Genomic DNA, 57,277 nt, shown 5'->3' on the forward strand with positions numbered 1-57,277 from the left:
CAGATCAACCTCGACGGCCAGGTCATCAGCGACTTCGAACGCGACCGCCTGCACCGCGAAGTGCTGCGCACCCAAGGGCAGATCAGCACCCGCAGCGAATACGACCGCAGCGGCCGCCTGCGCGCCCGGCAACGCCGCCACAGCAACCAACCCTCGCTGCTGCCGGCGGCGCTGCAAAAACACTTCGAGTACGACCCCGCCGACCACCTCATCGGCAAACTCGACCAACAACCCGCTACGCAGCACCGCCAGTTGCTGCACTACGACGCCACCGGCCGCATCATTGCCAGCCAGGACAGCCTGCACGGCCAGCGCGAAACCTTCGCCTACGACGCCGCCGCCAACTTGCTGGACGGTCCCCAAACCGGCGCCGGACGAGTCGTGCACAACAAACTGCTGACCTACCAGGACAAGCGCTACCGCTACGACGCCTTCGGCCGGATGATCGAAAAACGCAGCGCCAAGCGCGGCCTGCAACGCTTCGCCTACGATGCCGAAAGCCGCTTGATCGAAGTGCGCAACGACAACGGCAGCGTGGTCCGCATGACCTACGACCCGCTGGGCCGACGCATCGCCAAAACCGAACACGACAACAATGGTTACCCGCTGGGCGAAACCCGCTTCACCTGGGACGGCCTGCGCCTGCTACAGGAACATCGCCACCAGCAAACCAGCCTCTATCTCTACGAAGACAACGGCTACGAACCCCTCGCCCGCGTCGACGGCAGCGGCCCACTGCAAAAAATCCGCTACTACCACAACGACCTCAACGGCCTGCCGGAGCAACTCACCGAAGCCGACGGCCACCACGTCTGGCAGGCGACGTATCGAGTGTGGGGCAACACGCTGGAAGAAGTGCGCGAGGCGTACTACATCGAAGAGCAGAACCTGCGGTTCCAGGGGCAGTACCTGGACCGGGAGACGGGGCTGCATTTCAATACGTTCAGATTTTACGATCCGGATGTCGGAAGGTTTACGACGCCGGATCCGATTGGGTTGGCCGGTGGGTTCAATCTCTATCTCTACGCCCCTAACTCTTTCTCCTGGGTAGACCCACTGGGGCTATCCTGTGGCCCTGCTACCCGACAAAACTCAAAAGGAAGATGGATTGACGCCAGAGGCAGGTTTGCCAATAAGCCGAATGTGGCCAAGCTACCGTCGCTGAAAGGGAAGTCCGTGTCACAGGTGGAGAAAATCCTTCGGCAAAACGGCTACACCCGAACCAACCCCGCAAATACCAGGAACCAGCGCTGGGTACATGCCGATGGTTCAGAAGTACAAATTCATGCCTATGGGAATACAAACCCTACCCCCTTTAAAGGATCGAACAATGCCCACAGCCACAAATCCTTGGGTCGACACGGCAACCCAGGCACAACTGAACTAGCCAACGACGGAAAAACCGCTGTCAGCACTCATTCCGCGCCAGCACACATCGGGATGCGAAACCCACCCGACTACCCAACAGTATCGGGCAGACCGCACGGCAGTTAGAGGCCACGACTATGTCAGCAGAATTCATACTGTCTTTTGAAGACAAACACTGGTATGCGACTCACTTGGAAGAGGTCACGCAGACAATCACCGGTCTTGATACCTTTACCGGATCTTTCGAGCCGAACGAGCTCCGCTTGACCGGCACCGAGCCCAGAGGTCCAGACGATTGGAGCTTCGATGTACGCTTATTCTTGGAAAAGGAACGTATTTTTCTGGAGATCAGTGCTCATCCGAAAAGTATCGAACGAGACCTTTCCATCCTTTTTGAGTGGATCAGATCACACACCAGGATTTTGATAACGGATGAAGACGGCGAACTCTCAGACTGGTAAAGGACGCCCGGTACCTAAATGGCTGTTTTCAACGCAGCATCACCGAGTATCAAGGCTTTTCATACAGAGCCTATGCCCTGCTTCTGGTCTTTTCACGCCTTGGCTACCTACTCAAGATCGACAACCGCCGACGAACAACAAAGAACCACATGTTCAGGTTCCTGCTCTTCGAGTTGACGTCACCAAAGGGACCAGCAACGCCATGGACTGTCTATAGTCAATTGATCCAGATCATGAATTGTTACATCCGATACACCATTCTATGCATGCCCCCAACGCGACCAAAGGTCGCACCCTTGAGCTAGAGCGACAGGCGTATCATTGCGCCACTGCAACACCCCTTCTGACCGCGGTCGGCACGTACTGGCCTCGGCACTTTTCCACTGCCGTGGGATGCAATTGATGAGTAATCAGATTCCGGTACATGACGTTACCCCGCCTGCCAAAGACGCCAACAAAAGCGTCGACCTGTATGCCTCTCGGGAAAAAATCTACACCCGCGCCTTCACTGGGCTGTTTCGCAACCTGCGAATGCTCGGCGGTGCGTTCTTGTTCCTGTTGTATTTCGGTACGGTCTGGTTGAACTGGGGCGGTCATCAGGCCGTCTGGTGGAACCTGCCGGAACGCAAGTTCTTCATTTTCGGCGCGACCTTCTGGCCCCAGGACTTCATCCTGCTGTCCGGCATGCTGATCATTGCGGCGTTTGGCCTGTTTTTCATTACCGTCTATGCCGGACGAGTCTGGTGCGGTTACACCTGCCCGCAAAGCGTGTGGACCTGGATCTTCATGTGGTGCGAGAAGGTCACCGAAGGCGACCGCAACCAGCGCATCAAGCTCGACAAGGCGCCCATGAGCGCCAACAAATTCCTGCGCAAGTTCGCCAAGCACAGCCTATGGCTGCTGATCGGCTTCGTCACCGGCATGACCTTCGTCGGTTACTTCACGCCGATCCGCGAGCTGATATTCGAGTTCTTTACCGGCCAGGCCGATGGCTGGTCGTATTTCTGGATCGGTTTCTTCACCCTTGCCACTTACGGCAACGCCGGCTGGCTGCGTGAGCAAGTGTGCATCTACATGTGCCCTTACGCCCGCTTTCAAAGCGTGATGTTCGACAAGGACACGCTGATCGTTTCCTACGACCCACGTCGCGGCGAAAACCGGGGTCCGCGCAAAAAGGGCATCGATTACAAGGCCCAGGGCCTGGGGGATTGCATCGACTGCACCATGTGCGTCCAGGTCTGCCCCACCGGCATCGACATCCGCGATGGCTTGCAGATCGAATGCATCGGCTGCGCGGCCTGCATCGACGCCTGCGACAACATCATGGACAAGATGGATTACCCACGGGGCCTGATCAGCTACACCACCGAACATAACCTGTCGGGGCAGAAAACCCATAAACTGCGCCCACGCCTGATCGGCTACGCCCTGGTGCTGCTGACGATGATCAGCTTGCTGGTGACCGCGTTCTTCATGCGCTCACTGGTAGGGTTCGACGTCAGCAAGGACCGCGTGCTGTATCGCGAGAATGCCGAAGGCCGGATCGAGAACGTCTACAGCCTGAAGATCATGAACAAGGACCAGCGCGACCATACCTACCTGCTGGACGCCACTGGCTTGCCCGACCTCAAGCTGCAAGGCCGGCGGGAAATCAAGGTCGCGGCCGGAGACATCTTCAGCCAGCCGGTTGAACTGTCCATTGCACCGGACCAACTGCCGTCGAGCACCAACGAGGTGACGTTCGTCCTCAAGGATGCCGATGACAGCAGCGTCCATGTCGAAGCCAAGAGCCGGTTCATCGGCCCGCAAACGCGTTGAGAGAACAGAACATGCCTGCAGCAACCGCCACCAGCCCTTGGTACAAGCACCTCTGGCCATGGATCATCATCGGGATCCTGACCTGCTCGGTCGTGCTGAGCCTGTCGATGGTGACCATCGCGGTGAATAACCCGGACAATCTGGTCAACGACAATTACTACGAGGCCGGCAAGGGCATCAACCGCTCTTTGGAACGCGAGCTACTGGGCCAGAGCCTGCAACTGCATGCCAACGTGCAATTGGACGAGGTCACTGGCGAAGTGAACCTGCGCCTGAGCGGCAACAGCCGGCCGCAGACCCTGGAGTTGAACCTGATCTCGCCGACCCAGCCGGAGAAGGACCGCAAGATTGTCCTGGCTCGCAATGACAGCGAGCCGGGGCGGTACGTCGGGCAATTGGTGGACAAGATCGAAGGCCGGCGTTTCGTCGAGCTGCTGGGTGTGGAAAACGGCAAGACCTGGCGCCTGTTCGAAGAGGAACAGGTCAACCACGGCCAGGACATCCTGTTGGGCGATGAACCGCTGCAAGGTGCTGAGGACCTGAAAAAATAAGCGGCTTCCTCACCCTTATAGCAAGCTCCATAAGCCAAAAGCCTTCAAGCCACAACTATGACCACTCCCCAGCCCTGCTACCACTGCGCCCTGCCCGTCCCCCCGGGCAGTCGCTTCACCGCCGTTGTCCTGGGTGAAACCCGCGAGCTGTGCTGCCCGGGCTGCCAGGCGGTGGCAGAGGCCATTGTCGCGGGCGGCCTGGAAAGTTATTACCTGCATCGCAGTGAAGCGTCGGCCAACCCTGAAACCCTGCCTGTCCAATTGACGGATGAACTGGCCCTGTACGACCGTCCAGACGTGCAACAGTCGTTCGTACGCCACGAGGGCGAGCTGGCCGAAACCACCCTGCTGATGGAAGGCATCAGTTGCGCCGCCTGCGGCTGGTTGATCGAAAAACAGCTGCGCAGCCTGCCGGCCGTGGCCGAGGCGCGGTTGAACCTTTCCAACCATCGCCTGCAAGTGCGTTGGGCCGACGCCCAGTTGCCGCTGAGCACCCTGCTCGCCGAATTGCGCCAGATCGGCTACGTCGCCCACCCGTACCAGGCCGACCAGGCCTGCGAGCAACTGGCTGCGCAGAACCGCCTGGCCCTGCGTCAACTGGGCGTGGCCGGACTGTTGTGGTTCCAGGCGATGATGGCGACCATGGCCACCTGGCCGGAATTCAACATCGACCTGAGCCCGCAGATGCACACCATCCTGCGCTGGGTCGCCCTGTTCCTGACCACGCCAATCGTGTTCTACAGCTGCGCGCCATTCTTCAAGGGCGCCATGCGTGATCTGCGCACCCGCCACCTGACCATGGACGTTTCCGTGTCCCTGGCGATCGGCAGCGCTTACGTCGCCGGGATCTGGACATCGATCACCGGCGTCGGCGAGTTGTATTTCGATGCCGTAGGCATGTTCGCCCTGTTTCTGCTGACCGGTCGCTACCTGGAGCGCCGGGCCCGGGAGCGCACCGCGGCTGCCACAGCACAACTGGTCAACTTGTTGCCGGCCTCGTGCCTGCGCCTGGAGGACAACGGCCAGAGCGAACGCATCCTGCTCAGCGAGTTGCGTACTGGCGACCGGGTGCTGGTGCATCCCGGAGCGGTCCTGCCGGCGGATGGCAAGATCCTCGATGGGCAGTCCAGCATCGACGAATCATTGCTGACCGGCGAATACCTGCCACAACCGCGCCAAGTGGGCGACGCAGTCACGGCGGGCACCCTGAACGTCGAAGGGGCCTTGACGGTCGAGGTGCTGGCCCTCGGCCAAGACACCCGCCTGTCGGCCATCGTGCGACTGTTGGAGCGGGCCCAGGCCGAGAAGCCGCGACTGGCGGAAATCGCCGACCGGGCCGCGCAATGGTTCCTGCTGTTCTCTTTGGTCGCGGCGGCGGCCATCGGCCTGTTGTGGTGGCAACTGGATGCCTCCCGGGCGTTTTGGATCGTATTGTCGATGCTGGTCGCCACCTGCCCTTGTGCGCTGTCCCTGGCAACGCCGACCGCCCTCACCGCCGCCACTGGCACCCTGCACAAGCTCGGCCTGCTGCTGACCCGAGGCCATGTACTGGAAGGCCTGAACCAGATTGACACGGTGATTTTCGACAAGACCGGCACCCTCACCGAAGGCCGCCTGGCGCTGCGCAGCATTCGGTCACTGGCAGCACTGGACAGCGAGCAATGCCTGGGCTTGGCCGCCGCTTTGGAAAACCGCTCCGAACACCCCATCGCCCGCGCCTTTGGCCGCGCGCCATTGGCCGCCGAGCAAGTGCAGAGCAGCCCTGGGCTGGGGCTCGAAGGCTTGGTGGGCGAGCAGCCCCTGCGCATCGGCCAGCCTGGCTTCGTTTGTGCACTCAGTGGTGCCGCGGTACCAGCGATGCCGGACGAACCCGGGCAGTGGCTGTTGCTGGGTGATGATCGCGGGCCGTTGGCCTGGTTCGTCCTCGACGACCGTTTGCGCAGCGATGCGCCAATGCTGTTGGCGGCCTGCAAGGCACGGGGCTGGAAAACGCTGTTGCTGTCAGGTGACAGCTCGCCGATGGTCGCCAGTGTTGCCGCCGAGCTGGGCATCGACGAAGCCCGGGGTGGCTTGCGCCCGGACGACAAGCTGGCCGTGCTCCAGGCGTTGCACCAGCAAGGCCGCAAAGTGCTGATGCTCGGTGACGGCGTGAACGACGTGCCGGTGTTGGCGGCGGCGGACATCAGCGTCGCCATGGGCTCGGCCACCGACCTGGCCAAAACCAGCGCCGACGCGGTGCTGCTGTCCAACCGACTCGACGCCTTGATCCACGCCTTCAAGCTCGCTCGCCGCACGCGTCGGGTGATCATTGAGAACCTGGTGTGGGCGGGGCTGTACAATGGCCTCATGTTGCCGTTCGCCGCCCTCGGCTGGATCACACCCGTATGGGCGGCGGTCGGCATGTCCATCAGTTCGTTGACCGTGGTGTTGAATGCCCTGAGGCTGACTCGCCAGCCCAAGACACAGGCGCTCGACGCCACGCCCGATACCCGTCCGCTGCCGGCCTGAGCCGCGCGGGCATGGAGTTACGACATGCCAGCTCTTTACGTGATGATCCCGGCTGCCCTGCTGATCGTAGGCATCGCCGTCTACATTTTCTTCTGGGCCGTGGACAGCGGCCAGTACGACGACCTCGACGGCCCGGCCCACAGCATCCTGTTCGACGATCAAGACCCCAACCACAAGGCGGCCGTGGACGAAGCCAGTGGCGAAGCCCGTGGCCCGGACGACAAGGCGCCGCCCCATGCTTGATCTGGCGCCTCTGTTGGTTTCGGCGCTCATCCTCGGTCTGTTGGGTGGCGGCCATTGCCTTGGCATGTGCGGCGGCCTGATGGGCGCCCTGACCCTGGCGATTCCCAAGGAACAGCGCAACCGGCGCTTGCGACTGCTGCTGGCGTACAACCTGGGGCGGATCCTGAGCTACGCCACCGCCGGCTTGCTGATCGGCCTGGCGGGCTGGGCCGTCGCCAACAGCCCGGCGGCGATGATCATGCGGGTGCTGGCCGGCTTGCTGTTGATCGCCATGGGCTTGTACCTGGCGGGTTGGTGGAGCGGCCTGACCCGCATCGAAGGTGTCGGTCGCGGCTTGTGGCGGCATATCCAGCCAGTCGCCAACCGCTTGCTGCCGGTGTCGAGCCTGCCCCGGGCCTTGCTGCTCGGCGGCCTGTGGGGCTGGTTGCCGTGCGGGTTGGTCTACAGCACCCTGCTGTGGTCCGCCAGCCAGGGTAATGCGCTGGACAGCGCGCTGCTGATGCTCGCCTTCGGCCTCGGCACCTGGCCCGTGCTGCTCGCCACCGGCCTGGCCGCCGAACGCATCACCGCCCTGTTGCGCAAGCGCAGCGTGCGCATGGCCGGTGGGTTGTTGGTGATCGTTTTCGGGATCTGGACCCTGCCGGGACCGCATCAGCACTGGCTCATGGGGCATTGACCCAGTAGCCCTCAATCAACTGTGGGGGCCAAGCTTGCTCGCGACAGCGGTGGGTCAGTTGACATCCTTGTTGAATATGCCGCCGTCATCGCGCGCAAGCGTTGCTCCCACAGCGGACCTGGGTGGACTCCGGATCTGGGAGCACCCGGAAAACCTGTGGGAGCAAAGCTTGCTCGCGATGGCGGTGGGTCTTCTGGCATCGAGGTCGGCTGTGCTGCCGTCATCGCGTGCAAGCTTTGCTCCCACAGGCCAGACTGGCCCTGGCCTTGTCCCCACCCCCGTTGACACAAATCAAAACCACCCCGCGCCTACGCCCCTAGACTCGCGCTCATGCCAGCCTATCCGGGGAATGCCCGCATGCTCGACGCCATTCGTTGGGACCCAGACCTGATCCGCCGCTACGACCTGGCGGGACCACGCTACACCTCGTACCCAACTGCAGCGCAATTCGGCAGCCAAGTGGGCGCCTTCGACCTGCTCCACGCCCTGCGCGAAAGCCGCAAGGCCGGGCGACCGCTGTCGTTGTACGTACACATCCCTTTCTGCGCGAACATTTGCTACTACTGTGCCTGCAACAAGGTCATCACCAAGGACCGCGGCCGTGCCCACGCCTACCTGCAACGCCTGGAGCAGGAAATCCAACTGATCGGCTGCCACCTGGACCCGACCCAACGCGTCGAACAATTGCACCTGGGCGGCGGCACCCCGACCTTCCTCAGCCACGACGAACTGCGTCAGTTGATGGCCAGGTTGCGCAAGGACCTGAACCTGCGCGATGACGACTCCGGCGACTACAGCATAGAAATCGACCCGCGCGAAGCCGACTGGTCGACCATGGGCCTGTTGCGCGAACTGGGCTTCAATCGGGTCAGCATCGGCCTGCAAGACCTGGATTCGGCCGTCCAGCGCGCGGTCAACCGCCTGCAAAGCCTGGACGAGACACGCGCCGTGATCGACGCCGCCCGGACCCTGCAGTTCCGCTCGATCAACATCGACCTGATCCATGGCTTGCCCAGGCAGACCCCGGAAAGCTTTGCCCGCACCATCGAGGAGGTCATCCAGCTGCAGCCGGACCGCCTTTCGGTGTTCAACTACGCTCACTTGCCAGAACGCTTCCAGCCCCAGCGGCGCATCAACAGCCAGGAACTGCCGAACCCCGAACAGAAACTGGCGATGCTTCAAGGCACCCTCGAACAACTGACCGCCGCTGGTTATCGCTACATTGGCATGGATCACTTCGCCCTGCCCGACGACGACCTGGCGATCGCCCAGGAAGAAGGCGTCCTGCAACGCAACTTCCAGGGCTATACCACCCACGGCCACTGTAACCTGATCGGCCTCGGCGTATCCGCCATCAGCCAGATCGGTGATGTGTACTGCCAGAACAGCAGCGACCTGGCCCATTACCAGAACACCTTGGCCGATGGGCAACTGGCGACCAGCTGTGGGTGGCTGTGCAATGCCGACGACCGCGTGCGGCGCGCGGTGATCCAGCAGTTGATCTGTCACTTCCACTTGCCTTTTGGCGATATCGAGCGAGCCTTTAATATCGATTTTCGTGGTTATTTCGCCGCCCTGTGGCCGCAGCTACAGGTCATGGCCGAAGACGGATTGATCGAACTCCAGGATACCCACATCACGGTACGGCCTGCCGGACGCCTGCTGGTGCGTTCGGTCTGCAGGGTCTTCGATGCCTATCTGGACCAGCATGACCGACAGCGCTTCTTCCACGCGGTCTAAGCGCGACAATTTGACGATCAAACCGTACTGGCCGGACTCCCTGCGCTGGGTTACCCTTACGCCCCATGCGTGTTTTTTCCCACAAGGATTAAAGAAATGTCCGAGCCCGCCAAATTGCGCTCCCACAGTCAGGCTCACTGCAAGGATTGCAGTCTGGCGCCCCTTTGCCTGCCACTTTCGTTGAATCTGGAAGACATGGATGCGCTGGATGAAATCGTCAAACGAGGCCGCCCGCTGAAAAAAGGTGAGTTCCTGTTCCGTCAGGGCGACGCCTTCGATTCGGTGTATGCCGTGCGCTCGGGCGCCTTGAAGACCTTCAACCTGAGCGACAGCGGCGAGGAGCAGCTCACAGGCTTCCATTTGCCCAGCGAACTGGTCGGCCTGTCGGGCATGGACACCGAGAGTCATCCAGTCTCGGCACAGGCGCTGGAAACCACATCAGTGTGCGAAATTCCCTTCGAACGCCTCGATGAACTGGCACTGCAGTTGCCACAGTTGCGCCGTCAGTTGATGCGTGTGATGAGCCGGGAAATCCGCGATGACCAGCAGATGATGCTGTTGCTCTCGAAAAAAACCGCCGACGAACGCATCGCCACCTTCCTGGTCAACCTTTCGGCACGCTTCCGCGCCCGTGGCTTCTCGGCCAACCAGTTCCGCCTGAGCATGTCGCGCAACGAGATCGGCAACTATCTGGGCCTGGCGGTAGAAACCGTGTCCCGAGTGTTCACCCGCTTCCAGCAAAACGAACTGATCGCCGCCGAAGGCAAGGAAATCCGCATCATCGACCCGATCCAGCTCTGCGCCCTGGCCGGCGGTTCGCTCGAAGGCTGATTACACCTGCGCGGTCGAGGGACGACTCCGTCCTGGCCGCGCTATACTGCCGCGTTTGCAGCCCTGCCAGGACACCTCCACGATGGTCTTCGACTCCTTCGACATCAAATCCCTGATCCGCCCCGTGATCGATTTCCCCAAGCCTGGCGTGATCTTTCGCGACATTACCCCACTGTTCCAATCGCCAACGGCCCTGCGCCTGGTGATGGACAGTTTCGCCCACCGCTACGTCGAGGCCGAGTTCACGCACATCGGCGCGATGGACGCGCGGGGGTTCCTGATCGGTTCGATCCTGGCCTACCAGCTGAACAAGCCGTTGGTGCTGTTCCGCAAGCAAGGCAAGCTGCCTGCGGACGTACTGGCCGAGGGTTACCAGACCGAATACGGCGAAGCCTTCCTTGAAGTGCACGCCGACAGCCTGTGCGAGGGCGATTCGGTGGTGATGTTCGATGACCTGATCGCCACTGGCGGCACGCTGATCGCCGCCGCCAACCTGATCCGCCGCATGGGCGCCAAGGTCCATGAAGCGGCAGCGATCATCGACTTGCCGGAACTGCTGGGCTCGCAGCGCCTGGAAGACATGGGCATTCCCACGTTCTGCCTGACACAGTTCTCTCTCAGCGAACGATAACGCTCACCCATGAACACAACCCCTTGTGGAAGCGAACCGGCTCGCTCCCACAAGGGGTTGGTTTTTTGGGGAGCGTGGATTACAAAGTGATCGGCTTGCGCCCGGCAAACGAATGCGCCAGCGTCCCGCCATCCACCAGTTCAAGCTCTCCACCCAGCGGCACGCCATGGGCGATGCGGGAGACGATCAGGCCCTTGTCGCTCAGCAACTGGGCGATGTAGTGGGCAGTGGCTTCGCCTTCGACCGTCGGGTTGGTGGCCAAGATGACTTCCGAGAAGGTGCCCGCCTCCTCGATCCGCGTCATCAGCTGAGGAATGCCGATGGCCTCCGGCCCCAGGCCGTCGAGCGGCGACAGATGCCCCTTGAGCACGAAGTAACGACCCCGAAAACCGGTCTGCTCCACGGCATACACATCCATCGGCCCTTCCACGACGCACAAGAGGCTGTCGTCGCGACGCGCGTCGGCGCATTGCGGGCAGAGGTCCTCTTCGGTGAGGGTGCGGCACAAACGGCAATGGCCTACCCCTTCCATGGCCTGGCTCAAGGCCTGGGCCAGGCGCGAACCGCCACTGCGATCCCGCTCGAGCAATTGCAACGCCATGCGCTGGGCTGTTTTCTGACCCACACCCGGCAACGTTCGCAGGGCATCGATCAGTTGGCGAATCAAAGGGCTGAAGCTCATCGAGGAAATGTCCGACATGACAACGAGACGCGGTTTATACCCGCGCCTCCGGGCAGCGTCAAATATTCGGGCCTGCTCCCGAGGCATAAACAAAAATGCCAGGCGCGATGCCTGGCATTGTATATAGCCCTCCCGAACGGGATGGCGAATCAGAACGGCAGCTTCATGCCCGGAGGCAACTGCATGCCGGCGGTCATGCCGGACATCTTGTCCTGGCTGTTGGCTTCGATCTTGCGCACCGCGTCGTTGACGGCAGCGGCGAACAGCGCCTCGAGCATTTCCTTGTCGTCTTCGCTCAGGCCTTCGACCACGCTTGGATCGATGCTGACACGCTTGATGTCGTGGCGACCGGTCATGACCACGGTCACCATGTCGCCGCCGGACTTGCCGGTGACTTCGGCGTTGGCCAGCTCTTCCTGCATCTTGGCCATTTTTTCCTGCATTTGCTGCGCCTGCTTCATCAGGCCGGCCATGCCACCTTTCATCATGGGAATCACCTCGAAAGTACTTGGATAAACAACGCGCCGGCCTGCTCGGCCCGACGCCTTCAATTATGAGCCGTGGCTCACCGGGGCCTCGACAGGTTCGATAGTATCGTGACGGACCACGGCGCCGAACTGTTGCATCATCTGCTGGATGAACGGATCACTGTGAATCGACTCCTCGGCCTCGCGCTGACGGTCGGCACGACGACGGGACGCGGCCTGGGCCGGGGTCTCCTGCTCAGGCTTGATCAGCTCGATGTTCAAGGTCAGGGTGCGCTGATGGTACTGGTTCAACGCTTCGTTGAGGCGTCGCTGCTGGGTCGAGTTGAACAGTGCGCTGTGGGCCGGGTCCAGGTGCAGCAACCAGTGATCGCCCTCCACGGCGATCAACGTGCAGTTGGCGGCAATACTGCCGGTCATGCCGCTGATCGGCAGTTTCGGAAACAGTTCCAGCCATTGCAACGCCAGCCCGGTGGCGGGCATCGCCGCGGGCTCCGGCTCAGGCTCCGCAGCCGGCTCGACAGCGTGCTCGCTGGCCAGGTCGTCCAGATAGCTGTAGGCCGAATCCATGTCTGGCTCGATGTAATCCTCGTCCAGCGGTGGCTCATCGTCCAGGTCCATGCCCGGCGTGGCAGCATCGACGTCGGCCACGGTCGGCTCGGGCATCGGCGCGGCGACCCACTCAGGCGCATCGGGTACCACGCTGTCAGGGGTCGGCAGAGGCATTGGCGGCAGGTCGGGCTGCTCGGCGGCCGTTTCCAACACAGGTTCGACGCGCGGCTGCTGGACGACCTCGGGCTCGACCGGGTCGTTCCAGGGCAGATCAATGACTTCTTCGGCCGCAGGCTCGGGAAGCGGCTCGGGCTCAGGGACTGCGACAATAGGCGCCGGAGCCGGCTGCGCCACAGGCATCGGCGCGATGGGCGCTGGAGCCACTGCCGGCGCAACGACGGGCGCGGCAGCCACTGGCTTGGCGGAATCAGCTGTGGCCTGGCTGATCCCCACTGGCTTTAGCGTTTGCCTCGGGGCGTCCGCCGTGTCGGCTGGCCGGAACGCCAGCATCCGCAGCAGCACCATTTCAAAACCACCACGCGGATCCGGTGCCAAAGGCAGGTCGCGACGGCCGATCAGGCCCATCTGGTAATAGAACTGCACATCCTCGGCCGGCAGCGCCTGGGCCAGGGCCAGCACGCGCTCACGGTCGCCATGACCGTTGTCGACACCCTCCGGCAACGCCTGGGCGATGGCGACACGGTGCAACACGTTGAGCATCTCCGAAAGCACGCCATTCCAGTCCGGCCCCTGTTCGGCCAGGCGACGCACGGCCTCGAGCAGCGCCTTGGCGTCGCCTTCGATCAACGCATGCAGCACGTCGTAGACCTGGCCGTGATCGAGAGTCCCGAGCATGGCCCGCACATCGGCCGCCAGGACCCTGCCCTCACCGAAGGCAATGGCCTGGTCGGTCAGGCTCATGGCGTCGCGCATCGAACCGTCGGCAGCCCGGCCCAGCAGCCACAGCGCGTCATCTTCGAACGGCACGTTCTCGACACTCAACACATGGGTCAAATGCTCGACGACCCGCTCCGGCGTCATGTTCTTCAAGGAGAACTGCAGGCAGCGGGAGAGAATCGTTGCAGGAAGCTTCTGCGGATCGGTGGTCGCCAGGATGAACTTGACGTAGGGCGGCGGCTCTTCGAGGGTCTTGAGCAGCGCATTGAAGGAATGGCTGGAGAGCATGTGCACTTCGTCGATCAGGTAGACCTTGAAGCGCCCACGGCTCGGGGCGTACTGCACGTTATCGAGCAGTTCGCGGGTGTCTTCGACCTTGGTGCGACTGGCGGCGTCGATCTCGATCAGGTCGACGAAACGCCCCTCGTCGATCTCCCGGCAGACCGAACATTCACCGCACGGCGCCGAGGTAATGCCGGTTTCGCAGTTCAGGCACTTGGCGATGATCCGCGCAATGGTAGTCTTGCCCACGCCGCGGGTGCCGGTGAACAGATAGGCGTGGTGCAGCCTCTGGCTGTCCAAGGCATTGATCAGAGCCTTGAGCACATGGGTCTGGCCGACCATTTCGCGGAACGAGCGCGGACGCCATTTACGTGCAAGAACCTGATAACTCATCGAAAACCGTCGCAACGAAGGAACAGAAGCGGCTAATGCTAGCGGAGCAAGGCCGAAATTGCATCCGGTGTGCTCGTCTAATCTGACTAAGCTTGGATCCTGGGGCTCGTTGTCGACACTTTTTGCATCGTCAGGAGAGTTTATGCGCTCAGCCATGGGGGCACTGCTGTTGCTGGGTAGCGGTTGTTTCGCCGAGGAAGTGCCGTTGCGTTTCGCCATTACCGACGGCTGGGCCATGCCCATGGTGCAGATCGAACGAGGCCGTCCGACCCAGGGCATCATGCCCGACATCATGACCAGCCTGGCCACGCAGGTGGGCATGCCAGCTCAATTCCATGTACTGTCTCGTGCCCGATTGGATGGAGCCATGCAACAGGGTGAAATCGACATCCGTTGCTATGTCTCCCCCGATTGGGTCGCCAACCGTGGCGACTACCTGTGGAGCGTGCCGCTGTTCTTCCAACGCGACCTGCTGGTCGGCACGTCAAGCGCGCCCTCGACGGTTTCACTCAAGGCGCTGGAGCCACAACCCATCGGCACCATGCTCGGCTATGTCTATCCAACCCTGCAGCCGTTGTTCGACAGTGGCCGCTTGCGGCGCGACGATGCCCGCAGCCAGGAACAAGTGCTGGCCAAGCTCCTGGCCGGGCGCTATCGCTACGGGATGAGCAATCAGTGGGCGCTGGACTGGTTCAACCAACGGCACACTGCCGACCGGCAATTGCACGGCGTGGCCGTGCTCCAGGAACAGGAACTGAGTTGCTACCTACGCAACGACCCCAGGTTGGCGACCCAACGCATTTTGCGCACCTTGCAGCAGATGAAGGCATCAGGAGAAATCGACGCAATCATCCAGCTCTATACCGGGCGCAACGCGGCGTCGGATGTCGAGGCCGCCTCCCCCTGAACACCTGCGCGTTGTCGCCATTGCGGCGGCAACACGAACCCCCTCACCCAGCCCGGAATCCGCTCGGGCGGCATGGGCCGGGCGATAAAATAGCCTTGGGCGACTTCGCAGCCCAGGCGTAGCAGCAGTTGTCCATGCTCGAGGCTGTCCAATCCCTCGGCAACGACCTCGCGGCCAAACGCCCGGGCCAGGCCGATGATCGCTTCGGTCAGCGCCAGATCGTCGCGGTCATTGAGGATATCGCGGATAAAGGTCTTGTCGATCTTGATGGTCTGCGTGCGCAGGTGCTTGAGGTCCTTGAGGGAACAGTAGCCCGTGCCGAAACCACCCAGCGAGAACCCTACCCCCAACGCCTGGCATGCCTTGAGGCAGGCGCTCACATGCGCCAGGTTTTCTACGGCGACAGACTCGACGATCTGCAAATCCAACAAGTGCGGCGACACGACCGAATGCCGCTCCAGCACACGCCGCAGACGCTCAACGAAGTCCGCGCGCTGAAAATGCCGCGCCGAAATATTGATACTCACCGGCCAGCCCTGCCCCACCCGCTGCCATTGCTGCAATTGGCCCAGCACCTGCTCCATGACCCACTCGCCGATGTCGACAATCAGGTCGGTCCCCTCCACCAGTGGCAAGAACTCCCGGGGCGGTATCAGGCCTCGTTGCGGATGCTTCCAACGCAACAGCGCCTCGAGGCCCACCACGGCGCCGTTGCGCATGTTGACCTTGGGCTGGAAATGCAGCCGCAGCTCGTCTTCCAGCAACGCCTGACGGACCCGCTCCACAGACTGATAGGTGGCCCGCACTTCCTTGTCCCGGGACACGTCGAACAAATGATAGCGATTGCGGCCGCTCTGCTTGGCCACGTACATCGCCTGGTCGGCGTGGCGTAACAAGGTGTCGGCGTCTTCATTGTCGGCGGGGAACAACGTGACGCCGACACTGGCGAACACCTTGATGCCCTTACCGTTGATGGCATAGGGCATGGAAACACCTGTCAGTACGCGGTTCAACGCGGCATGCAACTCCTCCTGTCCCCGCACGTGACGCAACACCAGGACGAACTCGTCCCCCGCCAGCCGTGCCACCACGTCTTCGCCACGCACGATGCTACGCAGGCGCCGGGCGACCTCCACCAGCAACTGATCCCCACTGGCGTGGCCATGACCATCGTTAACGGCCTTGAAACCGTCCAGGTCGAGCATGCACACGGCCAAGGGGAACCTTTCCTCGCGGGAAAACGCCAAGGCCTGGTCCAGCAGATCGGACAGATAAGTGCGATTGGGCAAGCCGGTCAAAACATCATGCCCGACCCGCCACTGCAGCGAATGCAGCAGTTGACGCTTTTCACTGACATCGAAGCGAATCGCCAGGTAGCGTTCGATCTGTCCGGACGCGTCATCGATCACCGGTACCAGGGTGGTATCGACCCAGTGCAACGTACCGTCCTTGGCCCGGTTACAGATTTCCCCTTTCCAGACCTGCCCCAATGCGATTGTGCGCCACATGGCGCCGAAGAACTCTTCGGGATGATGACCGGAGTTGAGCAGGCGATGATTGGCCCCCAGCAATTCATCGCGCCGATAGCCGAAAAGGTGACAGAACTGGTCATTGACGTAGGTGATGCAGCCGTCAAGATCGGTTTCGGAAAAAATCGCGGCGGCATCAACGGCTCTTCGGTACTTCTTATCCATCGAAGCATTCATCCATGAGTCAGGCTCATTTATCGCGCGCGGTTGCACCGCCTCCAGAAAAGGCGAAAATCAACTAGGCTCTGCACGAAAAGCCTCGATACTCGTTCATGCCGCGTTGAAAACAGCCTCGGAATGCTCATGTACTCCAGTACACTGCGCTTGCTCGGCTGTTTTCGCCTTGCCTGACCTTCGTCTCAAGACTTTTCGTACAGAGCTTAGGCTCAAACACCTTGGAAAAAGCTGGGCACGGCTTTCGCGGAGTAACAGGTCGACGCGACAAGGACGCCAAGTCCGATCTTTTTGCATAGAAGCAAGCCGCTGAACGCCCGTGCCAGAGGCCGATTCTACGAAACACATCACACTTTGCAAAGCAAGGTGATGGAACACGTGGTTGCCTAATGCAAAAATCTATCGTTAAGTTCTTGATTCTAAATGGGAATTAAGCGATGCAAATTTCAAGTTTGGGTCCAGCCATCAGACGCTACCGTAAAGTAGCAGGGCTTACTCAGGCTGAACTTGGCGAAAAAACCGGTTTTGACCCCAAAACCATTAGCCGCTTCGAAACCGGTACTTACATCCCCAGCGTGGAAGCCTTGTCCTTGTTCGCTGGCGCGCTGGACGTACAACTCAAAGCATTCTTTGCCGACATGACCGATGAAGATGAACAGCGGGCATACCTGTTCGGCGTCATACACAAAGCCACCCCGACGGACCTGGGGAAGCTGATCGCAGCGGTTGACCAGGTGTTGTCCAAGCCTTGATGCAGGCATGAAAAAGCGGGATGGGGTTGTCCGTGCCGTACAGATCGGGCTCCCGCCAAAGTCTGGACAGCAGAAAGCCTCGATCGAGGATCGACCGGCAAACAACAAAGAAGTAAGGACATCGGGAAGACCTTGCGAACGAAGGTCTGGGGCGTTATGGAGGCGACCCCACCAGCCACACCCCGGCACACAATGTTCCCGCTGTGGCTGCTTCCTTCCGGATCTGACCAGGTTCACGGGTAATCGTTGCGGGGGGACCGATGGGGTCACCATAACGACGCTCACCAGTCGGCGAGCCGCGCCATTGTACCTATCTGGCGAGAAGTTACAACCGTCCGTGCCGGATAAAAAAACTGAAGATGTTCAAGCACTTGCTGTGGGAGGAGCATTTGCTCGCGATGGTGGTGGCACATGTGACGCAAGTGCAAGCTGCCCCACCGCTTTCGCGAGCAAACTCGCCCCCACAGAAAATCCGGATGAAAGCCAGTCCCGTGAGCCCGCACTCCATTCACGAGCGAGCCTGCTCGCGATGCTGTAAAAAGCCGAGCATGTAATGACTTGCAATCAATTACGACTTTGAAGCGCGTCCGATATCAAACCATCGATCACGACGAAGTATTGCAAACCACCGCCGGGCAGAACGGCCCATATTCCCCATTGAGGGCCTGGGCTCGAACTTGAACATTGAAATAGACAGGCTGCGCAGCCCCGCTGACGCCTATTTCATGTCGGTACCAGCCACGATGGTCCGGCCGCACGGTGGTTGCAGGGACGAACTGCCCCTGCCCAGTTGCCACGGCCGTCACCCTGAACGTGTGCGCAGCCACCTGGTCGGGCCGGACATTATCCGGAATCTGCCACGCCAATATGATGGTGTACCGGCTTTGCCCAGCCTGGGAAAGCCGCCGAGGCGCATTAGGTATTTTCGCTACCGCATTAATTTCATGATCTTTCATTGCATCTTCCATAATAAGTAGGCCATCTTCCATGGCGGGCTTTTATGGTAAGGGAAAGTTCAGGCGCGCAGGCACAATCAAAACAAATGGAATTAATTGAGGCGCCCAGTCTTTTGATAAGCAGGCTGTCCATTTACTGAGTTCAATTTCCCAATTGAATATTCCATCACCCGCAGCATGGATATAACTACAACAACACCTCATCCGCCCGACCACCCTCTTCCTGGATCACCAGGTGGATGAAATGCAGCTTGGTGATCACCGTCGCCGGTACGACGAACGGGTAGAAATCTGCCTGGCCTATGCTGCGGGACAGTTCGTTGAGCATGCCAGCCAGTTCGATCCAGGCGTTGACGAACGACAGGAACGCCTCGCCGCCCGGGTGCGCAGGGTCAAACAGAGTGTCGGGTGGGAATGGCTGGTAGTCGAAATCCATGTCCCGGGCGCTCATGCCAAAACCCAACGCCGTGTCCACCGCGTCCGTCATGTGCAGATAATGGGCCCAAGTCTCGGCCCAGTCCTCCCAAGGGTGCATAGTGGCATAGGCACTGACATGGCAAGTTTCCCAGCCCGGGGGCGCGCCGTGCTGATAGTGCCGCTCCAACGCCTGGGAATAGCTGGCGCGCTCGTCGCCGAACAACTGACGAAAGGCTTCAAGCCAATGACTATTGGCAATCAGGTGATCCCAATAGTAATGCCCCACCTCATGCCGAAAATGCCCGAGCAAGGTGCGATAAGGTTCGTGCAACTGCTGGCGCATTTGCTCGCGATGGGCATCGTCGGCTTCCTTGATGTCGAGGGTGATCAGGCCGCTGGCATGACCGGTGGTCGGCGGTGTGCCGTCGGGCTCGATACCGATGAAATCGAACGCCAGGCCCTGGGTTTCATCGACGGTTTTTGGAGTGATCGGCAAACCGAGGGTAATCAGTTGCGCTACCAGCCGGCGCTTGGCGGTTTCGACCTTGCGCCAGCGCTCCGGATTCTCCGGGATCGACAGGTCGGGGATGGTGCGGTTCAGGCGGCAGGCGATGCACAGGGTGTCGTGTCCGTCGGCCGGCAACAGCCAATTGCAGGCCGCCGGCGAATCGAGGTTGACGCAGCGGCGAAAAAGCCCGGCCTGCGGATCGGCATCCAGGGTCCAGGTATCGGGATGCTCGCCAGGTTGCAGGGACGACAGGCGGCTCTGCTCCGGCTGATAGCCCAGCGCCGCGAGACAAGCCAGGCACTGGCTATTGCGAAAGAACAGCGACTGGCCGCAGCGACACGGCCAGACCTTGCTGTTGCGCGAACGGTCGCCCAGGAATGGCGCGGCGATGCGCGAGCTCAATTGTTCGAAGAAGCGGTACATGGCGATCTCTCCCTGGAACCTCCAAGACTAGATCACCCGACTTCCACGATCGTTCCCATGTCCTGCGCTACAGGCCCCAGGCATCCACTCAGAGCGGGATGCCATGCTCCATCAGGAAACCGACAAACGCTTGCTCGTCGAGCACCTTGAGCCCCAGCTCATTGGCCTTGGTCAATTTCGAACCGGCGCCCGGCCCGGCCACGACGCAGTAGGTTTTAGCCGACACGGAACCGGCGACCTTGGCTCCCAGGCTCTCGAGTTTTTCCTTGGCGACGTCGCGGCTCATCAGCTCCAGCGTCCCAGTCAGCACCCAGGTATGACCGGTTTCGGGCAAGCCTTCGACAACCTTTTTCTCGCTCCGCCAGTGCATACCGAAATCCCGCAATTGCTGTTCCGCGGCCTCGGCCTGCTGGCGATTGGCGGCGATGGCGAAAAACTCACGCACGGCATTGGCCTGCTTCTCCGGCAACGCCTGGCGCATGTCCAGCCAGTCGGCGTTCATCACTGCCTCGAGTGTGCCGAACTTGTCCGCCAGTTTCTGCGCCCCGCCAGGGCCAACCGAAGGGATGTTCAACTTGTCGAGAAAACCGCCCAGGGTAGTACTGGCGGCGAATTCGGCACCCAATTCACCTTGGTCCTGGATATCAAGACCGTGGCGTAGCAGGTCTTCGATCACCTGGCGGTTGTGCGAATCCTCGAAGAAGCTGTGGATCTCATGGGCGACTTCCAGGCCCACGTCCGGCAGATAGGTCAATACCTGCGGCAGCGCCGCTTGCACGCGCGCAAGGGAACCGAGGGAGCGAGCCAGGACCTTGGCGGTCTCTTCACCCACGTCGGGAATGCCAAGGGCATAGATGAAGCGCGCCAGCCCAGGCTGCTTGCTGTCGGCGATGGCCGCCAACAGGTTCTTGCTCGACAGTTCGGCGAAGCCTTCCAGGTCGACCACTTGTTCAAAGGTCAGGGCATACAGATCGGCCGGTGAGCCCACCAGCCCTTCATCCACCAACTGCTCGACACTCTTTTCCCCCAGGCCTTCGATGTCCATGGCCCGGCGCGACACGAAGTGGATGATCGCCTGCTTGAGCTGCGCGCCACAGGCCAGGCGACCGACGCAGCGGTACACGGCCCCCTCGCTGATGGTTTCGCGGCCCTTGCTGCGCTTGATCAGTTGTGTGCGCTCCACATGGGAGCCGCACACCGGGCACTGCTGTGGGATTGCGACCGGACGAGCATGCTCCGGCCGACGCTCGGTGACCACCTGCACCACTTGCGGAATCACGTCCCCGGCGCGGCGGATGATCACCGTGTCACCGATCATCAGCCCCAAACGCGCCACTTCGTCCATGTTGTGCAGCGTGGCATTGGCCACCGTCACACCCGCGACCCTGACCGGCTTGAGCCGCGCCACGGGCGTTACGGCACCGGTGCGGCCAACCTGGAACTCCACGTCCAGCAACTCGGTGAGTTCTTCGCTCGCCGGGAATTTATGGGCGATGGCCCAACGCGGCTCTCGGGCACGGAAACCGAGCTCACGCTGGGAAGCGATGCTGTTGACCTTGAACACCACGCCGTCGATTTCATAAGGCAACGCATTGCGGCGCTCGCCAATGTCGCGGTAGTAATCCAGGCACTCATCCAGGCCGCGGGCCAACTTCAGCTCGCGGCTGATGGGCAGACCCCAGGCCTTGAGCTGCTTGAGGTTGCCAATGTGGCTGTCGGCGATGTCGGCGCTCACCTGGCCGATACCATAGCAGCAGAATTCCAGGGGGCGGCTGGCGGTGATTTTCGAATCCAACTGGCGCAGACTGCCGGCTGCCGCGTTACGCGGGTTGGCGAAGGTCTTGCCACCCGATTCCAATTGCGTGGCGTTGAGACGCTCGAAGCCGGCCTTGGACATGTACACCTCGCCGCGCACTTCCAGCACCGGCGGCCAACCACTGCCCTGCAACTTGAGGGGAATGTTGCGCACGGTGCGCACGTTGACACTGATATCTTCACCGGTGGTGCCGTCGCCACGGGTGGCCCCGCGCACCAGCATGCCGTCCTGATACAACAAGCTGACCGCCAGGCCATCGAGCTTCGGCTCGCAACTGTATTCAACCGCGGCGCCACCGCCCAGCAGATCGCCCAAGGGCAGGTCCAGGCCTTCGGTCACCCGGCGATCGAACTCACGCATGGTGGTTTCGTCGAAGGCGTTGCCCAGGCTGAGCATCGGGATCTCGTGACGCACCTGGCTGAACGCCGACAGCGCCACGCTGCCGACCCGTTGCGTCGGGGAATCGCTGGTCACCAGCTCCGGATGCTGTTCTTCCAAGGCCTTGAGTTCGTGGAACAGACGATCGTATTCGGCGTCCGGGATACTGGGTTCATCCAGGACGTGGTAGCGATAGTTGTGCTGATCCAGCTCGGTACGCAGTGCCAGGATGCGGGTTTCGACGGCATTCATTAGGTGTTCTCTCATAAAGCAAAAGAGCAGCCGAGGCTGCTCAATTTTCTAATCTCCTCGGCAAGTCGAACTTGGACCGGCCGAATGCAGAACCTGTGGCGAGGGGATTTATCTCCTCGCCACAAAAAGCTCCTCGCTCCTGTTGGCAGCCTCAGCGCTTCTGGGTCAATGCCCGGCGCTCGAATTCGACGATGCGCTGGCGGTAATGCTCGATGGTCTGGGCAGTCAGCACGCTGCGCTGGTCGTCCTTGAGCTCACCGTTAAGCTCCTGGGACAGCTTGCGCGCCGCCGCCACCATGACGTCGAAGGCCTGCTTGGGATGACGTGGGCCTGGCAAACCGAGGAAGAAGCTCACCGCCGGAGTGCTGAAGTGGTCGATGTCGTCCAGGTCGAACACGCCAGGCTTGACCGCGTTGGCCATGGAGAACAGCACCTCGCCGTTGCCGGCCATGCTCTCGTGACGGTGGAAAATGTCCATCTCGCCGAAACGCAAGCCGCTTTCCAGGATGTTCTGCAGCAGCGCAGGCCCCTTGAAGCCGGCCGGGTCGCGGCAGATCACACTGATCACCAGCACTTCTTCAGCCTGGGCCTGGTCCTTGTCGGAACTCGAGGCCTTGCTCTCGTCCGGGTAGTCACTGTCGCGACTGCTGAGGCTCGGGCCACCATCCAGGTCGAGGTTCAGGTTCAAATCACCCTGGGACGGCTCGTTGTTGCGCTTGCCACGCTTGGAACCCGATTCCCGAGGCTCGCGCACCGGTGCGCTGACCGAAGGCAGGTCATGTTCATCCAGCTGCGGCTCCTTGTGGGTTTCCAGCACCCGGGGTGGGCCCAGCAGCTCGGTATTGTCATCGTCGTCCGGCAGGTTCGACAGGCTGCGATCCAGGCGGAACTTGAGCTTGCCCTTGCCGCCACGCATGCGGCGCCAGCCGTCGAAAAGAATACCGGCAATGACAATGATGCCGATGACGATCAGCCACTCGCGCAGACCGATTTCCATGTAATCCCGTGCCTCTATAAAAATGCTGAAAAATAAGGGGCTTAGCTATTTGCAAACCGCTTTAAAACGTGGAGCCAACTCTATGTTCTGAATGGCGTTTTGCCCACGCATACGAAAAATTGACATTAAACTAGCATGACGAACAGCTACAAGCTACAAGCTGCATGCCACAAGCTGGAACCACCCCCGCTTGCAGCTTACGCTTGAAGCTCGCCACTAAGCGTCCACCATCGCCATGGCCTCCTCTACATCCACCGCCACCAGTCGCGAGCAACCGGGCTCGTGCATGGTCACCCCCATCAGCTGATCGGCCATTTCCATGGCGATCTTGTTGTGCGTGATATAGATGAACTGCACCGTTTCGGACATTTCCTTCACCAGCCGTGCGTAACGGCCCACGTTAGCGTCGTCCAGCGGTGCATCGACCTCGTCGAGCATGCAGAACGGCGCCGGGTTCAATTTGAAAATGGCAAAGACCAGGGCCAGTGCCGTCAACGCCTTCTCACCGCCGGAGAGCAAGTGAATGGTGCTGTTTTTCTTGCCAGGAGGACGCGCCATGATCGTCACTCCTGTATCGAGTAGATCTTCGCCCGTCAGTTCCAAGTAGGCACTGCCTCCACCGAAAACTTTTGGGAAAAGTGCCTGTAAACCGCTGTTGATCTGATCAAAGGTATCCTTGAAGCGGTTGCGGGTTTCCTTGTCGATCTTGCGGATGACGTTTTCCAGGGTTTCCAGCGCCTCCACCAGGTCGGCATCCTGGGCATCCAGGTAACGCTTGCGCTCGGACTGCTGCTGGTACTCGTCGATGGCGGCCAGGTTGATGGCTCCCAGCCGCTGGATACGCGCGGCGATGCGTTCCAGTTCCTCTTCGGCGTCCTTCTCGCTAGCCCCGGCCACCAGGGTAGCGAGCACACCGTTGAGGTCGTAGCCGTCTTCGAGCAACTGGTCCTGCAAGGTTTTACGGCGCACGGTGAGGGCTTGCCACTCCATGCGCTGCTGCTCCATCTGGCCGCGGATCAACTGGGCTTGCTGCTCGGCCTGGCTGCGACGCTTCTCGGCGTCGCGCAATTCCCGGTCGGCGTCTTCCAGAGTCAATTGCGCCGTCTTGAGTTCTTCGTCGACGCTCATGCGCTTGTCGAGCAGTTCTTCGAGCTTGAGGCGCAGCTCCTCCAGCGGGGCGGCGCCCTCTTCCAGGTTCAGGCTCAGTTGCTCGCGCTTTTCGGTCAGGCGTTCAGACTGCATTTCCAGCCGTTCCAGCGCCTGGCGCGTGGAATCGTACTGAGCCTTGAGCGACCCCAGGCGCACCGCCAACTGGTGGGCATGGTCCTTGTGCTGGCGGGCTTCCTGGCGCACCCGGTCGAGGCGCTCGCGCAGGCTGTCGCGCTGGGCCAGCAGCAGCTCGCGCTGTTCGGTGTCCACCGCCATCGTATCGAGGGCTTCCTGCAAGTGCAGGCGTGCTTCACCGATCTGTTCGTGTTCCAGCTCCCGCTGCTCGCCGAGCTCGGCCATTTCTTCTTCGAGGCGGGTGCGGCGCAACGCCAGCTGCTCGGCCTTGGCCTTGCCGGCCGACAGCTGGGCCTTGAGCTCGCCCTGCTGGCGCGCTTCGTCCTGCAATAGCCGGCGCAGGTGTTCGCGGCCGTTCTCCTGTTGACGCTGCTGCGCCCGCAGGTTCTGCAATTCGGTTTCCAGGGCTTCGACGCTGGCCTCGCGCTCCTCGCGCTCGGCGCTCAACTGTTGGATTTCCTGGCCACGGGCGAGCATGCCGCTCTCGGCTTCGCTGGCCCGGCGTACCCGCAGGAAATGCCGGCCAACCCAATAGCCGTCTCGACTGATCAGGCTTTCGCCAGCCGCCAGTTGCCCGCGCAGGGCCAGTGCCTGTTCCAGGCTGTCCACCGGTTTGACCTGGCCCAGCCAGGGCGACAGATCGACCTGGGCCTCGACCTTATCCAGCAAGCTGCCCGGAATCCGCACGCCATCCACCGTCGGGCTGAGCAAGCGCAGATCGCCTTGGCTGAAGCCCGACAGGTCGAAGCCGCCAAAGTCCTCCACCAGGACCGCTTGCAGGTCAGCACCCAACACGGTTTCCACCGCCAGTTCCCAACCGGCGTCGACCTTCAGCCCTTCGGCCAACCGCGGGCGTTCACTCAGTTGCTGATCCCGAAGCCATTCGGCCGTGCCGGTGCCCGGATCCAGCGCGGCTTGCTGCAAGGCTTCCAGCGAAGCCAGGCGACCATTGAGCCGCTGCAACTCGCCCTGGGCCTGCTGCTGGTTGTGCAAGGCCAGTTGCAGGGCCTGGCGCAGTTGCTCGAGCCGTTCGACCTGGGCGTCTTCGCTGGCTTGCAAGTCTTCGAGGGTGGCTTCGCTGGCGGCCAGTTGCTCGCTCAGGTCCAGAATCGCCGCGTCTTCGGGGTCCGCCGCTAGCAAGGCGCGCTCTTCGGCCAGCCGGCGTTGACGCTCGGCCAGGCGCTCCATGCTGGTTTCCAATTGCTGGATGCGCGCCTGCTGGACCTCGGCCTGGCGCCGCGGCTCAGCCGAGGTCAGGTTGAAACGGTCCCACTGCTCCTGCCAGCCGTGCATGGTCAGCTCGGCCTCCTCCAGCGCAGCGGCGGCCTCTTCGGCGGCGACGCTGGTCATTTCCTGCTCCGGCGTGAGCCTTTCCAACTCTTCGCCGAGGGTGAGCAGCAAGGTGCGGTCGTGGCCCAGGTGGGACTCGGTTTCCAGACGCGCACGCTCGGCTTCTTTCAAGTCGTCCTGCAACTGACGCAGCCGTTGCTGGCCATGCTGGATGCTCTGCTCGACCCGGGCGATATCGCCCCCGACCGAATAGAAGCGCCCCTGCACCAGATTGAAGCGTTCGGACAACTCATGATGCCCGTCGCGCAAGCGTTCGATAGCCGCATCGGCGTTGCGTTGCTCGGCCACCAGGGCTTCGAAACTGACTTCCTGGTTGCCGATGATCGCCTCGCGCTGGCCGACCTGCTCGTTCAGCGCCTGCCAGCGCAAGGCCGACAGTTGCGCCTTGAGCTGACGTTCCTCGGCCTTGTATTCCTGATACCTTTTCGCGGCCTCGGCCTGGCGATGCAGCCGCTCGAGCTGACGATCGAGCTCTTCGCGCAGGTCGGTCAGGCGCGCGAGGTTTTCGTGGGTGCGGCGAATGCGGTTTTCGGTTTCGCGACGCCGTTCCTTGTATTTGGAAATACCGGCGGCTTCTTCGATGAAATTGCGCAGGTCTTCGGGCTTGGCTTCGATCAGCTTGGAGATCATGCCCTGTTCGATGATCGAGTAACTGCGCGGCCCCAGGCCGGTGCCGAGGAAAATATCGGTGATGTCCCGGCGCCGGCATTTGGCGCCGTTGAGGTAATAGCTGTTCTGGCTGTCGCGGGTCACTTTGCGACGGATGGAAATTTCGGCATAGGCCGCGTATTCGCCGACCAGGGTGCTGTCGGAGTTATCGAACACCAGCTCGATGCTGGCCTGGCTGACCGGCTTGCGGCTGGTGGAGCCGTTGAAGATGACGTCGGTCATCGACTCGCCCCGCAGGTTCTTGGCCGAACTCTCGCCCATCACCCAGCGCACGGCGTCGATGATGTTCGACTTGCCGCAGCCATTGGGCCCGACCACGGCCGCCATGTTGCTGGGGAAATTCACCGTGGTCGGATCGACGAAGGATTTGAACCCCGCCAGCTTGATGCACTTGAGCCGCACGTCAGGCCGCCGTCAGGGCAGAAACCACCAGATCGCAACTGCGCTGGGCGTAGGCCGTCAGCACGAGGCGAATCTGCGGCAAATCACGGGCCAGCACGGCGGTGAGCAGGCGCTGGAACAAATCGAGAAATTCGCCCATTTCGGCCTTGCGCTGTTCCAGGGCCAGGAAATAGGCACGGCTCATGGCCGGCTGCAGATTCTCGACGGTTTCCTGCAAGTACGGGTTGTTGGCGAACGGGTAAGCCGCGCGCATCACGCTGAAGCTTTCATCGACGAAAGTACGGATGTCCTGGCGTGCGAAGGCGTCCTGGAGACGCTGCTGGATCGCGACGAACGGCGTCATGTCCGCCTGTTCCTTCCAACCGTCGGCCACGGCATTGCCCAGCAGGATGTAGAGCTCGCTCATCAGCGCGCAAAGGCTGCGCACCTTATGTTCGGTGAGCACAGTGACGTGGGCGCCCCGACGCGCCAGGATCGCGACCAGGTGACGCCGCTCGAGGATCAGCAGGGCCTCGCGAACCGAGCCGCGGCTGACATTGAGGGCCTGCGTGACCTTCTGCTCCTGGATGCGCTCTCCCGGCTTCATCTCGCCGCGAATGATGCGCTCGGCCAGATGATGGGCGATTTGTTCGGCGAGGCTGTCCGGGGCCTTGAACGTCATGGTTGTCCTTCAAACTCTTCGATTCACACAAGCGGCGAAGTGTAGCGCACTCGGCAGATCATGGCGCGGGGCCTGTATCGGGTTTTGGCACGATATAAGCAAAAAAGCGCCCTGCCGCACCCTGTGGGAGCCAAGCTTGCTCGCGATAGCGGTATGTCAGCTTGCATCCATACTGAATGTATCGCCGCCATCGCGAGCAAGCTTGGCTCCCACAGGGTTTTGCAGTGTCCCCCCATCTGGAGCCGCTTCACAAAATCTATTTTCCTGACCCTTAAGTCAGAATTTTATTGACCGAAAAGTCAGACCTGATAAATTCACTCCACGTCGAGTACAACAATAATGAATCTGCGAGGCCTTCCGTGATCCAGTTTTTACTCAACCAGGAGCTCCGTCGCGAGCATGCCCTGGACCCGAACCTGACAGTGCTCAATTACCTGCGCGAGCATGTGGGCAAACCCGGCACCAAAGAAGGCTGCGCCAGCGGCGACTGTGGCGCGTGCACCGTCGTGGTGGGCGAGCTGGATACGGATGAAAACGGTCGCGAGCACATTCGCTACCGCAGCCTCAACGCGTGCCTGACCTTCGTCTCGTCCCTGCACGGCAAGCAACTGATCAGCGTTGAAGACCTCAAGCACCAGGGCCAGTTGCACAGTGTCCAGCAGGCGATGGTCGACTGCCACGGCTCGCAGTGCGGTTTCTGCACGCCTGGGTTCGTCATGTCGTTGTTCGCCCTGCAAAAGAACAGCACGCAACCTGATGCCCACAAGACCCACGAAGCCCTGGCCGGCAACCTGTGCCGCTGCACGGGCTACCGACCGATCCTGGCCGCCGCCGAGCAAGCCTGCCGGGGCAAGCAACCGGATCAGTTCGACGCCCGCGAAGCCGAGACCATCGCGCGCCTCAAGGCCATCGCGCCAACGGACACCGGCGAACTCAACAGCGGCGACAAGCGTTGCCTGGTGCCGCTGACCCTCGCCGACCTGGCTGACCTCTACGACGCCTATCCCCAGGCACGGCTGCTGGCCGGCGGTACCGACCTGGCCTTGGAAGTCACCCAGCTTCACCGCACCCTGCCCGTGATGATCTACGTGGGCAACGTTGCTGAACTCAAGGGTATCGAGCGCTTCGACGATCGCCTGGAGATCGGCGCGGCCACCGCGCTGTCCGATTGCTATGAAGCCTTGAACGCCGAATACCCGGATTTTGGCGAACTGTTGCAGCGCTTCGCCTCGCTGCAGATCCGCAACCAGGGCACCCTGGGTGGCAACATCGGCAACGCCTCGCCCATTGGCGACTCGCCACCCCTGCTGATCGCCCTCGGCGCGCAGATCGTGCTGTGCAAGGGCCAGTCCCGCCGCACTCTGGCCCTGGAAGACTATTTCATCGATTACCGGGTCACCGCCCGCCAGGACAGCGAGTTCATCGAAAAGATCATCGTGCCCCGCGCCAGCGCCGAGCAGGCGTTTCGTGCCTACAAGGTTTCCAAGCGCCTGGACGATGACATCAGCGCCGTGTGCGCCGCATTCAACCTGCGCATCGACAACGGCGTGGTTCGTGATGCGCGCGTGGCCTTCGGTGGCATGGCGGCAACGCCCAAGCGCGCCAAGCACTGTGAAGCCATCCTGGTCGGCGCGCCGTGGACCGAAAGCACCGTCGAGCGCGCCTGCGCCGCCCTGGCCGAGGATTTCACACCGCTGTCGGACCTGCGCGCAAGCAAGGAATACCGCCTGCTCAGCGCCCGCAACCTGCTGCGCAAATACTACATCGAACTGCAAACGCCGCACATCGAGACCCGGGTGACCGCTTATGTCTAACCATCACGCCCCTGAGAAGACTCAAGACGAGCTGGCCGAGCTGTTCGCCCGCGACCTGACCACCGGGGTGGGCCGCAGCGTCAAGCACGACAGCGCCGCCAAACACGTGTCCGGCGAAGCGCAGTACATCGATGATCGCCTGGAATTCCCCAACCAATTGCACGTTTATGCGCGGCTCTCGGACCGCGCCCACGCGCGGGTCCTGCGGATCGACACCACGCCCTGCTACGCCTTCGACGGCGTGCGCATCGCCATCACCCACCGTGACATCCCCGGCCTGAAGGACATCGGCCCGCTGTTGCCCGGTGATCCGTTGCTGGCCATCGATGACGTGCAGTTCGTCGGTCAACCGGTGCTGGCTGTCGCCGCCAAAGACCTCGACACGGCCCGCCAGGCGGCGATGGCGGCGATCATTGAATACGAAGACCTGGAACCGGTGCTGGACGTGGTCGAAGCCCTGCGCAAGCGGCACTTCGTGCTGGACAGCCACACCCACCAGCGCGGCGATTCGGCCGCTGCCTTGGCGAGTGCCGAACATCGCATCCAGGGCTCGCTGCACATCGGCGGCCAGGAACACTTTTACCTCGAAACCCAAGTGTCGTCGGTGATGCCCACCGAAGACGGCGGCATGCTCGTCTACTGCTCCACCCAGAACCCCACCGAGGTGCAGAAACTGGTGGCCGAAGTACTGGGCGTGTCGATGAACAAAATCGTCGTCGACATGCGCCGCATGGGCGGCGGCTTCGGTGGCAAGGAAACCCAGGCCGCCAGCCCGGCGTGCCTGTGCGCGGTGATCGCCCACCTCACCGGCCAGCCAACCAAGATGCGCCTGCCGCGGGTCGAAGACATGCTGATGACCGGCAAGCGCCACCCGTTCTACATCGAATACGACGTAGGTTTCGACAGCACCGGACGCCTGCACGGCATCGCCCTGGAACTGGCCGGCAATTGCGGTTGCTCGCCGGACCTGTCGGCGTCGATTGTCGACCGGGCGATGTTCCATGCCGACAATGCCTATTACCTGGGCGATGCGACCATCAATGGCCACCGCTGCAAGACCAACATCGCCTCGAACACCGCCTACCGGGGTTTCGGCGGGCCGCAGGGCATGGTCGCCATCGAAGAAGTCATGGACGCCATCGCCCGGCACCTGGGGCTCGACCCGCTGGCCGTGCGCAAGGCCAATTACTACGGCAAGACCGAGCGCAACGTCACCCACTACTACCAGACCGTCGAGCACAACATGCTCGAGGAAATGACCGCCGAACTGGAAGCAAGCAGCCAGTACGCCGAGCGCCGCGAAGCGATCCGGCGTTTCAATGCCAACAGCCCGGTCCTGAAGAAGGGGTTGGCGCTGACGCCGGTCAAGTTCGGCATCTCGTTCACTGCCAGCTTTCTCAACCAGGCAGGTGCTTTGGTCCATGTCTACACCGACGGCAGCATCCACCTGAACCATGGCGGTACCGAAATGGGCCAGGGCTTGAACACCAAGGTCGCGCAAGTGGTGGCCGAGGTGTTCCAGGTGGAAATGGACCGGGTGCAGATCACCGCGACCAACACCGATAAAGTGCCAAACACCTCGCCCACCGCGGCCTCCAGCGGTGCCGACCTGAACGGCAAGGCCGCGCAGAATGCCGCCGAAACCATCAAGCGACGCCTGGTGGAGTTTGCCGCGCGGCAGTACAAGGTCAGCGAAGAAGACGTGCAGTTCCACAATGGCCATGTGCGGGTGCGCGATCACATCCTGACGTTCGAGGCGCTGGTGCAGCAGGCGTATTTCGCCCAGGTCTCGCTGTCGAGCACTGGCTTCTACAAGACCCCGAAAATCTACTACGACCGCAGCCAGGCCCGTGGTCGGCCATTCTACTACTACGCCTTTGGCGCGGCCTGTGCCGAGGTGATCGTCGACACCCTGACCGGCGAGTACAAGATGCTGCGCACCGACATCCTCCACGACGTCGGCGCCTCGCTGAACCCGGCCATCGACATGGGCCAGGTCGAGGGCGGCTTCATCCAGGGCATGGGCTGGCTGACCATGGAAGAGTTGGTGTGGAACGACAAGGGCAAGCTGCTGACCAATGGCCCGGCCAGCTACAAGATCCCGACCGTGGCCGACATGCCACTGGATTTGCGGGTGAAGCTGGTGGAAAACCGCAAGAACCCGGAAGACACGGTGTTCCACTCCAAAGCCGTGGGCGAACCGCCGTTCATGCTCGGCATCGCCGTGTGGTGCGCCATCAAGGACGCCGTGGCGAGCCTGGGGGATTACCGGCATCAACCCGGCATCGATGCGCCGGCGACACCCGAGCGGGTGTTGTGGGGGTGTGAACGGATGCGGAGCTTGAAGGTGGTTACGGAAACTGAAGCCGAGGTGCTCGAGCTTTAGACCGCGGTGCGGCCATCGCGAGCAAGCTTGGCTCCCACAAGGGATAGGGTTAACAAAGTCCCTGTGGGAGCCAAGCTTGCTCGCGATGGCGGCTGAAGAGACAACAGCAATGTCGAGGTGAACATGTACAACTGGATCAGCGCCCTAGCCGACCTGCAAACCCGCGGCGAACCCTGCGTGCTGGTGACGATCATCGAAGAGCTCGGCTCCACGCCGCGCAACGCCGGTTCGAAGATGGTCATCAGCGCCAGCCAGGCGTTCGACACCATCGGTGGCGGGCACCTGGAATACAAGGCCATGGAGCTCGCCCGGCAAATGCTCGCCAGCGGCCAGCAAACCACCCATCTGGAGCGTTTCAGCCTCGGCGCCAGCCTGGGTCAGTGCTGCGGCGGCGTGACCGTGCTGCTGTTCGAACCCATGGGCCAGGTGCAGGCGCAGATTGCGGTGTTCGGCGCCGGCCATGTCGGCCGCGCCCTGGTGCCGCTGCTGGCGAGCCTGCCATGTCGCGTGCGCTGGATTGACTCGCGGGAAGCCGAGTTTCCCGCACAACTGCCCCACGGCGTCCTGAAAATCGTCAGCGAAGATCCGCTGGATGAAGTCGATGACTTGCCCGCCGGCAGCTACTGCATCGTCATGACCCACAACCATCAGCTCGACCTGGAACTGAGCGCCGCAATCCTCAAGCGCAACGACTTCGCCTACTTCGGCCTGATCGGTTCGAAGACCAAGCGGGTCAAGTTCGAACATCGCCTACGCGATCGCGGCTTCGACAGCAGCGCCCTGCAACGCATGCGTTGCCCGATGGGCATCGGCGAGGTCAAGGGCAAGTTGCCCGTGGAAATCGCCATCTCCATCGCCGGCGAAATCATCGCCACCTATAACGCGGATTTCGGCCAGCACACCGCACGCGCCGAACCGATTGCCAAGCTGCTGCCGGCCTCGCGCCGCAGCCAGGCGAACCGTTGAACAATCATTGAGAACCCCCATGCCCCTGTCACGCAAAGCCTACCGCGCCGCCCTGCTCCACAGCCTCGCCGACCCGGCCGAAGTCGGTATCCCGGCCTCCTATGAATATTTCGAGGACGGTGTGCTGGTGGTGGAGAACGGCCAGATCAGTGCCATCGGCCATGCCCATGACCTGCTGCCAACCCTGGCGGCGGATGTCGAGATCACTCATTACCCGGACGCGCTGATCACCCCCGGCTTCATCGACACCCACATCCACCTGCCGCAGACCGGCATGGTCGGCGCCTACGGCGAGCAATTGCTGGACTGGCTCAACACTTACACCTTCCCCTGCGAACGCCAGTTCGCCGACAAGGCCCATGCCGACGCCGTAGCCGATATCTTCGTCAAGGAACTGCTGCGCAACGGCACCACCACCGCGCTGGTCTTCGGCAGCGTGCACCCGCAGTCGGTGGACGCGTTCTTTGAAGTGGCCCAGAAACTCGACCTGCGGATGATCGCCGGCAAGGTGATGATGGACCGCAACGCCCCGGACTACCTGGTCGACACCGCAGAATCCAGCTACACCCAGAGCAAGGCGCTGATCGAGCGTTGGCACGGCAAGGGCCGCCTGCACTACGCCGTGACCCCACGCTTCGCCCCGACCAGCACGCCGGAACAATTGGCCCTGGCCGGCCAGTTGCTCGGTGAGTACCCCGACCTGTACATGCAGACCCACATCAGCGAAAACCTGCAGGAAGTGCAGTGGGTCAAGGAACTGTTCCCCGAGCGCAAGGGCTACCTGGACGTCTACGACCACTACCAACTGCTCGGCGAGCGCTCGGTGCTTGCCCACGGCGTACACCTGTGCGACGACGAATGCGCACGGCTGGCCGAGACCGGTTCGGCCATCGCTTTCTGCCCGACCTCGAACTTTTTCCTCGGCAGCGGCCTGTTCAACCTGCCGATGGCCGAGAAACACAAGGTGAACGTGGGAGTGGGCACGGACGTCGGCGGCGGCACCAGTTTTTCACTGCTGCAAACCCTCAACGAAGCCTACAAGGTGATGCAATTGCAAGGCGCACGGTTGAGTCCGTTCAAGTCGCTGTACCTGGCCACTCTAGGCGGGGCCCGGGCCCTGCGGCTGGAAGACAGGATCGGCACTTTGCAACCGGGTACCGAGGCGGACTTCCTGGTGCTGGACTACAACGCCACGCCGCTGCTGGGTTATCGCCTGAAGCAGGCAAAAGACATTGCCGAGAAGTTGTTTGTGCTGATGACGCTGGGGGATGACCGAACGGTGATGCAGACCTATGCGGCGGGTCGGTTGGTGCATCGGCGCTAACTGTTTAAATCAAAAGATCGCCGCCTCCGGCAGCGCCTGCAGGGGATCACATTTATCCCGTGGGAGCTGCCGGAAGCGGCGATCTTTTCAAGCTTGCGACAGGTCAGAGCTTGGCCGGCGAACGCCCAGGCTTCTTGCTCTGCAACAAATGCGAGAACACCGCATGCAAGTCATCCGACGCACTTTCTTCGTCGAGGTTGAGCTTGCTGTCGATGTGGTCCATGTGGTGCATCATCAGGTCCACCGCCAGGGTGGCGTCGCGGGCCTCGATGGCGTCGATCAACTGGGTGTGTTCGTCGTAGGAACAGTGGGAACGGTTGCCGCTTTCGTACTGGGCGATGATCAGCGATGTCTGGGACACAAGGCTGCGCTGGAAGCTGATCAGTGGAGCATTCTTCGCCGCTTCGGCCAGCTTGAGGTGGAACTCGCCCGACAAGCGGATGCCGGCACCACGGTCGCCCCGGGAGAAACTGTCGCGCTCGTCGCTGACCATCTGGCGCAGCTCGGCCAATTGCTCGGCCGTGGCATGTTGCACGGCCAGTTCGGTGATCGCCCGCTCCACCAGGCGCCGGGCCATGAATACCTGGCGCGCCTCTTCGACGCTCGGGCTGGCCACCACGGCGCCGCGATTGGGCCGCAGCAGCACCACGCCTTCGTGGGCCAGGCGTGACAGCGCGCGACGAATGATCGTGCGGCTGACCCCGAAAATCTCCCCCAAGGCCTCTTCGCTCAACTTCGTACCGGGCGCCAGGCGTTGTTCCAGGATCGCCTCGAAGATATGCGCGTAGACGATATCGTCCTGGGTTCCACTGCGGCCGGCTTTACCTGCTCGCGGTTGTTTCTTGAGGGGTTGCAACTGTTCGTTCATGGGCACTCGAGTCGGAAGAGCGGCGGCGAATTGACCGTGACTGTAATACGGCACAGCGGGTCGCTGGCAAGTATCGCGTAAAAAACAGCCCGATTGTACACAACCTCTGATGGCAACACGACTGTACGGCCGTTTGCGGACACGGCTGTATAGCAATTGCCAACTGCGTTGAGTTTAGGCTTTGTACGAACCCTAGGCTTGAGAACCTGAACCTATGGCAGCTTCAGGCCCTGCCAATTTATAACAAGGATCACCGCCCACCATGACCGAAGTCACGACCATGCCACTTCGTCCGCTCGCCGACACTTCGCCCTCGGCCATTGTCGCCGGGTTCATCGCCATGATGACCGGCTACACCAGCTCCCTGGTACTGATGTTCCAGGCCGGACAAGCGGCCGGGCTGACCAGCGGGCAGATTTCCTCGTGGATCTGGGCCATTTCCATTGGCATGGCGGTGTGCTCCATCGGCCTGTCGCTGCGCTATCGCACGCCGATCACCATCGCCTGGTCGACGCCAGGCGCGGCGTTGCTGATCACCAGCCTGGGCGGGGTGAGTTATGGCGAAGCCATCGGCGCCTACATCACCTGCGCGGTGCTGGTGACGATCTGCGGCCTGACCGGCAGTTTCGAGCGCCTGGTCAAGCGTATTCCGGCCTCGTTGGCGGCGGCGTTGCTGGCGGGCATCCTGTTCAAGATCGGCAGCGAGATCTTCGTCGCCACCCAGCACCGCACCGGCCTGGTGCTCGGGATGTTCTTCACTTACCTGATCGTCAAGCGCCTGTCGCCCCGTTACGCGGTGCTGGCGGCGCTGCTGATCGGCACCGCACTCTCCGGTCTGCTGGGCCTGCTGGATTTCAGCCACTTTTCCCTCGAAGTCGCCACGCCGGTCTGGACCACGCCACACTTCTCGCTGGCTGCGACCATCAGCATCGGCATCCCGCTGTTTGTAGTGGCGATGACTTCGCAAAACATGCCCGGCATCGCCGTGCTGCGGGCCGACGGCTACCACGTACCGGCCTCGCCGCTGATCACCAGCACCGGCATCGCCTCGCTGCTGCTGGCACCGTTCGGCTCCCACGGCATCAACCTGTCAGCCATCAGCGCGGCCATCTGCACCGGACCCCATGCCCATGAAGATCGTAACAAGCGTTACACGGCGGCGGTCTGGTGCGGGATTTTCTACGGGATCGCCGGGGTGTTCGGCGCGACGCTGGCAGCCTTGTTCGCGGCGCTGCCCAAGGAACTGGTGCTGTCCATCGCGGCGCTGGCGCTGTTCGGGTCGATCATCAATGGCTTGACCATCGCCATGAGCCAGGCCCGGGAACGGGAAGCGGCGCTGGTCACCTTCATGGTCACGGCGTCGGGGCTGACGCTGTTTTCCATCGGTTCGGCGTTCTGGGGGATTGTGGCGGGGGTGTTGACGCTGTTGATTCTGAATTGGGAAAAATAAGCTGCAAGCTACAAGCTCTTAACTTGCATCTTGCAGCTCGAAGCTCGTAGCTTACTTCTGATTGATCGGCTTTTCCGGGTACCAGACGTCGATCAGCGGGCTGACTTCCACGTTGGTCAGCTCAGGACGGGCCTTGAGCCAGGCCTCGACGGCAGCGCGCTGCTCCTCGGACACCGAGCCACGCTTTTGCAGGCAAACCAGACCGTAGTCGTCGCCGCCAACATAGCCCAGACCGTTGGCTTCCATGGCTTGCTTCAGGAAATCGTCGAGGAAAGTGTCAATAGCCTCATCGGCCAGATCTTCTTTGAAATCCAGGTTCAGTTCGAAACCCAGCTCTTGAAATTCATCCACGCACAGCTTCTTGCGCAGACGCTGGGAACGGTTAGTCGCCATTGGAACAATCCTCATAAGTAATAACGGCCGGCACTTTACCAGTTTGGTGCATCGTTTGCCCGACTGATCGCCGGTCTCGGCCTACCGTCGGTAAAAAATAGCGCATCGAAAGGCTCAAGCACGGCCCAAGGCGTTTCAGCTTGGGGCATAATGCCGACACTTTCATGACCATTGAGGACGTTCATTTTCATGTCCTCGCCTTTTTCCCCTCGCCCGTAGGGTTTTATTTACATGATCAAATCTTTGCGTCCACTGCTTCTGGCCAGCCTTCTTCTTCCCCTGGCCCTTCCTGTCTCCAGCCACGCCGCCACGATCAACACTGCCCTGTCGCCCAACGTGCAGAAGGCCCTCAAGGCCAGCAAGCTGCAAGACGATGCCCTGTCCCTGGTGATGGTGCCGCTCAACGGCCCCGGCACCCCGACCCTGTACAACGCCGACGTGTCGGTGAACCCGGCGTCCACCATGAAATTGGTGACCACCTACGCGGCGCTGGAAATGCTCGGCCCCAATCACCAGTGGAAAACCGAGTTCTACACCGACGGTACCCTCAGTGGCGGGATCCTCAACGGCAACCTGTACCTCAAGGGCGGCGGCGACCCCAAGCTGAACATGGAAAAACTCTGGTTGCTGATGCGCGACCTGCGGGCCAACGGCGTGCAGCAGGTCACTGGCGACCTGGTGCTGGACCGCGGTTTCTTCATCCAGCCGCAACTGCCCGAGTTCAATGACGACGGCAACGACGAGAACAAGCCGTTCCTGGTCAAGCCCGACTCGTTGCTGGTCAACCTCAAGGCCCTGCGCTTCGTCGCCCGCAATGACGGCGGTCGGGTGCTGGTGTCGGTGGAACCGCCGATTGCCAGCATTCGCATCGACAACCAGGTCAAGGCGGTGAACGCCAAGCAATGCGCCGGCGGCGTGCGCTACAACCCAGTGCCCCAGGCGGACGGCAGCGTGACCGTGACCGTGGGTGGCCAGTTGGGGGACGGTTGCAGTTCCCAGACCTACCTGTCGCTGCTCGATCACGCCACCTACACCGCCGGCGCCGTGCGGGCGATCTGGAAGGAACTGGGCGGCAGCATCCAGGGCGCGGACCGCCTGGCACCGACCCCGAGCAACGCGAAGGTGCTGGCCCGGGCCTTCTCGCCGGACCTGGCGGAGATCATCCGCGACATCAACAAATACAGTAACAACACCATGGCCCAGCAGCTGTTCCTGAGCCTGGGCGCGCAGTTCCGCAATGAAGCCGACGGCGACGACGCCAAGGCTGCACAGCGGGTGGTGCGCCAGTGGCTGGCCAAGAAAGGCATCACCGCGCCACACCTGGTGATGGAGAACGGCTCCGGTCTGTCCCGCGCCGAACGGGTCAGCGCCCGGGAAATGGCCGCAATGCTGCAAGCCGCCTGGCGCAGCCCGTATGCGGCGGAGTACATCAGCTCGATGCCGATCGCCGGTACCGACGGCACCATGCGCAAACGCCTGAAGACCACGGCCATGGCCGGTGAGGCCCACGTCAAGACCGGCACCCTGAACACTGTCCGCGCCATCGCCGGCTTCAGCCGCGACATCAACGGCAACACCTGGGCCGTGGTGGCGATCCTCAATGATCCGAAGCCTTGGGGCGCGTCGTCGGTGCTGGACCAGGTGCTGCTGGACCTGTATCGCCAACCGAAACTGCCGCAGACGGCGTCGGTGCTCTGAGTCCCGGATTCACTGCATAGCCCTGTAGGAGCAAAGCTTGCTCGCGATGGCGGTGGCTCAGCTGACATCAGTGCTGAATGCGCCACCGTTTCGCGAGCAAGCTTTACTCCCACAGGCCTTGAGTGGTCATCCAAAAAAAATGGCATTCACCGCAATTGACTGTGGGAGCGAGCTTGCTCCCACAGTCAGCCCAGCTGCACCTCAACCTGATCCCGCCCGGCCTGCTTGGCCGCGTACACCCCGGAGTCGGCGCGTAGCAACAAGGCATCCGCGCCCTCGCCGGTGCGCCAACTGGCAATGCCGAAGCTGGCGGTGACAACGCCCACGCCGTCGATAGGCGCGCTGCGCAAGCCTTCCCACAACTCCAACGCCAGGGAATGGGCGGCATCGCCGTCGGTCTCCGGGCACAGCACCACGAACTCTTCCCCACCCAACCGGCAGAACACATCGGTGCGCCGCAAGCGTTGGGCAATGCGTTGGCAGACTGCCTGTAGCACCCGGTCGCCCACCGCATGACCGTGCTGGTCATTGATACGTTTGAAGTGGTCGATGTCGAGCATGATCACCGACAGGTCCCCGGAGCCACGCTCGACCCGGGACATTTCCGACGTCAGGCGCTCCTGGAAGTAGCGTCGGTTGCGAATTCCCGTCAAGGCATCGGTCACCGACAACGCGCGCAACTCCTCTTCCACACGCTTGAGATCGGAAATATCGGAAATATAACCGTGCCACAACACCCCGCCACCCGGCAGTTCCTCCGGCGTGGCCTCGCCCCGCACCCAGCGCAGGCCACGTTGCGGCAGCAGTACCCGATACTCTTCCCGCCAAGGACTCAAGCGGTCGGCCGAGGTGCGGATCGACGCCCGAACCCGCGCGCTGTCCTGGGGGTGAATGCGCGAGAAAACCGCCTCGGCGTTCTGGAACAGCACGTCGGGCTCCAACTCGTAGATATCGCGAATGCCGTCGCTCGCATAGATCACGCTGAAACGGCCATTGAAATCCATCTTGAACTGGTAGATGCCTCCAGGCAGGTGGGCGCTGAGCTTCTTCAACAACAGGTCCCGAGCCGCCAGCGCTTCGTGGACCCGCTTGCGTTCGGTGATGTCGATGCAGATCGCCAGGTGCCCGATCCACAGCCCCTGGTCATCGAGCATGGGCGTGGCCAGCATGTTCACGGTCAGGTGGCTGCCGTCGCGGCGCACCAGGGTCCATTCCCGGGCCTGTTGCTCCCCCTGCTCCCCGCTTTCGAGCAACATCGCGTGGCACGTGGGGATCGGCTTGCCAAGACGCGCGCCAAGCTGAGCAGCACGCGCCTGGAGTTCGCGCGCAAGGTGCAGGTTCTCCAGCGTCATGCTTTGCAGGACTTCATAGCTGGGGTAGCCGAGCATCTGCTCGGCGCCGGCGTTGAAGGTGGTGATGACCCCGCGCAGGTCAGTGGCAATGATCGCAACCTGGGTCGCGGCATTCAGCACACCGCGCAACTGGCCATGGGTACCGCGCAGCTCGACCTCCCGGGCGCGCAGTTCGCGGGTTCGTTGCTCCACCAGCGTCAAGGCCCGTTGCCGCTGGCTGACCAAGACATACAGCAGGGCGCTGAGCAGCACGCTGAGCAAACCGCCCAGCACCACGACGCTCGTCATCGATGAATGGTTGGTCGACAGGAACAGACGGCTGGGGCGCAGTTCCACCTTGAAATCATGATCGGCCAGGCGCAACAGGCGGCTCGCCGAGAAATCGCTGTGGCCCGGTCGGTTATGGGACTCGAACAGCATTTCCTCTCGATCAGCAGTGGACAGGTCCAGGACACGCATCGAGAGATTGTCGTGGTCGGGCATCGGCAGCCCGTCGCCCATCAACTGCTGCATGCTGATGGCCGCCACCACGTAGCCGAACGGTTCCGTGGCGCCCTCGCGAGTCACCGCCGCCGCCAGCAACACCCCTCGGGCCAGCGCCGGGTCGACACCCAGCAGTTCCAACGGCGGCGAGACCGCCAGCCCACCGCGCTGGCGCGCCCGTTCGAGAGTGGCACGGCGCATCGGTTCGTACAGCAAATCCAGACCCAATGGCGTGCGGTAGGAGCCCTGGCTCTGGAGGTATTGCACCGGCACGTATTCGTCCCGTTCAGCGGCCTGGCGCAGCGCCCCGCTGGCGTCCGTTTCCCGGATACTGAAGTCCGTGACCCCATCGCTGCGCGCCTGCTGTTCAAAGGACTGTCGTTCGTCTCGAAAGACCCGAGGCGCCCAGGCCAAGGCCCCGGTACGGCGCAACATCGCCTCGACGTAACCGCGGAACTCGTTGTTGGAAACCCCTTCGGAGTTGGCAAAAAAACGCCTCAGACCGTCGAGACGTTGCTCCTGCTCCTGGAAACGTTCCTCGATGCGGCTGAAACGCTCCTCGGCTTGCAGCTCGAAGCGCTGGCGCAATTGCTGCTGGAACAGATTCATCATCGCCCACGTCAGCAGGCCAGTCAGCAGCATACCGGCCAGCAGGACCAGCGAAGCCACCAGCCAGGCCGATACTTCTTCGCTGATAAAGCCCAGGATCCTGGGACGCACCTGATGCAATGCCATAAACACGACTCGGAAAGGGGCAGGCAACGGAACCAACCCTGGCCACAGGCTAGTTATAGCTATTAGCCATCACTTTAGCCAGTCCCAAAATTGCCTGAAAGCCTTGAGCTACAAGGCTTTCGTGGATCCAATCAGGGCGATCAACGCGCCATGATCTTCCAGGCACGGTGGATCTTGCTGTTGCGGGCGAAATCCGGATCGAGGGTCTTGGCGCTGATTTCCTCCACGGCGTAGCGCTCGGCGAGGTTGTCGTCGAGCTGGAACTTGCGGAAATTGTTGGAGAAATACAGCACGCCGCCCGGCGCCAGGCGCGCCATGGCCAGGTCCAGCAATTGGACATGGTCACGCTGCACGTCAAAGATGCCTTCCATGCGCTTGGAATTGGAGAACGTCGGCGGGTCGATGAAGATCAGGTCGTACTCGTCACGACTGCTTTCAAGCCAAGCCATCACATCGCCCTGCTCCAGGCGGTTCTTGTCGGAAAAACCATTGAGCGACAGGTTGCGACGTGCCCAATCCAGGTAGGTTTTCGACAGGTCGACGCTGGTGGTGCTCCGAGCACCACCCTTGGCCGCGTGGACGCTGGCGGTCGCGGTGTAGCAGAACAGGTTGAGGAAACGCTTGCCCGCGGCCTCTTTCTGAATCCGCAGGCGCATCGGCCGGTGGTCGAGAAACAGCCCGGTGTCCAGGTAGTCCGTGAGGTTGACCAGCAGCTTCACGCCGCCTTCGTGGACCTCGGTGAACTTGCCCTGGGCGCTCTGGCGCTCGTACTGCTTGGTGCCGCCCTGGCGTTCGCGGCGCTTGATCACCACCCGGCTCTTGTCGACATTCAGCGCCTGGGGAATGGCAGCCAAGGCGTCGAACAACCGGGCCGAGGCCTTTTCCGGGTCGATGGACTTGGGCGCGGCGTATTCCTGCACATGCACCCAATCGTGGTACAGGTCGATGGCCATGGCATATTCCGGCATGTCGGCATCGTAGACGCGGTAGCACTCCACCCCTTCACGCTTGGCCCATTTGCTCAACTGCTTGAGGTTTTTTTGCAGGCGATTGGCGAACATCTGCCCGCCCTCGCTCAGTCGTGCCTGCTCGACCACAGGGGCCGGGGCCGGTTTGATCGGGTTGCCGTTCTTGTTGTATTGACGCTCTTGCGGGGCCGGGGCCTGATCGTACGCGGCCTGTTCACGCTCGGCCTGGCGCTGTTCCGGTGTGCGACGCTCGCCGGTGACGAACTGATCCGGCAGCACCTTGATCAGCAACAGCTTGCACGGCAAGGCACCGTTCCAGAACGAATACTGCTTGTGGCTGCGGATACCCATGCGCTTGCCCAGGTCCGGCGCGCCAGTGAACACCGCCGCCTCCCAGTTCAGGCAGGCCTGGCGCAGGCGCTCGCCGAGGTTCTGGTAGAGATAAAGCAGGCTGGCTTCGTCGCCCAGGCGCTCGCCGTACGGCGGGTTGCAGATCACCAACCCCTTCTGATTCTGGTCCGGACGTGGCTCGAAAGTGGCGACTTCACCCTGGTAGATCTTGATCCACTCGCTCAAACCCGCACGCTCGACGTTGTTGCGGCCCGGCTGGATCAGCCGCGGGTCGGCTTCATAGCCACGGATCCACAACGGTGGCTTGGCCAGGCCGGCGGCGGCGCGGGCCGTGGCCTCTTCGTGGAGTTTTTTCCACAACGCCGGCACATGGCCGAGCCAGGCGGTGAAGCCCCATTGCTGGCGGCGCAGGTTCGGCGCCATGTCGGTGGCGATCATCCCGGCTTCCACCAGGAACGTGCCGACGCCACACATCGGGTCGGCCAGCGCCCCGCCTTCGGCGGCGATGCGTGGCCAACCGGCGCGGATCAGGATCGCTGCGGCAAGGTTTTCCTTCAGTGGCGCGGCGCCTTGCTGCAAGCGATAGCCGCGCTGGTGCAGGCTGTGGCCGGAAAGGTCCAGGGAGAGGATCGCCTCGCCACGGTCCAGGCGCAGGTGAATGCGCAGGTCCGGGTTGAGTTTGTCGATGGAGGGCCGCTCGCCCGACGGCGTACGCAGCTTGTCGACGATGGCGTCCTTGACCTTCAAGGCGCCGAAGTGAGTGTTGTCGATGCCCGAGCCATGGCCGCTGAACTCCACCGCCAGGGTGCCATCGGCGAGCATGTGATCCTGCCAGTCGACGTCCAGTACGCCGTTGTACAGGTCGTCGGCATTCTTCATCGCAAAGCGCTTGAGCACCAGCAACACCCGGTTGGCCAGGCGTGACCACAGGCACAGGCGATAGGCGGTTTCCATATCGGCCATGCCACGCACGGCAGAAGTGTGTTCACGCGCCTCCTCAAGGCCAAGCCCGATGGCTTCCTCGAGAAGCAGGCCTTCGAGGCCCTTGGGGCAGGTGAGGAAGAGTTCGAAACGATCGGACATGGGATTTCCTGAGCCTTTGGCTAAGTGGACCGGGCAACGCATTGCCCGGCCGGGTTCAATCAGGTGCTTTTCTCAAGAGCACCCGCGTGGCACGAAAGTGTGCCGTCCCGCCCTCGCCGCTCAGGTTAAAAGAGCTTAGATGCGGGGGCAGATAAAAAATTCTGTGCAACAAATTGTGAAAACTCATCCCTTTCGTCGAATAGTACCCGAGTGCAACGGGAGGACATTCGCATTCAGAAAAGGACCGCGCCCGGCGGCGCAGGGCAGATCATACAGGGCTCTTGCTCGTTAGCGGTCGACGAACATCAAGTTACTTATCGCCCTAACATCTTTCTTGTTACGTCCTTATGACAAAACGATCATTCCATCCATGTGACGCTTTGGTTAGAACTCAACACAGGTTGACGCCACAACGGCGCCAACACCTTGGCTCGTCACGCCGGCAACGAGCCACCAACGGCAGAATGATTCTGCCCCGACCTCGATAGAGGTCGACGCGAAGCAACAGTCAACAAGTGAGGGCAACACCCTATGAGAAGACTTAAGCGTGATCCGTTGGAAAGAGCATTTTTACGCGGTTACCAATATGGCGTTGGTGGTAAATCCCGTGAGCTTTGCCCCTTTACTCTACCGTCAGTACGTCAAGCCTGGATCAATGGCTGGCGAGAAGGACGCGGCGACAACTGGGACGGTATGACCGGCACTGCGGGTATCCATAGACTCAACGAACTTCACGCCGTCGGCTGACACAGGGCTTAATACTCGAGAACTCGACAATTTGATCCACACATCGATTTAATCACGCGCGTCCCATCCGGACGGCGGGCTTCGGCCCAGGGGGCTCCTTCGAGGAGCCCTTTTTAATGGAAGAACGCTGTGAATGCCTGAGCTGCCAACACTATTGTGATTGTGGTGAGCTCCATCGCCCTGTGGGAGCAAGGATTGCCCGCGATGAAGGCAATGCGATCTATCTGGACGCCTGCATCGCGAGCAAGCTTGGCTCCCACAGGCAACCCGCAATGGCCTGGCCCGCGTTAAGAATCAACCCAACGCCGCGATCGCATCCACCGACTCGCGAATCAACGCCGGGCCCTTGTAGATAAAGCCCGAATAGATCTGCACCAGGCTCGCCCCGGCGACGATCTTCTCGGCGGCGTGCCGCCCTTCGGTAATCCCCCCCGCCGCGATGATCGGCAAGCGGCCTGCCAGTTCGCCCGCCAGGACTTTCACGGTGTGGGTGCTCTTGTCCCGCACCGGGGCGCCGGACAAGCCGCCCGCCTCGTCACCGTGCTCCAGCCCTTCGACGCCTTCGCGCCCCAGCGTCGTGTTGGTGGCGATCACCGCGTCCATGCCGGTTTCAACCAGCGCCTGGGCCACCTGGGCGGTTTCTTCGTCGGTCATGTCCGGGGCGATCTTGATCGCCAGTGGCACGTGCTTGCCGTGGATCGCCGCCAGTTCGGCCCGACGGCGAGCCAGGTCGGCCAGCAGTTGCTTGAGGGAATCACCGAATTGCAGGCTGCGCAGCCCCGGGGTGTTCGGCGAGCTGACGTTGACGGTCACGTAGCTGGCGTGGGCATAGACCTTGTCCAGGCAGATCAGGTAATCGTCGACGGCGCGCTCCACCGGGGTGTCGAAATTCTTGCCGATGTTGATGCCCATCACGCCCTTGTACTTGGCCGCGGCTACGCGGGCCAGAAGGTTATCCACGCCCAGGTTGTTGAAGCCCATGCGGTTGATGATCGCCTCGGCCTGCGGCAGGCGAAACAACCGTGGCTTGGGGTTGCCTGGCTGCGGCCGTGGCGTGACGGTGCCGATTTCGACGAAACCGAAGCCCAACTGGGCGAAACCGTCGATGGCCGCACCGTTCTTGTCCAGGCCCGCCGCCAACCCGACCGGGTTAGGGAATTGCAGCCCCATCACCGTCACCGGCAACTTCGCCGGGGCCTTGCACAGCAAGCCGTTAAGCCCCAGGCGCCCGCCCGCGCCGATCAAGTCCAGGGACAGGTCGTGGGAGGTTTCCGGGGAAAGTTTGAACAGCAGCTCACGGGCCAGGGTGTACATGGGCGGGTTTGACTCGATCGAATAAATGAGGCGGCGATTATAGCCGGGGTGAAGGGATGGGAGCGAGCAACCGATGGTCGCCCGCCCCCTCGGGGTGAATCAAGGCGTGGTTGTTTCCTGAGGCAGCGCATAGGTGTTGTCGGTGCGCTTGAGGTTGGCAAAGATGAGTGGAAAGTAAAGAAGCATCATCATCACGGCGAAACAGCCATTGAGAAGATGACCTTGGGTGTCATCACCGATCTCGGACTCACTCAACAAAGACGCTGCCACGCCTACGGTGAGGCTGACAGCGTGACCAAACGAGAGGCGTAGCCCCGCAACATTCACAAATGCATCGGCCAATTGAGTCCTGGTGGGTAGCTGGGCCGCCACGCGCACCTCCAAGGCCATTTGTCGCAAGGTCTCCGGATCGGAGAAAACCGAATCCAGTCCTGGCTGGGGTGACAGCACATGCCAACTTTTGCAGAGGACCAGGATCGCCACATCGACCACCATTCCGAGTGCATTCAGCCCGGCATGAAGAGCATCCACCCCGAAATCGTGACCAAGTTCCCCCTCGGCCCTGGCAGCACCACTCAAGGGCAGGGTTTTACCCAACTCCGCCAGCGCAAATTGGACGGCACCGTAAGCCGCCGCTGTCACCCCGGTTGCCGCTGCGTTCGCCGGACCGGCATTGTCCTTCAAAGGGAAGAAGGATTGAGCCACGGCCCTGGCCCCGATATAAACGACTCCACCTACCATTGACGGGAAAAGCTTTGAGGCTGCGCCCGTGACAACAGCCCCGATCATTGATCCCATCACCGCACTTGCCATGCACAAACACCCCACCCGGGACTTCCAGCTCGCCTCCCCTGCGAACTCCCTGCGCAAGGCCCCCATCAGCGTCAACGCTGGCCCCACCATCGCCAGCGAAACGGCCGCCCATGCCCGAGAGGCCTCAGGTGCATCATCTTCGCGCAAAGCGTGCTCGACGAGAAAGCCAACGTACTGGCGCAAAACGGTGGCCAGAGCGATGACCAATCCCGTGTGCGCAGCAACATTCAGCGCATTCAACCCTGGTCCCTTGGCGGGATCGAGCAATTGCATGCCAGCCTCGAGCACAGCCTTCAACCGGCCTTCAACGCTTTCGGTTCCTTCGGCGCGCTGATCGATGACGTCAAAAATCTCGTGCCGTTCAGGGCTGGGGGATATTTCACCCATTTCGATGTAACGATCAATTTCGTATTTGGTATTGCGATCCTTCTCACCCAGACTGTTCGACAGCCCCAGCAAAAGTTGCTCCATCGGACGGTTTAGATGCTCCAAACCCGCCGTGACTTGCCTGGGTGTTCCTAACCCATCAACCTTAAACTCCACAACACTCAACGTCTTAGAATCAACCCCAAGTGACTGCCTGGCCGACGTGTGTGGGGATACCTCATCCTGCTGCGAAACAGCAAAGTTGTTACTCCCTCCCTCGATTTTCATAGTTATGTCTCCTTGTTGTTTGCAGTTAACTGCTTGGAGCGATTCTCACCACTCACTCTTCTCCCAAGCCTCATCCCCCATTGGCTGGAATACATCTCGCATAAATTCTTTAGTGAACAGGTCCATCGCGAACGCCAGCCCATTGGCACCGCTGACCTCCCTGTAGAGCGGCGACTTCTCCAACCCCTCGTCCTTCAATCGGACCAACACCTGTAGGGTGATCGCCATCAACGCCTGGGCGGTGGGGTAGGCTGCGGTTTCTCCGTCCGCGCCCCGCAGGGTGCGCAGAAACTCATGGATCGCCTTCTCGCCCTGCCCCTCCATGGCCAGCAGTAACTGATACAGGTGCTCGAATGCAGGGTCCGGACGCTTGCTGTCCGGGGTCGGTACCTGAGCAGCCAACATCCGCGATTCCAGGCTCTGGACCGGGGTATGCGCGTCGCGATCCGGTGGGCTGTAAGTGTTCTTGGGTTCAATCTTCAACATGCACCTCCTGCGCCACGGTTGCCGTGGCCTCGGCGACAAAGCTTGCGTACAAATCCGTCAGTGCCTGGAGAGACGCCTCGTCCAAGACCCGGACCGACGCCGGCAACTGGGCGATGCTCGCCAACAATCGCGGTTCCAACCGTTCCCGAGTCGCTTCAACATCGAACTCCAACAGTTGGTCCGCCAGGCGCAGCACATAGCGCTCTTGTGGGTGATATTCCAGGATCAGCTCGCCAGGCCATCGCGTGCGCAAGCGCTCGCGCCATTCATGGCCGCATGCCCGGCAATGCAGCGGCAATAACACCTGCAGCACCGCACCCGCACTCCCGGATTGCCCGGCCAGCCAGCGCTCCAGCATTTCGTCCAGCCATTGCGGGTTGCTCAAGGCTTGCCCGAGCAAATCACGGGCAGCCCGGGCAAGGTCGTTGCGCAATTGCAATCCCAGGGTTTGCGAGGTCCGCAAGCTGTCCACCAGCTCTCCGGTCACCCGCAGGAAACCTGTGGCGTAGCCTTGTTGAAACGCGTGCCCCTGAATTGCCTCAGCATCGCGGTGTGCCTGCTCGACACACTCGCGGGCCCGGCGCTGGGCCTCGAGTTGCAGACGTCGACGGCGGCGTGCGGCTGCGATGTCCTCGCGCACCAGGTGCACGTCTGCACCAACGGGCAGGTCAGCCAGGGATCGGATCGAGTCGAGCATGCTGCACCGCCAGGAAGAAAAGCGTCGGGTCAGGTTCAGGGACCGGCCATTGCCGGTGCAAGCCCACGACCGGTTCGGAAAATTGCAAAGCCAGGCAGTCCAGCAGCCACGGTGGAACCTGCTTGTGCCACCCCCACAGTGCATTGAGACCGGCCGCCTCGACCTGCGCCATCGATACCGGCAAGCCCTCGACCGGCAGGCCGCCGCGAGTCCCCAGGCGATAGCCGGCGAACCGACGCGCCGACGCCGGCAGGCGCCGCAATGCCGCGCCCCGTGCAAGCGCAGGCAATAGCCGATAAGCGCCCATCAACAAGGCGATAGAGGGCAGTTGCCGCCAATGGCGAATCCATTGTTTCGCCACGCCGCCCAGCGCTGTCGAAGGCAACGCCCCTGGCAGCGCCAGCCCTTCGCGCACCATGCGGTTGAGCAGGCTGCGTGCCTCGGTGCCCTCGAACTCCGGCGGGATCACCAGGCGCTGCGGGTGCAGGTAAGCCAATGGTTCGGCGAGGATGCGCCGCAGGCATTCAACGTCCGACATCACGCCGCCTCACGCCCGCAAAGAGATAAAGCCAGGCACCACCACCGGCCACCAGCAATCCGCCCATCACCCCCACCAGCCACGGCCAGGGCGAATAGCCTCGGGTGGTGCCGAGCCGCGACGGCCCGACGTGCTGGGTCGGCGAGCGCCTGGACAGCACCACCGAGACGTTCTCGTACTCCACCGCCGCGAAACTGTTCTTGAGAAAGCGCTTGATATCGGTAATCAGCAATTGCGGTTCGACATCGCGTTCATGCAACACCATCGCCGAGAGGTGGATAGGAGGCGACTTGCGCCCGCCCTCGCCGGCATCCACGTCATAACTGACATGCACCCGGGCCGACACCACGCCTTCGAGCACCGCCAGCGACTGTTCGATGCGTTGCTCCAGCGCCGAATACAAGCGAGCCTTTTCCGCCCGGGGCGAGGCTACCAGGGAATCGGCGGGGAACATCTCGGCCACTTGCAGGCGTGGGCGGGACGGTAATGAATAAAGGTTGAGCAAATCGACGGCGGCGGAAAAATCCGGCTGATCGATCCTCACCGCATAGCCGGCTTTACCGGCGTCGACTTTCACCGCCGCGATGTTGTTGCGTTGCAAGACGGAAAGCACTTCATTGGCCTGCTGCTGATCCAGCCCCTCCAGCAGGGTCGGCTGGCGGCAACCCGACAACGCCAGGCACAACAACAGTAGCGCCACGCCCGGTTTCATGACGCGCGCAACAGGGTTTCTGCCGTGCCCACCGCTTTGCGCACCAGCACGTTGAGCAAGTTGATGTCCACGTTGTATTGCCCCGTCAGCTCCTGCAATTGGGCCAATACTTCAGGGTTGCTGATATCTGGACGCTGCAACAGCTGATTGATGGTCGAGACCTCTTGTGCGCTGTCTACCGCCGAACCGGCAAATGCCTCGATCAAGCGCGACTCAAGTGAAACCACCGGGCCTTCCTGCGGCCCGCGCAGCTCACTGAAGGCTGGGCCGTGAATAAGCGAAGGGGAAACAATATTGATGGACATACGATGCACTCAGGAAAACGGCCACCGCCACGAACGATGGCCAGTCGAAGAAAACCAGCGTCAGCGAGCCGCCTGGATGATCGCCATGTCGATATCCTTGAAGCCCTTGATCGTGTTGGTCTGGGCGTTGCGGAAAACCGTGTACGACGAAAACGCCGTTTGATAGGCCGCCAACAGCCCCGGGTCAGAGGCGTCTTTTTTCAGATCATCAAGCGCCTTATCCAGGGCGTCCTTGAGCTTCGCTGCGCCTAGCTCAAACGCGGCGGCTTGCTCGCCAAGAAAGTCATCGGGAAATGTGATGGGTAAACCGATACCAGCCATTGCTCACCTACTGTGTCTGTTTGGAAAAAAACCAGGACGAAGCACTCGTCTTGACGTAGCCCTGCGGGCCGGTTTGAAACGACTTGCCCTTGAGCGCGTCGTCCTTGAGCGCGACGGTGAAGTGCACATAGCGATCACCCCACCGCCGGTAAAAATCGTCGACGTACTGGCTCGTCGCAGCCAACTCGGCATCCTGCAAGTTGCCCTCGACGGCGAACGTGACACTGTCCTCGTGCTCGATCCGGCTGAAGGGCAATGCCAGGCGTTGCAAACCGCCCTGCGCCAGGTCCGCGAGCAACTTGTCATCCTGTATCTGCACCACAACGTCGTCAGCGTAAGGCGCCGCCGCGAGCAGCGTATCGAGCAGCCGTGCCTGCTTGTCGGGCGTGACCACATTGCGTTGCCCGCTCAGTAGCAGGCGTGGCGTCGACGGGTCCCTCATGTCCAGGAAATGCCAGGCCAGTTGCGGATCCTGGTCGACCAGCACCTGCTCCAGCCGACGGCGCTCCTGGTCCCTCATCAGCACCTTGCCGCTCAGGGCGTTGTGGCGTGTCAGCACCTGGCGGCTCCAGCCGGCATCGCGCTCGGAATCCACAAAGACATAGACCGCATGATCGCGCCCCGCCAGCACCTGAACCTGGGCACTGGCACCGGTAATCAGCGCACGAATATCGGTTTCAGGCTTGGGCTGCGGCATCGACCAAAGCCCCAGCATGGCAGCCAGCACAACCAGTGCCAGGGCAGCTGCGCCCCATCGCATCCAAGGTGCACGCCCACTCACGAACGTGGCGGCTTCGGATGGGGTGTCGGATCCTTGGCCAAGGCAATCGGGGGCCCAGGGTTGATATTCAGGACGCAAGGCAATTTGCAGGCTGCCGATCTGCACCCTGGCCTGAAAGGCACAGTGGCGTATCTCCACCGATTCGCCGAGCAGCCGCAGCGGCAAACCGTCTGCGGTGGCTTGGTCGGCGAGTACCTCGAAATTGCAGCCACCGGCCTCCAGCGGAACGAAGAGGGTCTGCGCCGGAATGCTGGCAGAACCTGCATCGCCGCCAAGCAGATCCATAGCCCCCACCACGAACAGGGTGGTGCCTTCACTCAGCAGGAATTCACAGCCCTGCAACGGACCATTGAGTATCCGCAGAACACAAGGCTGTAGCGTAGGGGCCGTCGGGACTGTCACCGTCCGAACTCCAGGGCAATCAAATGAACCGTCATGGTAGGCACCCGGCAAACTGGCTTCCTGATCGAAATCTGTTGGCTGCGCCGCGCAAGAGATCAGAATCCCCCAGCAAGCCCCTCGCCACAGAGGGGCTCGACGGGATCATCCATCCGCCGCCTCGGCTACAGGTCGCCCCCGCTGGCCCTGGATGAGCACTTGATAGCGCTGCCAGACCTTGCGCGCATAACGCAGTCGTGCCGCCTGGCGATGAGGTGAGTTGCCCGCGTTGTAAGCGCCGACCGCCGTCCAGTTGTAACCGTAGCGGGCGATGAACCCGGCCAGCACTGATGCGCCGACTTCCACCGACAGGCACGGTTCATCCAGCAGGCGCTGTTCGGTAATGCCGCGGGCACTCAGGTCGGGCAGATGGATGCTGTTGATCTGCATCAGCCCGATGTCGCGGGTGCCGTTGCGGTTGTGGTTGATTGCATCGGGCCGCAGTCCGGACTCGACATCGGCGATGGCGCGCAGCAGTTCGGGTTCGATGGCATGCAATTGCCCCGCCTTGCTCCAGCACCAGGCGTGCGCCTGGGCCATGCCAAGTCCCAAACCGAGACACACCGGCACGCACGACCACTTTCTTGCGCCTCGCTTCATGCCAGGCGCCTCTCACCGATCCACGCCAGCTGTTCATGGATGCGCATTCGCAGGATCTGCGCGCGAACACACCCCGGATCGTGCGCCAGGCACTGGTCGATCAACTGCGCGGCCTGTTCGTTGCGTCGCCAGAACCAGTGATGCCAGGCATGGAAATACAACACGTCGGCCGGGTCGCCCGACAGCAGGCAACGCCGGAACAACACCTGGGCAGCTTGCTCGCAGCCGCGCAAACTGGTGAGCAACGCCAGCCGGGTCAACGCCGGGACACTACCGGGGTCCAGCGCCAACGCGCTGGAAACCGCCGAATAAGCTTCTTCGATTGCCCGCTCCGGCTCCCCCAGGCCCATCATCGCCTGCCCCAGCCAGACATCGGCCAACCCCCACCAGGGCGGCGCGTACCCGGCGTCGAGTTTCAAACACTGGCGGAACAGCACAAGGGCGTCGCGCAGGCTTTGCACCGTGTGCTGCTGCACACTGCACAGCCCATTGAGATACGCCACCGCCACCGCATAAGACCCACAGCGTTCACCCACCGGCCGCAGCCCCGGAACACGCTGCGCCACCAGACACGTCAACGCGCCCAGCGCCTCCCCGGGGTCACAGGCATCCAACGTTTGCCCATGCACCAGGGCCTGGTCGCGACCACGGATCAACTCCACCGACCACTGCCGCTGCTCGCCCGAACCGATGAAACGCCCGCTCAGGCAATAATCCGCCGCCAACCGCCCGGCCAACGAACGCACGTCATCCACTGCACCACTGGCCGCGATCAGCCCCGAGGGAATGACATGCAACGCCTCGCCGAACGCCGTGGTCAATTGGCGGATGATCAGGTCCTGCAGATCCAGCGCGGCAACCTCGTCCAGGTGACGAAAAGGCAACACCGCCAACGAAGGCGCCGCCGCCCGCGCCTGGCCTGGCACGTCGAGTTCGACCACGACGCCGGTGAAGCGATAACCCTGGCCGTACACCGTCGCAATGTAGCCCTTGTTGTCCTTGAACAACTTGCGCAAGGCGTAAATACAGCGGGTCAATGACTCCTCCGCAGCGTCCATCCGGGGCCAGACCTGGTCCAGCAGGTAATCCTTGCTGACCACCGTACCCGCCGACTGCAACAACAGGCGCAACACGTGCAGCTCTTTGGGGGGGACATGAACTCCTTGTCCATCTCGCATCAGCGTTCCATCGCTTTGCAATAGCCAGTGGTCAAAAACGAATGACTTCACCAGCGGATGATCAGTTGCACTGTCCATACTCTGAGACTTCTCTATAGAAAGTTACTGAAGCGCAATTGAGCCTGCCGGGTGGGCAGGCTCGGGATGGCGAGGTGCGTGACTATAGGAAGATGTGTGGGGGGATTCCGTAGGTAGATGCGCCCACCACCCAAAGAAAACACGACAGATATTGTAGGAAAACAAACCATTAAAAAATGCCTTACAACCAAGCTGCAAGGCATTTATTCAACCATCAAAATTTTCTACAACCATTTTTTATATCGATTAAAACTTTCTCCATCCACCCATAAACCAAAAACTATAGTTCCCCATCCAAAGACCTCAAGCCACTTATAGGTACAGTGACATATTTTTGAACCCCAGCCTTTAGTGCGCCCGAATCTATCAGCGCATCCAATGATCGATCACGATCAAGACCCCCGACCTCCGATTTTACGAAGGTAATAGAGTAGGTTCTTTCGGCTTTCGAACTGATAGCTGTAGAGCTAACGGGGGTTAACCCTGCTTTTTGAGCCATGTCCAATAAATTTGTTCTGGAGAAATAGTTAGCCGGCGTTTCCTTTTCAACATACGCGTTGTACCGCGCCTCAAGCTCATCACCTGACATGTCAGGATCACGATGAAGATCCGAATATATTTCAGTCACCATATGCATTAAATCAAGCTCCGCACTACCTAGCGCGCTGCTATGTTCAGAAACGGTTAATACACCACCTTCATTTAAAAGACTGGCCGTCTGTATAAGACTTTGCTGCTGCACTTCCGGACTTGGAAAGTGGTGCAGAGAATGTTGATACATAACACAATCAAAGCCAATCCCATCCAACAGCGGATTACTGCCACTTTCGCCAGACACTCTGCCGGACGCCATGTTACTGCCGTTGTAGTAAATAGTCTTGACGGACGGATTTCTATCATTAGGAGCGGCAACAACCTCATGACTGTTATGATCCCAGCTGACTGCGGTTTCCACCTCAAGCACGTAAGGATGTACAGGAGAGTTAAGGTAATCCGCAACATGGGAAGCAACATACGACGTTAGCTTCCCATCATTACCACCGACGTCCAGCAACCGAATGAACTCGGCCCCTTGGCCAAGCTTGTGGTTAGCTTCCATTATCATCCTGGCAATACTTTGCCCTTTCGAACTCAAATGGTCTGCAGCCACCGAGGCATTTTCAACTTTACTGGACGCATTTAAACCATGATACCAATCACGAATCACATCCAAAAAAACTCGATTATGAATTTGTTCCCCATCGCCTCTCACGACCGCCATAAGCCTAGCCAGCAGCTGATCTTTATGCTCCGACTTTATTGACCAATCATTATTGTCAGAGTGATATGTAACTATTTGCTTTACATCACTCTCCCTTTCAATTCGCGCGCCATGCAAACGCAAAAAATCCCCTATAAAAAACTCACTCCTTACATCAAGCCGCTCATATGAACCCGGCTCAACACTAGGCTTCATCGCCAACGAAAAACTGCGATCATAAGTGATAACAGTTGGTGAATTCAAACTGGCACTCGCAACCATAACAAACCTTAATTTTCCATATAACACTATAAAACAGCATCCGCTCAGACCCAAAAATTCGGCCAACCCAAGCATCAACAACTCAACTTACAGAAAAATCTGTTTAGCCATCCATTGCCCAAGGGTATCCACAATCTATTATTCAGACCATATACTTGCACCTTTCGACCAAACGACAAACATCTCCAACAGTGCTGCACAGCTCCACATCTGCATCCGGCAAATCCACTTCAAACTTTTCATTCAACGCCAAAACAATCTCCACCAAACTCATGGAATCCACATATAGGTCCTCCACCAATCGCGATTCAGATTCAATTTCTCGACACCACACAGGACAAAAACCTCTCAAGATCGTTACCACTTGAGACTGAATTTCACCCTCAGCTTTCGACTGCTCAGACATTTTTTATACCATTGAAAAATCCATTTGCTGACGACCGTAGCAAACTTCAAACTTCCTTCTTCCTGAACCGCAAGGCTTTCTTCAATTAGCGCTTTAAAAACTCAACATCGCCCGCAACATATCCGCAAACTGATTCAAATGCGCCGACAGCGTCTTATTGAAATTGTCATGATATGAATTGGCATTCGAATACTTCTGCGTCAACGACTGCAGCATGTTTTTCAGGCGCTCTTCCTGCGCGTTGAAACCGGTTTGCCATTGGTTGTACTTGGCGGTATCCCACGTCACCGTGCCGCCCGCAGGCAGGCTGTCTTTCATGATGGTGAGCGGCCCGAGGTCGATGACGACGCACCAAGTGCCGTCGTCATTTTGTTTGAGGCAACTTGCAGGCAGGCCCAAGGCTTCGCGCCATTCCTCGGCGTCTTCCTTGCTGGCACCTCCTTCTTCGGAGGTTGGAAAGAGCACAGATGCCGGGTTGGGATGTTTATATCTGTCGATTAGGCTGGTCAGTGCGGCACGCAGGGCGCTGACGCTTATCTTGACCTCTTTACCGTCGTTCGCACCCTCGATCCAATCTTTCATCTGCGCGGTGATTTCAGCATTGAAAGCGGCGAAGAAGTCGGAATAGGCCGCGATGATGTGTTCGTAAACGCCGAGGTAGCCGTTCTTGATCAGTTCGATCAGTTCAAGGAGCTTTTCGAAGAAGTCGTTCGAGGCATTGATCGTCGCATCCAACGCCTCCGCGATTTCGAGGGGTTTGTTCTCTTCCGGATGTGCTTTGAGCGCCAGCAGGATTTGGCTTTGTGCGTCAGCGATCTTCTGGCGCTGCTTTTCGTCCAGTCGGCCGGTTTCCAGGCTGTGGGCCATCACGGCGCAACACTGGCGCACCTGTATGGCCCACATTTGCGCTCGGTCACGTTTGACATGAAGCTGTTCGGCAAACTCCACAACGGACTGCTGCGCCGTCGCCTCGGTGGCCATGGCGCCCAGTAGCTTGTCGGTGACTGGCGAGCATTTGAGCAGATGGCCGAGGCTACGGTTCATAACGTTCATCGATCTGTCCAGCAGTTGCGCCAGGGAGCTGACGGTTTGAACCTCAACTTCCAGGTCAGGAGGCGACGCTGTGTCGGTCACGGCCTCCAGGTTCGGCCGCGACACAACGGGTAAACGGGCAAATTGGGTGATTTCCATAGGTCTTGTCTCCTCAAGCCGTCACGGCGCGAATAACGTCACTGCGCGATTGCAAAAGCTGCATCACCATGTCCATCAGTTTTTGCAGCAACGCCGCCTCGGCCGCGTCTTTCTGGGCGATTTCATCGGCCAGGCTCTTCTGACTGCTCTGCGCACTTTGCTGCAACACTTCTTTCTCGCGCGCCGCGTGCTCGGTCATGCGCACCATGTTCGACACCACCTGGCTCAGGCTCATCGACATGGCGTTGAGGGCGCGGCCGATTTCCAGTTTCTTTTCGATACCCTTGCTGCCCATTTGGCTCAGCCAGTCACTGGTTTGGCCGACCTTCTGGACCTTGAGGATCTCGCCGTCGAACCAGGCTTGTTCCTGGGCCGTCAGCGTCGTGTCCTTGGGTTTGAAATGGGCTGTCGTCGGGCGGCCGAAATCATCGAGTGTGTTGATTTTGTAGGTGGTTTGCGGATCCCAATGCTCACGCTGACGCTCCACCTTGAGGTCGCGTTCCAGGTTGCCGGCGTCCAGGGCGTTACGTTTATGCAGGTTGATGTCGGCGTGCTTCAACCCTTGGCCCTGAAAGGTCTTGAGCATGGCGAATCCAGCGATGGCACCGGACACCACGGCCCCGGTGATCGCGCTGTGCAGCGCCGCCTTGCCGGACTCGACAATGGCCGCGCCCTGGGCCTTGGCCGCCTCGGAGGCCATGACGCTGAAGTGACCGCGCAGTTGCGCGTTGGTCACTCGTGCGACATTCAGTGCAATGATCACGGCCACCAGGACATTCGCGTGTTTTTCCCAGGCGCCGGGGTCGAATTTCAGTTCGTTGCGCGCTTCGTCGCTGAGCATCATCGAAGCGGCCATGAAGTCTTGCCAATCCGCCTCGGTGAGCGAATAAGCGTCGATGGCCCTTTCCAGCTCTGCCGCCGAAGGCACCGTGGCACCGGAATGATCGAGGACCTGTCTGGCGACGGCCTCCGCGAACACCGACGAGCCAGAGAACGGCTTGAGATGTTTCGAATTCTGTTCCTGGGCGACCA

General features: G+C 61.1%; 49 protein-coding genes and 1 other RNA gene (1 of these 50 cut by a window edge). 19 read left to right on the plus strand and 31 right to left on the minus strand.

The window, feature by feature from the left end:
* From N4Q37_RS02195 to N4Q37_RS02240, 10 genes are all read left to right on the plus strand, one after another.
* Positions 1-1,494: RHS repeat domain-containing protein (locus N4Q37_RS02195; RefSeq protein WP_260954945.1), on the plus strand; the 1,494-nt coding region annotated here is incomplete at its 5' end.
* A gap of 11 nt (positions 1,495-1,505) precedes the next feature.
* Positions 1,506-1,829 carry a 3-hydroxydecyl-ACP dehydratase gene (locus N4Q37_RS02200; RefSeq protein ID WP_260954947.1) on the plus strand — a complete coding sequence of 108 codons (324 nt, stop codon included), beginning with the start codon at positions 1,506-1,508 and terminating at the stop codon, positions 1,827-1,829.
* Positions 1,830-2,231: 402 nt separating this feature from the next.
* Positions 2,232-3,647, plus strand: coding sequence for a cytochrome c oxidase accessory protein CcoG (gene ccoG, locus N4Q37_RS02205; RefSeq protein ID WP_260954948.1), 1,416 nt, complete (start codon positions 2,232-2,234; stop codon positions 3,645-3,647).
* 11 nt (positions 3,648-3,658) lie between these two features.
* On the plus strand, positions 3,659-4,198 hold the full coding sequence (locus tag N4Q37_RS02210; RefSeq protein ID WP_260954949.1) for a FixH family protein: 540 nt from the start codon (positions 3,659-3,661) through the stop codon (positions 4,196-4,198).
* A gap of 57 nt (positions 4,199-4,255) precedes the next feature.
* The gene (locus N4Q37_RS02215; protein ID WP_260954950.1) at positions 4,256-6,706 is read left to right on the plus strand and encodes a heavy metal translocating P-type ATPase; all 2,451 of its coding nucleotides are present in this window, start codon (positions 4,256-4,258) and stop codon (positions 6,704-6,706) included.
* A 24-nt stretch (positions 6,707-6,730) separates the two neighbouring features.
* Entirely contained in the window at positions 6,731-6,949 is a 219-nt protein-coding gene (gene ccoS / locus N4Q37_RS02220) for a cbb3-type cytochrome oxidase assembly protein CcoS (protein ID WP_260954951.1), read from the plus strand.
* Positions 6,942-7,625: a sulfite exporter TauE/SafE family protein gene (locus tag N4Q37_RS02225; protein WP_260954952.1), complete on the plus strand. Its 684-nt coding sequence runs from the start codon at positions 6,942-6,944 to the stop codon at positions 7,623-7,625. The genes ccoS and N4Q37_RS02225 overlap by 8 nt, the downstream gene beginning before the upstream one ends.
* 357 nt (positions 7,626-7,982) lie before the next feature.
* On the plus strand, positions 7,983-9,365 hold the full coding sequence (gene hemN, locus N4Q37_RS02230) for an oxygen-independent coproporphyrinogen III oxidase (RefSeq protein ID WP_260954953.1): 1,383 nt from the start codon (positions 7,983-7,985) through the stop codon (positions 9,363-9,365).
* 96 nt (positions 9,366-9,461) lie between these two features.
* Positions 9,462-10,196: a fumarate/nitrate reduction transcriptional regulator Fnr gene (fnr, locus tag N4Q37_RS02235; protein ID WP_260954954.1), complete on the plus strand. Its 735-nt coding sequence runs from the start codon at positions 9,462-9,464 to the stop codon at positions 10,194-10,196.
* Positions 10,197-10,278: 82 nt separating this feature from the next.
* The gene (locus N4Q37_RS02240; protein ID WP_041020481.1) at positions 10,279-10,827 is read left to right on the plus strand and encodes an adenine phosphoribosyltransferase; all 549 of its coding nucleotides are present in this window, start codon (positions 10,279-10,281) and stop codon (positions 10,825-10,827) included.
* Positions 10,828-10,906: 79 nt separating this feature from the next.
* Here N4Q37_RS02240 and recR read toward each other — a convergent pair whose 3' ends face one another.
* The 3 genes from recR to dnaX all read right to left on the minus strand — a co-directional run bounded on the left by recR (position 10,907) and on the right by dnaX (position 14,118).
* The gene (recR, locus tag N4Q37_RS02245; protein ID WP_260954956.1) at positions 10,907-11,509 is read right to left on the minus strand and encodes a recombination mediator RecR; all 603 of its coding nucleotides are present in this window, start codon (positions 11,507-11,509) and stop codon (positions 10,907-10,909) included.
* Between the two features lie 149 nt (positions 11,510-11,658).
* Positions 11,659-11,997, minus strand: coding sequence for a YbaB/EbfC family nucleoid-associated protein (locus tag N4Q37_RS02250; protein ID WP_003183512.1), 339 nt, complete (start codon positions 11,995-11,997; stop codon positions 11,659-11,661).
* A gap of 63 nt (positions 11,998-12,060) precedes the next feature.
* Positions 12,061-14,118 carry a DNA polymerase III subunit gamma/tau gene (gene dnaX, locus N4Q37_RS02255; protein ID WP_260954959.1) on the minus strand — a complete coding sequence of 686 codons (2,058 nt, stop codon included), beginning with the start codon at positions 14,116-14,118 and terminating at the stop codon, positions 12,061-12,063.
* 142 nt (positions 14,119-14,260) lie between these two features.
* Here dnaX and N4Q37_RS02260 point away from each other — a divergent pair, with 142 nt between their 5' ends.
* The gene (locus N4Q37_RS02260) at positions 14,261-15,025 is read left to right on the plus strand and encodes a substrate-binding periplasmic protein (RefSeq protein ID WP_260954960.1); all 765 of its coding nucleotides are present in this window, start codon (positions 14,261-14,263) and stop codon (positions 15,023-15,025) included.
* Here N4Q37_RS02260 and N4Q37_RS02265 read toward each other — a convergent pair.
* Positions 14,977-16,719, minus strand: coding sequence for a putative bifunctional diguanylate cyclase/phosphodiesterase (locus N4Q37_RS02265; protein WP_260954961.1), 1,743 nt, complete (start codon positions 16,717-16,719; stop codon positions 14,977-14,979). The two genes, N4Q37_RS02260 and N4Q37_RS02265, sit on opposite strands and share 49 nt — an antisense overlap.
* A 446-nt stretch (positions 16,720-17,165) precedes the next feature.
* Here N4Q37_RS02265 and N4Q37_RS02270 point away from each other — a divergent pair, with 446 nt between their 5' ends.
* A complete protein-coding gene (locus N4Q37_RS02270; RefSeq protein ID WP_260954962.1) occupies positions 17,166-17,480 on the plus strand; it encodes a helix-turn-helix domain-containing protein in 315 nt (104 codons plus the stop codon).
* A 166-nt stretch (positions 17,481-17,646) separates the two neighbouring features.
* Here N4Q37_RS02270 and ffs read toward each other — a convergent pair.
* The 7 genes from ffs to N4Q37_RS02305 all read right to left on the minus strand — a co-directional run bounded on the left by ffs (position 17,647) and on the right by N4Q37_RS02305 (position 27,593).
* Positions 17,647-17,743: signal recognition particle sRNA small type (gene ffs, locus N4Q37_RS02275), an RNA gene on the minus strand.
* 342 nt (positions 17,744-18,085) lie between these two features.
* Positions 18,086-18,436 carry a hypothetical protein gene (locus tag N4Q37_RS02280; protein WP_260954963.1) on the minus strand — a complete coding sequence of 117 codons (351 nt, stop codon included), beginning with the start codon at positions 18,434-18,436 and terminating at the stop codon, positions 18,086-18,088.
* 187 nt (positions 18,437-18,623) lie between these two features.
* A complete protein-coding gene (locus N4Q37_RS02285; protein WP_260954964.1) occupies positions 18,624-19,784 on the minus strand; it encodes a zinc-binding metallopeptidase family protein in 1,161 nt (386 codons plus the stop codon).
* An 88-nt stretch (positions 19,785-19,872) separates the two neighbouring features.
* Complete coding sequence (gene ligA, locus N4Q37_RS02290) at positions 19,873-22,230, minus strand: NAD-dependent DNA ligase LigA (protein ID WP_260954966.1); 2,358 nt, start codon at positions 22,228-22,230, stop codon at positions 19,873-19,875.
* A gap of 151 nt (positions 22,231-22,381) precedes the next feature.
* A complete protein-coding gene (zipA, locus tag N4Q37_RS02295; protein WP_260954968.1) occupies positions 22,382-23,227 on the minus strand; it encodes a cell division protein ZipA in 846 nt (281 codons plus the stop codon).
* A gap of 216 nt (positions 23,228-23,443) precedes the next feature.
* Positions 23,444-26,932, minus strand: a complete 3,489-nt coding sequence (gene smc, locus N4Q37_RS02300; protein ID WP_260954970.1) for a chromosome segregation protein SMC — start codon at positions 26,930-26,932, stop codon at positions 23,444-23,446.
* Between the two features lies 1 nt (position 26,933).
* Positions 26,934-27,593, minus strand: coding sequence for a GntR family transcriptional regulator (locus tag N4Q37_RS02305; protein WP_260954971.1), 660 nt, complete (start codon positions 27,591-27,593; stop codon positions 26,934-26,936).
* Between the two features lie 359 nt (positions 27,594-27,952).
* Between N4Q37_RS02305 and xdhA the strand changes: the two genes are divergently transcribed.
* The 4 genes from xdhA (at position 27,953) to guaD (ending at position 34,083) form a co-directional block, all read left to right on the plus strand.
* Complete coding sequence (gene xdhA, locus N4Q37_RS02310; RefSeq protein ID WP_260954972.1) at positions 27,953-29,407, plus strand: xanthine dehydrogenase small subunit; 1,455 nt, start codon at positions 27,953-27,955, stop codon at positions 29,405-29,407.
* Positions 29,400-31,793, plus strand: a complete 2,394-nt coding sequence (gene xdhB / locus N4Q37_RS02315; RefSeq protein WP_260954973.1) for a xanthine dehydrogenase molybdopterin binding subunit — start codon at positions 29,400-29,402, stop codon at positions 31,791-31,793. Before xdhA ends, xdhB begins: the two co-directional genes overlap by 8 nt.
* A 123-nt stretch (positions 31,794-31,916) precedes the next feature.
* Positions 31,917-32,759 (plus strand): xanthine dehydrogenase accessory protein XdhC, encoded by an 843-nt coding sequence (xdhC, locus tag N4Q37_RS02320; protein ID WP_260954974.1) that lies wholly within the window; start codon positions 31,917-31,919, stop codon positions 32,757-32,759.
* Between the two features lie 19 nt (positions 32,760-32,778).
* Complete coding sequence (gene guaD, locus N4Q37_RS02325) at positions 32,779-34,083, plus strand: guanine deaminase (protein ID WP_260954975.1); 1,305 nt, start codon at positions 32,779-32,781, stop codon at positions 34,081-34,083.
* A 103-nt stretch (positions 34,084-34,186) separates the two neighbouring features.
* Here guaD and N4Q37_RS02330 read toward each other — a convergent pair whose 3' ends face one another.
* On the minus strand, positions 34,187-34,951 hold the full coding sequence (locus N4Q37_RS02330; protein ID WP_253472816.1) for a GntR family transcriptional regulator: 765 nt from the start codon (positions 34,949-34,951) through the stop codon (positions 34,187-34,189).
* A gap of 262 nt (positions 34,952-35,213) precedes the next feature.
* On the opposite strand from N4Q37_RS02330, the gene N4Q37_RS02335 reads away from it, so the two are divergent.
* Positions 35,214-36,401, plus strand: a complete 1,188-nt coding sequence (locus N4Q37_RS02335; RefSeq protein ID WP_260954976.1) for a benzoate/H(+) symporter BenE family transporter — start codon at positions 35,214-35,216, stop codon at positions 36,399-36,401.
* A gap of 51 nt (positions 36,402-36,452) precedes the next feature.
* On the opposite strand, the gene N4Q37_RS02340 is transcribed toward N4Q37_RS02335, so the two are convergent.
* Positions 36,453-36,794, minus strand: a complete 342-nt coding sequence (locus N4Q37_RS02340; protein WP_260954977.1) for a YggL family protein — start codon at positions 36,792-36,794, stop codon at positions 36,453-36,455.
* A gap of 35 nt (positions 36,795-36,829) precedes the next feature.
* Positions 36,830-36,985 (minus strand): hypothetical protein, encoded by a 156-nt coding sequence (locus N4Q37_RS02345; protein ID WP_260954979.1) that lies wholly within the window; start codon positions 36,983-36,985, stop codon positions 36,830-36,832.
* A gap of 40 nt (positions 36,986-37,025) precedes the next feature.
* Between N4Q37_RS02345 and dacB the strand changes: the two genes are divergently transcribed.
* Positions 37,026-38,492 (plus strand): D-alanyl-D-alanine carboxypeptidase/D-alanyl-D-alanine endopeptidase, encoded by a 1,467-nt coding sequence (gene dacB / locus N4Q37_RS02350; protein WP_260954980.1) that lies wholly within the window; start codon positions 37,026-37,028, stop codon positions 38,490-38,492.
* A 185-nt stretch (positions 38,493-38,677) separates the two neighbouring features.
* Here dacB and N4Q37_RS02355 read toward each other — a convergent pair whose 3' ends face one another.
* Together N4Q37_RS02355 and rlmKL are read right to left on the minus strand one after the other, a co-directional pair.
* Positions 38,678-41,062, minus strand: coding sequence for a sensor domain-containing diguanylate cyclase (locus tag N4Q37_RS02355; RefSeq protein WP_260954981.1), 2,385 nt, complete (start codon positions 41,060-41,062; stop codon positions 38,678-38,680).
* 140 nt (positions 41,063-41,202) lie between these two features.
* Positions 41,203-43,464, minus strand: coding sequence for a bifunctional 23S rRNA (guanine(2069)-N(7))-methyltransferase RlmK/23S rRNA (guanine(2445)-N(2))-methyltransferase RlmL (gene rlmKL, locus N4Q37_RS02360; RefSeq protein WP_260954982.1), 2,262 nt, complete (start codon positions 43,462-43,464; stop codon positions 41,203-41,205).
* A gap of 531 nt (positions 43,465-43,995) precedes the next feature.
* On the opposite strand from rlmKL, the gene rmf reads away from it, so the two are divergent.
* A complete protein-coding gene (gene rmf / locus N4Q37_RS02365; RefSeq protein ID WP_003223300.1) occupies positions 43,996-44,211 on the plus strand; it encodes a ribosome modulation factor in 216 nt (71 codons plus the stop codon).
* Positions 44,212-44,505: 294 nt separating this feature from the next.
* On the opposite strand, the gene N4Q37_RS02370 is transcribed toward rmf, so the two are convergent.
* The 15 genes from N4Q37_RS02370 to N4Q37_RS02440 form a co-directional block, all read right to left on the minus strand.
* Positions 44,506-45,525: a quinone-dependent dihydroorotate dehydrogenase gene (locus N4Q37_RS02370; protein ID WP_260955006.1), complete on the minus strand. Its 1,020-nt coding sequence runs from the start codon at positions 45,523-45,525 to the stop codon at positions 44,506-44,508.
* A 99-nt stretch (positions 45,526-45,624) separates the two neighbouring features.
* Positions 45,625-46,992, minus strand: coding sequence for a hypothetical protein (locus N4Q37_RS02375; RefSeq protein ID WP_260955007.1), 1,368 nt, complete (start codon positions 46,990-46,992; stop codon positions 45,625-45,627).
* A gap of 45 nt (positions 46,993-47,037) precedes the next feature.
* Complete coding sequence (locus tag N4Q37_RS02380) at positions 47,038-47,478, minus strand: hypothetical protein (protein WP_260955008.1); 441 nt, start codon at positions 47,476-47,478, stop codon at positions 47,038-47,040.
* Positions 47,465-48,175 carry an oxygen-regulated invasion protein OrgB gene (locus N4Q37_RS02385; protein ID WP_260955009.1) on the minus strand — a complete coding sequence of 237 codons (711 nt, stop codon included), beginning with the start codon at positions 48,173-48,175 and terminating at the stop codon, positions 47,465-47,467. The genes N4Q37_RS02380 and N4Q37_RS02385 overlap by 14 nt, the downstream gene beginning before the upstream one ends.
* The gene (locus tag N4Q37_RS02390; RefSeq protein WP_260955010.1) at positions 48,147-48,713 is read right to left on the minus strand and encodes a secretion system protein; all 567 of its coding nucleotides are present in this window, start codon (positions 48,711-48,713) and stop codon (positions 48,147-48,149) included. Before N4Q37_RS02390 ends, N4Q37_RS02385 begins: the two co-directional genes overlap by 29 nt.
* Positions 48,700-49,425, minus strand: a complete 726-nt coding sequence (locus N4Q37_RS02395; RefSeq protein ID WP_260955011.1) for an EscJ/YscJ/HrcJ family type III secretion inner membrane ring protein — start codon at positions 49,423-49,425, stop codon at positions 48,700-48,702. Before N4Q37_RS02395 ends, N4Q37_RS02390 begins: the two co-directional genes overlap by 14 nt.
* Complete coding sequence (gene sctI / locus N4Q37_RS02400) at positions 49,422-49,730, minus strand: type III secretion system inner rod subunit SctI (RefSeq protein WP_260955012.1); 309 nt, start codon at positions 49,728-49,730, stop codon at positions 49,422-49,424. Before sctI ends, N4Q37_RS02395 begins: the two co-directional genes overlap by 4 nt.
* A 60-nt stretch (positions 49,731-49,790) precedes the next feature.
* A complete protein-coding gene (sctF, locus tag N4Q37_RS02405) occupies positions 49,791-50,051 on the minus strand; it encodes a type III secretion system needle filament subunit SctF (protein WP_260955013.1) in 261 nt (86 codons plus the stop codon).
* Positions 50,052-50,058: 7 nt separating this feature from the next.
* Positions 50,059-51,234, minus strand: a complete 1,176-nt coding sequence (locus tag N4Q37_RS02410) for a PrgH/EprH family type III secretion apparatus protein (RefSeq protein WP_260955015.1) — start codon at positions 51,232-51,234, stop codon at positions 50,059-50,061.
* A 141-nt stretch (positions 51,235-51,375) separates the two neighbouring features.
* The gene (locus tag N4Q37_RS02415) at positions 51,376-51,810 is read right to left on the minus strand and encodes a transglycosylase SLT domain-containing protein (RefSeq protein ID WP_260955016.1); all 435 of its coding nucleotides are present in this window, start codon (positions 51,808-51,810) and stop codon (positions 51,376-51,378) included.
* Positions 51,811-51,866: 56 nt separating this feature from the next.
* Complete coding sequence (locus N4Q37_RS02420) at positions 51,867-53,126, minus strand: winged helix-turn-helix domain-containing protein (protein ID WP_260955017.1); 1,260 nt, start codon at positions 53,124-53,126, stop codon at positions 51,867-51,869.
* Between the two features lie 280 nt (positions 53,127-53,406).
* The gene (locus tag N4Q37_RS02425) at positions 53,407-54,723 is read right to left on the minus strand and encodes a class I SAM-dependent methyltransferase (RefSeq protein WP_260955018.1); all 1,317 of its coding nucleotides are present in this window, start codon (positions 54,721-54,723) and stop codon (positions 53,407-53,409) included.
* A 67-nt stretch (positions 54,724-54,790) separates the two neighbouring features.
* Positions 54,791-55,054 carry an acyl carrier protein gene (locus tag N4Q37_RS02430; protein ID WP_260955019.1) on the minus strand — a complete coding sequence of 88 codons (264 nt, stop codon included), beginning with the start codon at positions 55,052-55,054 and terminating at the stop codon, positions 54,791-54,793.
* Between the two features lie 93 nt (positions 55,055-55,147).
* A complete protein-coding gene (locus N4Q37_RS02435; RefSeq protein WP_260955020.1) occupies positions 55,148-56,245 on the minus strand; it encodes an IpaD/SipD/SspD family type III secretion system needle tip protein in 1,098 nt (365 codons plus the stop codon).
* A gap of 13 nt (positions 56,246-56,258) precedes the next feature.
* Positions 56,259-57,277 carry the 3' portion of a cell invasion protein gene (locus N4Q37_RS02440; protein ID WP_313958308.1) on the minus strand. Its footprint extends 10 nt past the window's final position, so 1,019 of the gene's 1,029 nt are visible here — the last part of the coding sequence; its start codon lies off the right edge, out of view; its stop codon occupies positions 56,259-56,261.

Source organism: Pseudomonas citri (genome assembly GCF_025336485.1).
GTDB lineage: Bacteria > Pseudomonadota > Gammaproteobacteria > Pseudomonadales > Pseudomonadaceae > Aquipseudomonas > Aquipseudomonas citri.

Excerpts from the sequence above, each read along its gene's own strand:
- fnr (WP_260954954.1), top strand. The coding sequence starts at position 9,462 with ATGTCCGAGCCCGCCAAATTGCGCTCCCACAGTCAGGCTCACTGCAAG.
- rmf (WP_003223300.1), top strand. The coding sequence starts at position 43,996 with ATGAGAAGACTTAAGCGTGATCCGTTGGAAAGAGCATTTTTACGCGGT.
- N4Q37_RS02215 (WP_260954950.1), top strand. The coding sequence starts at position 4,256 with ATGACCACTCCCCAGCCCTGCTACCACTGCGCCCTGCCCGTCCCCCCG.
- N4Q37_RS02285 (WP_260954964.1), bottom strand. The coding sequence starts at position 19,784 with ATGTACCGCTTCTTCGAACAATTGAGCTCGCGCATCGCCGCGCCATTC.
- N4Q37_RS02375 (WP_260955007.1), bottom strand. The coding sequence starts at position 46,992 with ATGAAAATCGAGGGAGGGAGTAACAACTTTGCTGTTTCGCAGCAGGAT.
- N4Q37_RS02390 (WP_260955010.1), bottom strand. The coding sequence starts at position 48,713 with ATGTCGGACGTTGAATGCCTGCGGCGCATCCTCGCCGAACCATTGGCT.
- N4Q37_RS02355 (WP_260954981.1), bottom strand. The coding sequence starts at position 41,062 with ATGGCATTGCATCAGGTGCGTCCCAGGATCCTGGGCTTTATCAGCGAA.
- N4Q37_RS02250 (WP_003183512.1), bottom strand. The coding sequence starts at position 11,997 with ATGATGAAAGGTGGCATGGCCGGCCTGATGAAGCAGGCGCAGCAAATG.
- rlmKL (WP_260954982.1), bottom strand. The coding sequence starts at position 43,464 with ATGTCCGATCGTTTCGAACTCTTCCTCACCTGCCCCAAGGGCCTCGAA.
- N4Q37_RS02260 (WP_260954960.1), top strand. The coding sequence starts at position 14,261 with ATGCGCTCAGCCATGGGGGCACTGCTGTTGCTGGGTAGCGGTTGTTTC.
- recR (WP_260954956.1), bottom strand. The coding sequence starts at position 11,509 with ATGAGCTTCAGCCCTTTGATTCGCCAACTGATCGATGCCCTGCGAACG.
- N4Q37_RS02425 (WP_260955018.1), bottom strand. The coding sequence starts at position 54,723 with ATGCTTGGGTTGGCCGAATTTTTGGGTCTGAGCGGATGCTGTTTTATA.
- N4Q37_RS02340 (WP_260954977.1), bottom strand. The coding sequence starts at position 36,794 with ATGGCGACTAACCGTTCCCAGCGTCTGCGCAAGAAGCTGTGCGTGGAT.
- sctI (WP_260955012.1), bottom strand. The coding sequence starts at position 49,730 with ATGTCCATCAATATTGTTTCCCCTTCGCTTATTCACGGCCCAGCCTTC.
- N4Q37_RS02225 (WP_260954952.1), top strand. The coding sequence starts at position 6,942 with ATGCTTGATCTGGCGCCTCTGTTGGTTTCGGCGCTCATCCTCGGTCTG.
- guaD (WP_260954975.1), top strand. The coding sequence starts at position 32,779 with ATGCCCCTGTCACGCAAAGCCTACCGCGCCGCCCTGCTCCACAGCCTC.
- N4Q37_RS02370 (WP_260955006.1), bottom strand. The coding sequence starts at position 45,525 with ATGTACACCCTGGCCCGTGAGCTGCTGTTCAAACTTTCCCCGGAAACC.
- N4Q37_RS02280 (WP_260954963.1), bottom strand. The coding sequence starts at position 18,436 with ATGAAAGATCATGAAATTAATGCGGTAGCGAAAATACCTAATGCGCCT.
- N4Q37_RS02335 (WP_260954976.1), top strand. The coding sequence starts at position 35,214 with ATGACCGAAGTCACGACCATGCCACTTCGTCCGCTCGCCGACACTTCG.
- N4Q37_RS02270 (WP_260954962.1), top strand. The coding sequence starts at position 17,166 with ATGCAAATTTCAAGTTTGGGTCCAGCCATCAGACGCTACCGTAAAGTA.
- dacB (WP_260954980.1), top strand. The coding sequence starts at position 37,026 with ATGATCAAATCTTTGCGTCCACTGCTTCTGGCCAGCCTTCTTCTTCCC.
- N4Q37_RS02380 (WP_260955008.1), bottom strand. The coding sequence starts at position 47,478 with ATGTTGAAGATTGAACCCAAGAACACTTACAGCCCACCGGATCGCGAC.
- N4Q37_RS02385 (WP_260955009.1), bottom strand. The coding sequence starts at position 48,175 with ATGCTCGACTCGATCCGATCCCTGGCTGACCTGCCCGTTGGTGCAGAC.
- N4Q37_RS02420 (WP_260955017.1), bottom strand. The coding sequence starts at position 53,126 with ATGGACAGTGCAACTGATCATCCGCTGGTGAAGTCATTCGTTTTTGAC.
- N4Q37_RS02240 (WP_041020481.1), top strand. The coding sequence starts at position 10,279 with ATGGTCTTCGACTCCTTCGACATCAAATCCCTGATCCGCCCCGTGATC.
- ligA (WP_260954966.1), bottom strand. The coding sequence starts at position 22,230 with ATGAATGCCGTCGAAACCCGCATCCTGGCACTGCGTACCGAGCTGGAT.
- ccoG (WP_260954948.1), top strand. The coding sequence starts at position 2,232 with ATGAGTAATCAGATTCCGGTACATGACGTTACCCCGCCTGCCAAAGAC.
- sctF (WP_260955013.1), bottom strand. The coding sequence starts at position 50,051 with ATGGCTGGTATCGGTTTACCCATCACATTTCCCGATGACTTTCTTGGC.
- ccoS (WP_260954951.1), top strand. The coding sequence starts at position 6,731 with ATGCCAGCTCTTTACGTGATGATCCCGGCTGCCCTGCTGATCGTAGGC.
- N4Q37_RS02345 (WP_260954979.1), bottom strand. The coding sequence starts at position 36,985 with ATGAAAATGAACGTCCTCAATGGTCATGAAAGTGTCGGCATTATGCCC.
- zipA (WP_260954968.1), bottom strand. The coding sequence starts at position 23,227 with ATGGAAATCGGTCTGCGCGAGTGGCTGATCGTCATCGGCATCATTGTC.
- dnaX (WP_260954959.1), bottom strand. The coding sequence starts at position 14,118 with ATGAGTTATCAGGTTCTTGCACGTAAATGGCGTCCGCGCTCGTTCCGC.
- N4Q37_RS02265 (WP_260954961.1), bottom strand. The coding sequence starts at position 16,719 with ATGGATAAGAAGTACCGAAGAGCCGTTGATGCCGCCGCGATTTTTTCC.
- N4Q37_RS02435 (WP_260955020.1), bottom strand. The coding sequence starts at position 56,245 with ATGGAAATCACCCAATTTGCCCGTTTACCCGTTGTGTCGCGGCCGAAC.
- xdhB (WP_260954973.1), top strand. The coding sequence starts at position 29,400 with ATGTCTAACCATCACGCCCCTGAGAAGACTCAAGACGAGCTGGCCGAG.
- N4Q37_RS02330 (WP_253472816.1), bottom strand. The coding sequence starts at position 34,951 with ATGAACGAACAGTTGCAACCCCTCAAGAAACAACCGCGAGCAGGTAAA.
- xdhC (WP_260954974.1), top strand. The coding sequence starts at position 31,917 with ATGTACAACTGGATCAGCGCCCTAGCCGACCTGCAAACCCGCGGCGAA.
- N4Q37_RS02395 (WP_260955011.1), bottom strand. The coding sequence starts at position 49,425 with ATGAAACCGGGCGTGGCGCTACTGTTGTTGTGCCTGGCGTTGTCGGGT.
- hemN (WP_260954953.1), top strand. The coding sequence starts at position 7,983 with ATGCTCGACGCCATTCGTTGGGACCCAGACCTGATCCGCCGCTACGAC.
- N4Q37_RS02305 (WP_260954971.1), bottom strand. The coding sequence starts at position 27,593 with ATGACGTTCAAGGCCCCGGACAGCCTCGCCGAACAAATCGCCCATCAT.
- N4Q37_RS02415 (WP_260955016.1), bottom strand. The coding sequence starts at position 51,810 with ATGGCCCAGGCGCACGCCTGGTGCTGGAGCAAGGCGGGGCAATTGCAT.
- N4Q37_RS02210 (WP_260954949.1), top strand. The coding sequence starts at position 3,659 with ATGCCTGCAGCAACCGCCACCAGCCCTTGGTACAAGCACCTCTGGCCA.
- N4Q37_RS02430 (WP_260955019.1), bottom strand. The coding sequence starts at position 55,054 with ATGTCTGAGCAGTCGAAAGCTGAGGGTGAAATTCAGTCTCAAGTGGTA.
- N4Q37_RS02200 (WP_260954947.1), top strand. The coding sequence starts at position 1,506 with ATGTCAGCAGAATTCATACTGTCTTTTGAAGACAAACACTGGTATGCG.